Source organism: Paraburkholderia sp. J12, assembly GCF_905220215.1.
In the GTDB taxonomy this organism is placed as follows: Bacteria; Pseudomonadota; Gammaproteobacteria; order Burkholderiales; family Burkholderiaceae; genus Paraburkholderia.
The window spans coordinates 1-57,437 of record NZ_CAJMZC010000013.1 but is presented as its reverse complement, the minus strand read 5'-3'; the positions used below and the strand labels follow the sequence as shown (position 1 = coordinate 57,437).

General features: G+C 66.4%; 47 protein-coding genes and 1 pseudogene (1 of these 48 running past the window's edge). 19 read left to right on the top strand and 29 right to left on the bottom strand.

What is annotated here, in order from left to right:
• From U5760_RS24320 to U5760_RS24295, 6 genes are all read left to right on the top strand, one after another.
• Nucleotides 1-43, top strand: partial view of a hypothetical protein gene (locus tag U5760_RS24320; RefSeq protein ID WP_322014864.1) — the 3' end only. Its footprint begins 305 nt before the window's first position; the window shows 43 of its 348 coding nt (coding positions 306-348); its start codon lies beyond the left edge, outside the window; its stop codon occupies nucleotides 41-43.
• Nucleotides 44-75: 32 nt separating this feature from the next.
• Complete coding sequence (locus U5760_RS24315) at nucleotides 76-1,044, top strand: LysR family transcriptional regulator (protein ID WP_322014863.1); 969 nt, start codon at nucleotides 76-78, stop codon at nucleotides 1,042-1,044.
• Between the two features lie 267 nt (nucleotides 1,045-1,311).
• The gene (miaB, locus tag U5760_RS24310; RefSeq protein ID WP_322014862.1) at nucleotides 1,312-2,685 is read left to right on the top strand and encodes a tRNA (N6-isopentenyl adenosine(37)-C2)-methylthiotransferase MiaB; all 1,374 of its coding nucleotides are present in this window, start codon (nucleotides 1,312-1,314) and stop codon (nucleotides 2,683-2,685) included.
• Between the two features lie 34 nt (nucleotides 2,686-2,719).
• Nucleotides 2,720-3,835, top strand: a complete 1,116-nt coding sequence (locus tag U5760_RS24305; protein ID WP_322014861.1) for a PhoH family protein — start codon at nucleotides 2,720-2,722, stop codon at nucleotides 3,833-3,835.
• 46 nt (nucleotides 3,836-3,881) lie between these two features.
• Complete coding sequence (gene ybeY / locus U5760_RS24300; protein ID WP_322014860.1) at nucleotides 3,882-4,343, top strand: rRNA maturation RNase YbeY; 462 nt, start codon at nucleotides 3,882-3,884, stop codon at nucleotides 4,341-4,343.
• Nucleotides 4,344-4,407: 64 nt separating this feature from the next.
• Nucleotides 4,408-5,076 carry a gamma-glutamylcyclotransferase gene (locus U5760_RS24295; protein WP_322014859.1) on the top strand — a complete coding sequence of 223 codons (669 nt, stop codon included), beginning with the start codon at nucleotides 4,408-4,410 and terminating at the stop codon, nucleotides 5,074-5,076.
• Between the two features lie 105 nt (nucleotides 5,077-5,181).
• Here U5760_RS24295 and U5760_RS24290 read toward each other — a convergent pair whose 3' ends face one another.
• Genes U5760_RS24290 through U5760_RS24280 form a run of 3 tightly spaced genes read right to left on the bottom strand, consistent with a single transcriptional unit; the run spans nucleotide 5,182 to nucleotide 6,962 of the window.
• Complete coding sequence (locus U5760_RS24290) at nucleotides 5,182-5,853, bottom strand: DUF799 domain-containing protein (RefSeq protein ID WP_322014858.1); 672 nt, start codon at nucleotides 5,851-5,853, stop codon at nucleotides 5,182-5,184.
• Between the two features lie 10 nt (nucleotides 5,854-5,863).
• Nucleotides 5,864-6,241, bottom strand: a complete 378-nt coding sequence (locus tag U5760_RS24285) for a DUF4810 domain-containing protein (protein WP_322014857.1) — start codon at nucleotides 6,239-6,241, stop codon at nucleotides 5,864-5,866.
• A 58-nt stretch (nucleotides 6,242-6,299) separates the two neighbouring features.
• Complete coding sequence (locus U5760_RS24280; protein WP_322014994.1) at nucleotides 6,300-6,962, bottom strand: CsgG/HfaB family protein; 663 nt, start codon at nucleotides 6,960-6,962, stop codon at nucleotides 6,300-6,302.
• A 304-nt stretch (nucleotides 6,963-7,266) separates the two neighbouring features.
• Between U5760_RS24280 and U5760_RS24275 the strand changes: the two genes are divergently transcribed.
• From U5760_RS24275 to U5760_RS24245, 7 genes are all read left to right on the top strand, one after another.
• Nucleotides 7,267-8,160, top strand: a complete 894-nt coding sequence (locus U5760_RS24275) for an HlyC/CorC family transporter (RefSeq protein WP_322014856.1) — start codon at nucleotides 7,267-7,269, stop codon at nucleotides 8,158-8,160.
• A gap of 138 nt (nucleotides 8,161-8,298) precedes the next feature.
• Nucleotides 8,299-10,023 carry an apolipoprotein N-acyltransferase gene (gene lnt / locus U5760_RS24270; RefSeq protein ID WP_322014855.1) on the top strand — a complete coding sequence of 575 codons (1,725 nt, stop codon included), beginning with the start codon at nucleotides 8,299-8,301 and terminating at the stop codon, nucleotides 10,021-10,023.
• Between the two features lie 193 nt (nucleotides 10,024-10,216).
• Nucleotides 10,217-11,224, top strand: a complete 1,008-nt coding sequence (gene glyQ / locus U5760_RS24265) for a glycine--tRNA ligase subunit alpha (RefSeq protein ID WP_322014854.1) — start codon at nucleotides 10,217-10,219, stop codon at nucleotides 11,222-11,224.
• Between the two features lie 16 nt (nucleotides 11,225-11,240).
• On the top strand, nucleotides 11,241-13,340 hold the full coding sequence (glyS, locus tag U5760_RS24260) for a glycine--tRNA ligase subunit beta (protein WP_322014853.1): 2,100 nt from the start codon (nucleotides 11,241-11,243) through the stop codon (nucleotides 13,338-13,340).
• Between the two features lie 30 nt (nucleotides 13,341-13,370).
• Nucleotides 13,371-13,934 (top strand): D-glycero-beta-D-manno-heptose 1,7-bisphosphate 7-phosphatase, encoded by a 564-nt coding sequence (gene gmhB, locus U5760_RS24255; protein ID WP_322014852.1) that lies wholly within the window; start codon nucleotides 13,371-13,373, stop codon nucleotides 13,932-13,934.
• A 112-nt stretch (nucleotides 13,935-14,046) separates the two neighbouring features.
• Nucleotides 14,047-14,808 carry a lysophospholipid acyltransferase family protein gene (locus U5760_RS24250; RefSeq protein WP_322014851.1) on the top strand — a complete coding sequence of 254 codons (762 nt, stop codon included), beginning with the start codon at nucleotides 14,047-14,049 and terminating at the stop codon, nucleotides 14,806-14,808.
• A gap of 84 nt (nucleotides 14,809-14,892) precedes the next feature.
• On the top strand, nucleotides 14,893-15,783 hold the full coding sequence (locus U5760_RS24245; RefSeq protein WP_322014850.1) for a SprT family zinc-dependent metalloprotease: 891 nt from the start codon (nucleotides 14,893-14,895) through the stop codon (nucleotides 15,781-15,783).
• 151 nt (nucleotides 15,784-15,934) lie between these two features.
• On the opposite strand, the gene gloA is transcribed toward U5760_RS24245, so the two are convergent.
• Entirely contained in the window at nucleotides 15,935-16,321 is a 387-nt protein-coding gene (gene gloA, locus U5760_RS24240) for a lactoylglutathione lyase (RefSeq protein ID WP_322014849.1), read from the bottom strand.
• A gap of 161 nt (nucleotides 16,322-16,482) precedes the next feature.
• Here gloA and panE point away from each other — a divergent pair, with 161 nt between their 5' ends.
• Together panE and U5760_RS24230 are read left to right on the top strand one after the other, a co-directional pair.
• Nucleotides 16,483-17,448 carry a 2-dehydropantoate 2-reductase gene (gene panE / locus U5760_RS24235; protein ID WP_322014848.1) on the top strand — a complete coding sequence of 322 codons (966 nt, stop codon included), beginning with the start codon at nucleotides 16,483-16,485 and terminating at the stop codon, nucleotides 17,446-17,448.
• Nucleotides 17,449-17,591: 143 nt separating this feature from the next.
• Entirely contained in the window at nucleotides 17,592-18,533 is a 942-nt protein-coding gene (locus U5760_RS24230; RefSeq protein WP_322014847.1) for a DMT family transporter, read from the top strand.
• A gap of 33 nt (nucleotides 18,534-18,566) precedes the next feature.
• Here U5760_RS24230 and rsmA read toward each other — a convergent pair whose 3' ends face one another.
• The 4 genes from rsmA to U5760_RS24210 form a co-directional block, all read right to left on the bottom strand.
• On the bottom strand, nucleotides 18,567-19,415 hold the full coding sequence (gene rsmA, locus U5760_RS24225; protein ID WP_322014846.1) for a 16S rRNA (adenine(1518)-N(6)/adenine(1519)-N(6))-dimethyltransferase RsmA: 849 nt from the start codon (nucleotides 19,413-19,415) through the stop codon (nucleotides 18,567-18,569).
• A gap of 28 nt (nucleotides 19,416-19,443) precedes the next feature.
• The gene (pdxA, locus tag U5760_RS24220; protein ID WP_322014845.1) at nucleotides 19,444-20,466 is read right to left on the bottom strand and encodes a 4-hydroxythreonine-4-phosphate dehydrogenase PdxA; all 1,023 of its coding nucleotides are present in this window, start codon (nucleotides 20,464-20,466) and stop codon (nucleotides 19,444-19,446) included.
• An 11-nt stretch (nucleotides 20,467-20,477) separates the two neighbouring features.
• On the bottom strand, nucleotides 20,478-21,848 hold the full coding sequence (locus U5760_RS24215) for a peptidylprolyl isomerase (protein WP_322014844.1): 1,371 nt from the start codon (nucleotides 21,846-21,848) through the stop codon (nucleotides 20,478-20,480).
• Between the two features lie 105 nt (nucleotides 21,849-21,953).
• Nucleotides 21,954-24,323, bottom strand: a complete 2,370-nt coding sequence (locus tag U5760_RS24210; protein ID WP_322014843.1) for an LPS-assembly protein LptD — start codon at nucleotides 24,321-24,323, stop codon at nucleotides 21,954-21,956.
• Nucleotides 24,324-24,545: 222 nt separating this feature from the next.
• On the opposite strand from U5760_RS24210, the gene U5760_RS24205 reads away from it, so the two are divergent.
• Nucleotides 24,546-25,595 (top strand): aminoglycoside phosphotransferase family protein, encoded by a 1,050-nt coding sequence (locus tag U5760_RS24205; protein WP_322014842.1) that lies wholly within the window; start codon nucleotides 24,546-24,548, stop codon nucleotides 25,593-25,595.
• A gap of 44 nt (nucleotides 25,596-25,639) precedes the next feature.
• Complete coding sequence (gene murU / locus U5760_RS24200) at nucleotides 25,640-26,359, top strand: N-acetylmuramate alpha-1-phosphate uridylyltransferase MurU (protein WP_322014841.1); 720 nt, start codon at nucleotides 25,640-25,642, stop codon at nucleotides 26,357-26,359.
• 50 nt (nucleotides 26,360-26,409) lie between these two features.
• Here murU and U5760_RS24195 read toward each other — a convergent pair whose 3' ends face one another.
• A complete protein-coding gene (locus tag U5760_RS24195; RefSeq protein ID WP_322014840.1) occupies nucleotides 26,410-28,305 on the bottom strand; it encodes an ABC transporter ATP-binding protein/permease in 1,896 nt (631 codons plus the stop codon).
• A 274-nt stretch (nucleotides 28,306-28,579) separates the two neighbouring features.
• Between U5760_RS24195 and U5760_RS24190 the strand changes: the two genes are divergently transcribed.
• On the top strand, nucleotides 28,580-28,975 hold the full coding sequence (locus U5760_RS24190) for an acyl-CoA thioesterase (RefSeq protein WP_322014839.1): 396 nt from the start codon (nucleotides 28,580-28,582) through the stop codon (nucleotides 28,973-28,975).
• A 27-nt stretch (nucleotides 28,976-29,002) separates the two neighbouring features.
• Here the strand turns inward: U5760_RS24190 and U5760_RS24185 are convergent, their stop codons facing one another.
• Nucleotides 29,003-32,398, bottom strand: coding sequence for an EAL domain-containing protein (locus tag U5760_RS24185; protein WP_322014838.1), 3,396 nt, complete (start codon nucleotides 32,396-32,398; stop codon nucleotides 29,003-29,005).
• A 241-nt stretch (nucleotides 32,399-32,639) separates the two neighbouring features.
• Entirely contained in the window at nucleotides 32,640-33,122 is a 483-nt protein-coding gene (locus U5760_RS24180; RefSeq protein WP_322014837.1) for a nitrate reductase associated protein, read from the bottom strand.
• 98 nt (nucleotides 33,123-33,220) lie between these two features.
• On the opposite strand from U5760_RS24180, the gene fdhD reads away from it, so the two are divergent.
• Entirely contained in the window at nucleotides 33,221-34,063 is an 843-nt protein-coding gene (gene fdhD / locus U5760_RS24175) for a formate dehydrogenase accessory sulfurtransferase FdhD (RefSeq protein ID WP_322014836.1), read from the top strand.
• Nucleotides 34,064-34,145: 82 nt separating this feature from the next.
• On the opposite strand, the gene U5760_RS24170 is transcribed toward fdhD, so the two are convergent.
• The 18 genes and pseudogenes from U5760_RS24170 to U5760_RS24085 all read right to left on the bottom strand — a co-directional run bounded on the left by U5760_RS24170 (nucleotide 34,146) and on the right by U5760_RS24085 (nucleotide 56,773).
• On the bottom strand, nucleotides 34,146-34,916 hold the full coding sequence (locus U5760_RS24170; RefSeq protein WP_322014835.1) for an enoyl-CoA hydratase: 771 nt from the start codon (nucleotides 34,914-34,916) through the stop codon (nucleotides 34,146-34,148).
• Nucleotides 34,917-34,997: 81 nt separating this feature from the next.
• A complete protein-coding gene (locus U5760_RS24165; RefSeq protein ID WP_322014834.1) occupies nucleotides 34,998-36,197 on the bottom strand; it encodes an acetyl-CoA C-acyltransferase in 1,200 nt (399 codons plus the stop codon).
• Nucleotides 36,198-36,246: 49 nt separating this feature from the next.
• Nucleotides 36,247-38,685, bottom strand: a complete 2,439-nt coding sequence (locus U5760_RS24160; protein ID WP_322014833.1) for a 3-hydroxyacyl-CoA dehydrogenase/enoyl-CoA hydratase family protein — start codon at nucleotides 38,683-38,685, stop codon at nucleotides 36,247-36,249.
• Nucleotides 38,686-38,844: 159 nt separating this feature from the next.
• Nucleotides 38,845-40,632: an acyl-CoA dehydrogenase C-terminal domain-containing protein gene (locus U5760_RS24155; RefSeq protein WP_322014832.1), complete on the bottom strand. Its 1,788-nt coding sequence runs from the start codon at nucleotides 40,630-40,632 to the stop codon at nucleotides 38,845-38,847.
• Between the two features lie 67 nt (nucleotides 40,633-40,699).
• Nucleotides 40,700-41,299: a TetR/AcrR family transcriptional regulator gene (locus tag U5760_RS24150; RefSeq protein ID WP_322014831.1), complete on the bottom strand. Its 600-nt coding sequence runs from the start codon at nucleotides 41,297-41,299 to the stop codon at nucleotides 40,700-40,702.
• Between the two features lie 242 nt (nucleotides 41,300-41,541).
• Nucleotides 41,542-42,858, bottom strand: a pseudogene (locus tag U5760_RS24145) (phospholipase D-like domain-containing protein); the annotation flags it as partial.
• 107 nt (nucleotides 42,859-42,965) lie between these two features.
• Nucleotides 42,966-43,442 (bottom strand): dihydroneopterin triphosphate diphosphatase, encoded by a 477-nt coding sequence (gene nudB / locus U5760_RS24140; protein ID WP_322014830.1) that lies wholly within the window; start codon nucleotides 43,440-43,442, stop codon nucleotides 42,966-42,968.
• Between the two features lie 204 nt (nucleotides 43,443-43,646).
• Nucleotides 43,647-45,452, bottom strand: coding sequence for an aspartate--tRNA ligase (aspS, locus tag U5760_RS24135; RefSeq protein ID WP_322014829.1), 1,806 nt, complete (start codon nucleotides 45,450-45,452; stop codon nucleotides 43,647-43,649).
• A gap of 72 nt (nucleotides 45,453-45,524) precedes the next feature.
• Nucleotides 45,525-46,154, bottom strand: a complete 630-nt coding sequence (locus U5760_RS24130) for a DUF502 domain-containing protein (RefSeq protein WP_322014828.1) — start codon at nucleotides 46,152-46,154, stop codon at nucleotides 45,525-45,527.
• 77 nt (nucleotides 46,155-46,231) lie between these two features.
• Nucleotides 46,232-46,597 (bottom strand): FmdB family zinc ribbon protein, encoded by a 366-nt coding sequence (locus tag U5760_RS24125; protein ID WP_322014827.1) that lies wholly within the window; start codon nucleotides 46,595-46,597, stop codon nucleotides 46,232-46,234.
• A 151-nt stretch (nucleotides 46,598-46,748) separates the two neighbouring features.
• The gene (locus U5760_RS24120) at nucleotides 46,749-47,396 is read right to left on the bottom strand and encodes a methyltransferase domain-containing protein (RefSeq protein ID WP_322014826.1); all 648 of its coding nucleotides are present in this window, start codon (nucleotides 47,394-47,396) and stop codon (nucleotides 46,749-46,751) included.
• Nucleotides 47,397-47,460: 64 nt separating this feature from the next.
• The gene (gene ubiB, locus U5760_RS24115) at nucleotides 47,461-49,038 is read right to left on the bottom strand and encodes a ubiquinone biosynthesis regulatory protein kinase UbiB (RefSeq protein WP_322014825.1); all 1,578 of its coding nucleotides are present in this window, start codon (nucleotides 49,036-49,038) and stop codon (nucleotides 47,461-47,463) included.
• A 3-nt stretch (nucleotides 49,039-49,041) separates the two neighbouring features.
• Entirely contained in the window at nucleotides 49,042-49,689 is a 648-nt protein-coding gene (locus U5760_RS24110; protein ID WP_322014824.1) for an SCP2 domain-containing protein, read from the bottom strand.
• 150 nt (nucleotides 49,690-49,839) lie between these two features.
• Nucleotides 49,840-50,868 (bottom strand): Tim44-like domain-containing protein, encoded by a 1,029-nt coding sequence (locus U5760_RS24105; RefSeq protein ID WP_322014823.1) that lies wholly within the window; start codon nucleotides 50,866-50,868, stop codon nucleotides 49,840-49,842.
• Nucleotides 50,869-50,904: 36 nt separating this feature from the next.
• A complete protein-coding gene (ubiE, locus tag U5760_RS24100; RefSeq protein WP_322014822.1) occupies nucleotides 50,905-51,636 on the bottom strand; it encodes a bifunctional demethylmenaquinone methyltransferase/2-methoxy-6-polyprenyl-1,4-benzoquinol methylase UbiE in 732 nt (243 codons plus the stop codon).
• Between the two features lie 91 nt (nucleotides 51,637-51,727).
• Entirely contained in the window at nucleotides 51,728-52,141 is a 414-nt protein-coding gene (locus U5760_RS24095; protein ID WP_322014821.1) for a DUF971 domain-containing protein, read from the bottom strand.
• Between the two features lie 93 nt (nucleotides 52,142-52,234).
• Nucleotides 52,235-52,666, bottom strand: coding sequence for an HIT family protein (locus U5760_RS24090; protein ID WP_322014820.1), 432 nt, complete (start codon nucleotides 52,664-52,666; stop codon nucleotides 52,235-52,237).
• Between the two features lie 63 nt (nucleotides 52,667-52,729).
• Complete coding sequence (locus U5760_RS24085; RefSeq protein WP_322014819.1) at nucleotides 52,730-56,773, bottom strand: FAD/FMN-binding oxidoreductase; 4,044 nt, start codon at nucleotides 56,771-56,773, stop codon at nucleotides 52,730-52,732.
• Between the last annotated feature and the right edge of the window lie 664 nt (nucleotides 56,774-57,437).

Sequence of the window (57,437 nt, the reverse complement as noted above, 5' to 3'; positions counted from 1 at the left end):
TGTCCGCTTCCGACGTCAATTTGATAATTGGCGTAGCATTTGAATCATTTTCAAACGAAATCTAATAATTGCTTCATGGACAATCTCGGCGACATTCGCCTCTTTGTCGAAGCCGCGCGGCTGGGCAGCCTCTCGGCGGCGGGCCGCAAGCTCGGCCTCACCCCCGCGGCGGCCAGCGCGCGGCTGGCCCGGCTCGAATCCGGCCTGCACGCGCGCCTGTTCGAGCGCACCACCCGGCAGTTGCGCCTCACCGACGAGGGCCGGCTCTACCTGAATTGCAGCGAACAGGCCTTGCGCTCGCTCGACGACGCCAAGTCGGCACTCCAGGAGGGTCAGAACGCCGTGCGCGGCAAGGTGCGGATCTCGGCGACCTCCGACTTCGGCCGCAACCTGCTGATGCAATGGCTCGACGAGTTCCGCCAGCAGTATCCGGAGGTACGTTTCGCGCTGATGCTGAGCGACTCGCTCACGAATCTCGTGCAGGAAGACATCGACCTCGCGATCCGCTTCGGCACGCCGCAGGACAGCTCGCTCGTGGCCCGGCCGCTCGCGCCGAACCGGCGCGTGCTGTGCGCCTCGCCCGCCTATCTCGCGCGGCGCGGCGAGCCGCGCGAGCCGCGCGATCTGGCCGACCACGACTGCATCGTGATCGGCTCGGTGGCGGGGCCCGTGAACGAGTGGCGCTTCGCGCATGGCGACGTCATCCGGCAGCACACGGTGGCGCTGGAAACGGCGCTCGAGACCAACGACGGCGCCGTCGCGCGCCAATGGGCGCTGTGCGGCTACGGCCTAGCGGTGAAGTCGATCTGGGACGTGGCCGACGACCTGCGCGCCGGGCGCCTGAAAATCGTCATGGCCGACTGGCGCTATCCGGACGCGCCGCTGCACGCGCTTTATCACCGCAACCGCTTCGTCGCGCCGCGCGTGCGCGCGGTGCTGGATTTCCTCACCTTGCGCTTCGCGCAAACAGCCGACGAACTGGACGCGCTCGTGCCTTGCGCACCCGTTTCCACGCCCGAGGAATGGCAACACAAACGGCTATAATGGTGGATTACGCTGAAACGCGGCCGCAGGTCGAAAAATGCGCAAAGCGGCACAAAGCATTGCGCGAAAACCGGCGTGGGAAACACCACGTGCGCACGACCACGCGCACCACGCGAAAGTCGCCCTGACGAAGAAAAATGGCGACCGAAGCCGAAGAACGCTTCGCGACGCGGCCCCGGCTAATTCAGTCCCCTTTTATCACCGTAGTCCAGACCCGCAGCACCGGACGACGCCCCCAGGTCAACCACTGCGAACGGCGAATCCCCGATGACCAAGAAAGTTTATGTAAAGACCTTTGGCTGCCAGATGAACGAGTACGACTCCGACAAGATGGTCGACGTACTCGGCGCCGCCGAAGGCCTCATCAAGACCGACACGCCCGAAGACGCGGACGTGATCCTCTTCAATACCTGCTCGGTGCGCGAGAAGGCCCAGGAGAAAGTGTTCTCCGACCTCGGCCGCGTGCGCGAATTGAAGGAAGCGAACCCGAACCTGCTGATCGGCGTGGGCGGCTGCGTAGCGAGCCAAGAAGGCGCGGCCATCGTCGCGCGTGCGCCGTACGTCGATCTCGTGTTCGGCCCGCAGACGCTGCACCGCCTGCCGCAGATGATCGACGCGCGCCGCGCGAGCGGTCGTGCGCAGGTCGACATCACGTTCCCCGAAATCGAGAAGTTCGACCACCTGCCGCCCGCGCGCGTGGACGGCCCGAGCGCGTTCGTCTCGATCATGGAAGGCTGCAGCAAGTACTGCAGCTACTGCGTGGTGCCGTACACGCGCGGCGAAGAAGTGTCGCGCCCGCTCGACGACGTGCTCACCGAAATCGCGGGCCTCGCCGACCAGGGCGTGCGCGAAGTCACGCTGCTCGGCCAGAACGTCAACGCTTACCGCGGCGCGCTCACGCAAGGCGTACCTGAAATCGCCGACTTCGCCACGCTGATCGAATACGTGGCCGATATTCCCGGCATCGAGCGCATCCGCTACACGACCTCGCACCCGAAGGAATTCACGCAGCGCCTCATCGACACCTACGCGAAAGTGCCCAAGCTCGTGAGCCACCTGCACCTGCCGGTGCAGCACGGCTCCGACCGCGTGCTGATGGCGATGAAGCGCGGCTACACCGTGCTCGAATACAAGTCGGTGATCCGCAAGCTGCGCGCGATCCGCCCGGACCTCTCGCTCTCCACCGACATCATCGTCGGCTTCCCGGGCGAGACCGGGGAGGACTTCGAGAAGACCATGGCGCTCGTCGAAGAGATGAAGTACGACACGAGCTTCTCGTTCATCTACAGCCCGCGCCCCGGCACGCCCGCCGCGAACCTGCACGACGACACGCCGCGCGAGGTGAAGCTCAAACGCCTGCAGCATCTGCAGGCCACGATCGAAGAGAACGTGCAGCGCATCAGCCAGTCGATGGTCGGCCGGGTCGAGCGCATTCTCGTGGAAGGCCCCTCGCGCAAGGACCCGGGTGAGCTCTCGGGACGCACGGAAAACAACCGTGTCGTCAACTTCCCGGCGCCGCTCGCTTCGCACGCACGCCTGATCGGCCAGATGATCGACGTGAAGATCAATCACGCGTATCCGCACTCGCTGCGCGGCGAACTCGTGCTCGCGCACGAGGACACGTCGGCGCTCGCGCACTGAGCGCACCGCCCCTGAACCGGAGTTCACCGCTACCTTGAAGAACCAACAGCAGCAACTGGAATTCACCGCGCCGCGCGAGGACAACGCGCGGCTCGCGAATCTGTGCGGCCCGCTCGACGAGAACCTGCGGCAGATCGAACAGGCGCTCGACGTGACGCTCGCGCGCCGCGGCCACCGGATCGCGATACGCGGCCGCGGCGCGAAACTCGCGCTCGCCGCACTCGAAAACTTCTACAACCAGGCCCGCGATCCGCTGTCCGTCGACGACATCCAGCTCGCGCTGGTGGAAGCGCGCCATCCTGCCCGCTTCGGCGGCAATCCGGCGAACGACCCGCGCAGCCGCGGCAACGGCACCGCCGCCAGCAACGGCAGCAACGACGCCGTGGAGATCGACCCGCGCTTTCGCGGCGACCCCGACCATCCGTTCGACGAACCGGTGCGCGAAGGGCTCGACGCCGAAGAACTGGGCCCGAAGCTCTACACGCGCCGCGCCGACCTGCGCGGGCGCACGCCCGCACAGCGCGAGTATCTGAAGCAGATCATCTCGCACGACGTGACGTTCGGCATCGGGCCGGCCGGCACCGGCAAGACCTATCTCGCCGTGGCCTGCGCCGTGGACGCGCTGGAGCGCGACCAGGTCAAGCGCATCGTGCTCACGCGCCCGGCCGTGGAAGCGGGCGAGCGTCTCGGCTTCTTGCCGGGCGATCTCGCGCAGAAGGTCGATCCGTATCTGCGCCCGCTCTACGACGCGCTCTACGACCTGCTCGGCTTCGACAAGACCGCGAAGATGTTCGAGCGCCAGATGATCGAGATCGCGCCGCTCGCGTACATGCGCGGCCGCACGCTCAATCACGCGTTCATCATCCTCGACGAGGCGCAGAACACCACGCCCGAGCAGATGAAGATGTTCCTCACGCGGATCGGCTTCGGCTCGAAGGCCGTCGTGACCGGCGACACCACCCAGGTGGACCTGCCGCGCGGCCACAAGAGCGGCCTCGTCGAAGCGCAGCACGTGCTCGCGAACGTGCGCGGCATCGCGCTCACGCGCTTCACGAGTGCAGACGTCGTGCGCCATCCGCTCGTCGCGCGTATCGTCGAAGCCTACGACGCCCACGCGAAGAAGGACGAAGGCACCGCCGACGCCCGCTGATTCGTCGCTCACTGCCCGCACGACCGCAAGCGCTGCTTTAGCTTTTATGGCCCGCACACCGAGACTCAAACTGACCGTGCAGTTCCCCGCCGCAAAGGCGTTCCCGCAGCACAAGGCGGCGCTGCCGCGCGCGACGGTGGCGGCGTGGGTGAAGGCAGCGCTCTTCGCCGACGCCGAACTCACGGTGCGCTTCGTCGATGCCGAGGAAGGCCGCACGCTCAACCGCACGTATCGCGGCAAGGACTACTCGACCAACGTGCTGACCTTCGCCTACGCGGAGAGCGAGGACGATCCCGTCACCGGCGACCTGATCCTGTGCTGCCCGGTAGTGGAAAAGGAAGCGGCCGAACAGGGCAAGCCGCTCGCCGCGCACTACGCTCACCTGCTGGTGCACGGCGCGCTCCATGCGCAGGGGTACGATCACGAGGACGAAGCCGAAGCCGAGGAGATGGAAGGCATCGAGACCGACATCCTCACGTCGCTCGGTTTTCCCGATCCCTACAAATGAGCGGGCCGGTTCTTCACGCCTGAAAGCCCACGCCGCCCAAATCCGCCCGTTCAGCCCGCACGACATGAGCGCCAAAGACCCCGATCCGGCCCCCGAACTGCTCTCAGGCGGCGCTGCGCCCTGCCCGGACTATCCGCCGGCGCTCGGCGAGTCGCGGCTCCTGACCGAAGCCGAATTGCGGGCTTCGCTCGACTGCGCGCTCTCGGGCTGGGACGGCGCAAGCGATCTGTGGCTCTTCGGTTATGGCTCGCTGATCTGGAACCCCGGGCTGCCGACCGTCGAAAACGTGCGCTCGCGCGTGCATGGCTATCACCGCGGCCTCTACCTCTGGTCGCGGGTGAACCGCGGCACGCCCGAACAGCCGGGGCTCGTGCTCGCGCTCGACCGCGGCGGCTCGTGTGCGGGCGTCGCGTTCCGGCTGGCCGCCGAGGGCGTGATGCCGCATCTCGAAGCCCTCTGGCGCCGCGAAATGGCGATGGGCTCGTACCGGCCGGCGTGGCTGCCGTGCGTGCTGGCCGACGGCCGGCGCGTGCCCGCGCTGGCCTTCGTCATGCGCCGCGACGTGGCCACCTACACCGGCAAGCTCAACGACGCGACCGTGCGCACGGTGCTCGGCTGCGCGAGCGGCCGCTACGGCACGACGCTCGACTACGTGCGGCGCACCGTGGAGGCGCTGCGCGAAAGCGGCATGCCGGACCGGGCGCTGGAGCAGTTGCTCGCGCGCTGCACATAAAAAAACCGCGGCAACACCGCGGTTCGTGTGAATTGCCTCGGGCGCAGCGATCGCCCGTGCTGCGCCCGGATCGACGCACCGGAAGTCTTCGGCTCAACGCCGAAATCAGTCGGTGCCGTACTTCGGCGAATGCGGCCCGTACAGCAATCCGTCCGGCTGACCGGCGGAAAACAGCTTGCGGCTCGTGAGGCCCGCAACCTTCTGGCTCTCGTCACCGAGCGAGTGCGCAACCTGCTTCACCGCGGCCTGCACGAGCGTCACGAGCAAGCTGCCGCCCGCACTGTAGTCGCCGAGTTCCTTCCCGTTCGCACTCGCACTGCCTTGCCAGAGCACGTCGCCGTTAGCGAGATCGACGAGTTTCGCACTTGCCGTCACGACCGTGTTGCTGTCGATGACCTGATAGACGGAGCCATATTGCGTCACCTTCGTGTAGAGCGCGGCGTCGGCACCAAAAATAGAACGCAGTTTTGCGGGAGAAACGTCCTGGATATCGGCCGGCGTCGTCAGTCCGTTCTCGCGGAAGGTCTCCGCGACCTCGGCAACCGGCAGCACGTAATAGCCGGACTCCGCGAGCGGCATCGTCATTTGCGACAGCATGCCGTTGGTGGCATTCACGTCGGCGGTTTCGTTCAGCGGCGGCAAGACAACGATCGTGCGCGGCTTCGCGGCGCGAAACGCCGTGTAGTCGACATGCTTCGGCTGCTGCTGGGCGCACGCGGCGAAGAGCGCGACCACCGCCAGCACGGGCAGCCATTTGAGGCGTGAAAAGAGGGTCATGCACAGGCTCCTACTTGTTCAGATTCTTCAGCAGAAAATCCATATACGGGGAGGATTCGGGAAACGCCTCCTTCTCCGCCAGCAGTTCCTGGCTCGCCTGATCGTTCTTGCCGACGCTCGCGTAAAGGACGCCCAGATGCGCGTGAAAGCCGGGCGGCGGCCGCTCGCCTTTTCCGCGCATCGTCTGCAAGCTCTCTTCGAGTACGCCGATCTGCGCTTCGTGGCTGGACTTGCCCTGAAGGTAGTCGTACACCTGCGGCTGGTAGCCATCCCAGCCGTAGAGCGGTTTGACGGCTTGCTGTGCGCAGCCGGCGAGCAGCGCAGCCGCGGCAGCCGAGCAAACGAGCGCGGCCTTGCGGCCTGCCGCTGCGAAGGGAACAGGATTCATCGTGTGGGTCTCTGTTTGTTTTTGATTCGGGGAAGATTCGCGTAACGGCCAGCCCCGCCTAGCGGGCAACGCCGAGCCCCCCGCCGTCGACACGCTCGGAGAGGCGATTGACGGCCTCCTGGATGGCGAGATCGAGCACCTTGCCGTTGAGCGTCGAGTCGTAGCCGGACGTGCCGCCGAAGCCGATCACCTCGCGGTCCGAGAGGCTGAATTCCCCTGCCCCCTGCGCCGAGGCCACGACTTCCGACGTGACCGTATCGACCACATTCAGGCTCACCTTGGCGTAAGCGATCTGGCTCTTGCCGCGGCCGAGAATGCCGAAGAGCTGCTGGTCGCCCACTTCCTTGCGGCCGAACTCGGTGACGTCGCCGGTAATGACATAACGCGCGCCCTTCACTGCCTGGGCCTCCTTCGCGAAACCCGCTTCCTGGCGGATCTCGTCGAGATTGTCGCGGTCGAGCACATTGAAGCGGCCGCTCTGTTGAAGCGCCGTGACGAGGATGGTTTTCGCCTGACCGCCCAGACGGTCGATGCCGTCGGTGAAAATGCCGCGCATGTAGCTCGAACGGTTGTCGAACTTGCCGACGGCAATGGGAACCGGCTTGCCCGCGTAGGGCGTGCGCGCGACCGCCACCTCGGGCACCGGCAGGGTCTGCGAGGCTTCGGTCGCGCAACCGCCGATCAGCACGAGCAGCGCGGGCGCGAGCCAGGTCGCGCGCAATTTCGATGTTTGGAACAAGAGTCGTCTCCTTGCCGGGCGGCCGGAACACCGGCCACTCAAAACATCGATTAGAGCCGAATCATTGAAAGGCGATTGTCAAAAAAAGTGACGATTTGGCAAAATTTGACCCAAATCACGATTGAGGGTGGGCGCGCGGCTTTTTCGTCCACCACGCGAGGGCGCGACATCTGCGTTAGGATTGAGTGACCCATCCGGCGCGACACAGACGCGCAACCGGCATGATGTATCCTTAACCTTCCGCAACAACGCGCCCGGCCATTCAGGGGCTTGAGGGCGCACCACCATGAACGACTCCTATCCCAGTCGACGACATACCGACAAACCGCAGGAAAAGCGCTCGCTGCTCGAGCGGCTGACCGACTTCATCTCGCCCGAGCCCGACTCGCGCAGCGAGCTTCTCGAAATCCTCCAGGACGCGCACGCCCGCAATCTGATCGACGCCGATTCGCTGTCGATGATCGAAGGCGTGTTCCAGGTCTCCGAGCTGTGCGCGCGCGACATCATGATCCCGCGCGCGCAGATGGATGCGATCAACATCGCCGACCGTCCCGACGACTTCATCCCCTTCGTGCTGGAGAAGGCGCACTCGCGCTATCCCGTGTACGAGGGCAACCGCGACAACGTGATCGGCGTGCTCCTCGCGAAGGACCTGCTGCGCTATTACGCCGAAGAGGAATTCGACGTGCGCGGCATGCTGCGCCCGGCCGTGTTCATTCCCGAATCGAAGCGGCTGAACGTGCTGCTGCACGACTTCCGCGTGAACCGCAACCATATTGCGATCGTCGTCGACGAGTACGGCGGCGTCGCGGGCCTCATCACGATCGAGGACGTGCTCGAGCAGATCGTGGGCGACATCGAGGACGAGTACGATTTCGACGAGGAAAGCGGCAACATCATCGCTTCGCCGGACGGACGCCACCGCGTGCGTGCGCTCACCGAAATCGAGCAGTTCAACGAAGCGTTCGGCACCCATTACTCCGACGAGGAAGTCGATACGATCGGCGGCTTCGTCACGCATCACTTTGGCCACGTGCCGCACAGGGGCGAAAAGGTCCGCATCGACGACCTCATTTTCGAGGTGCTGCGCGCCGACGCCCGTCAGGTCCACATGCTGCTCGTGCGCCGCGACCCGATGGCCGGGCTGCGCGAAAGCGAGCTGCAGCCTCCGGGCACCTGATCGGCCGCATCTATTGGCTGCACTGAGCAGTCACACCGAGCGGCATGACCGCCGGCGGCAGCGCGCCATGCCGCCGCCAACCGAAGACGCCGGCCCACGGGCCGGCGTTTGCTTGAAACCCGAGCGCAAACCGATTCCATGTCTGAACCGATCGACTCTCCCGCGCGCACCCACGCGTCCAACGCTGCCTCGCGACCCGCCGACGACACCCGGCGCCGCGCGCTGCCCGCCTGGCACTATCTGGCCGCCGCCGCACTCGGCGCGCTCAACACACTTTCGTTCGCCCCGACTCCGCACGGCGGCTGGCTCGAAATCGCGATCTTCGCGGGCTTCTACTTCTGGCTCACGCGCACCACCGGCTGGAAGAGCGCGCTCATGACCGGCTGGGCGTTCGGCTTCGGCAACTTCGTTACCGGCGTGTGGTGGCTGTATGTGAGCATGCACTTCTATGGCGGCATGCCCGCGCCGCTCGCGGGCGCCGCGCTCGCGCTGTTCTCGCTCTATCTGGGTCTCTATCCGGCGCTCGCGGTCGCCGTCTGGTCCTTCTGCGCGGGACACGCCAGCAACGGCCGCGCGGGCGACACACCGTTCTCGCCCACCTGGCACGGCGCGTTTGCGTTCGCGAGCGCGTGGGCGCTCGGCGAATGGGGCCGCGGCTATGTGTTCACCGGCTTTCCGTGGCTCTCGAGCGGCTACGCGCAAGTGGACGGCCCGCTCTCGGGCTATGCTCCCATCGCCGGCGTGTACGGCGTGGGATGGGTGCTCGCCCTCGTCGCGGCGCTGATCGTGCAGGCGCTCGTGCGGGCGTGGGCGCTCAAACGCCGTTCTTCGGGCGGCGAGCCGGCCTTGTCCGCCGGAATGCGCCTGGGCGCCCCGCGCGCGGCCGCTGTCGTGCCGGCCATCGTGGCCGTGGCGGCGGTCGTCGCCGGCCTCCTGCTGCCGCTCGTGCCGTGGACCGAACCGGCCAACGCGCCGCTCGACGTGCGCCTCCTGCAAGGCAACATCAAGCAGGAAATGAAGTTCTCCGACGCGGGCATGCAGGCCGCTCTCGACGAATTCCAGACGCTCATTACCCAGAAGCCCGCCGACCTCGTGGTCACGCCCGAAACGGCAATCCCGGTGCTGCTCCAGGAAATGCCGCAGCCCTTCGCGCTTGCGGTGCGCCGCTTCGCCGACTCCACCGGCACCGCGATCCTGTTCGGCGCGCTGGGCGGCACGATCACGCCGGACGGCCGCCTCGTCGACGTCACGAACAGCCTGTTCGGCATCACGCCGGGCCAGCCGGGCCTCTACCGCTACGACAAACACCATCTCGTGCCTTTCGGCGAATTCGTGCCCTGGGGCTTTCGCTGGTTCGTGAACCTGCTCAATATTCCGCTGGGCGACCTCGCGCGCGGCGCGCCCGTACAGGCGCCGTTCCTCGTGCACAACCAGCCGGTGGCCGCCGATATCTGCTACGAAGACATCTTCGGCGAGGAGATCGCCCGCAGCGTGCGCGACAACCCCACATCGCCCGGCATCCTCGTCAATTCGACGAACCTCGCCTGGTTCGGCAACACCATCGCGCTCGACCAGCACCTGCAGATCGCGCGCATGCGCGCGATCGAAACCGGCCGGCCGATGCTGCGCGCCACCAACACCGGCATAACCGCCGCCATCGACCCCCATGGCCGCGTGATCGCCCGTCTGCCCGTCTATACGGTGGGCTCGCTCGACGTGCACATCGAGGGCACGGCGGGCTTCACGCCCTATGTGACGAGCGGCAACAACATCGTGGTCGCGATCTCGCTGCTGATGCTGGCATTCGGCTTCGCGTTCGGGCCAGGCCGCCCCGGGCGCGCCAAGACAGACCGCAAGCCGTAACCGCGCCACCGCAGCGATCCGCACTGGAGCCTGGGCCCGAAATACGGGCCCAGGTCTCAACGCCGCGCCGATCCGGTAAAATTCAGGGTTTTAGCACCAGGCCGTCTTCCGGCCAGGGCTGCCGGGCGCTTTCGCCCGTGCGCCGCCGGAGCCGTCGCTTCCTGCCCCCAAAAAAGCAAACTGCAGGCATTTCATGCTCACGTTTCAGCAAATCATCCTGACGCTCCAGTCTTACTGGGACAAGCAGGGCTGCGCGCTGCTCCAGCCGATCGACATGGAAGTCGGCGCCGGCACCTCGCACGTCCATACCTTCCTGCGCGCAATCGGCCCCGAGCCGTGGCGAGCCGCCTACGTGCAACCCTCGCGCCGCCCCAAGGACGGCCGCTACGGCGAAAACCCGAACCGCCTGCAGCACTACTATCAGTACCAGGTGGTGCTCAAGCCCGCGCCCGAAAACATCCTCGACCTGTACCTCGGCTCGCTCGAAGCGCTCGGCTTCGACCTCCAGCAGAACGACGTGCGCTTCGTCGAGGACGACTGGGAGAACCCCACGCTCGGCGCCTGGGGCCTCGGCTGGGAAGTGTGGCTGAACGGCATGGAAGTCACGCAGTTCACCTACTTCCAGCAAGTGGGCGGCCTCGACTGCAAGCCGGTGCTGGGCGAAATCACCTACGGGCTCGAGCGTCTCGCGATGTATCTGCAGAAGGTCGAGAACGTGTACGACCTCGTATGGACCGAGTGGGAAGAGCAAGGCCCGAACGGCCCCGAGATCCGCCGCCTCACCTATGGCGACGTGTACCACCAGAACGAAGTCGAGCAGTCCACCTACAACTTCGAGCACGCGAACGTCGATCTCCTCTTCACGTTCTTCACCGCGTACGAAGGCGAAGCGAAGCGCATGATGGAAATGCAGCTGGCGCTGCCCGCCTACGAACTCGTGCTCAAGGCCGCTCATACGTTCAACCTGCTCGACGCCCGCGGCGCGATCTCCGTGACCGAGCGCGCCGCGTACATCGGCCGCATTCGCGCGCTCTCGCGCAGCGTGGCGCAGTCGTACTACGATTCGCGCGAAAAGCTCGGCTTCCCGATGCTCGGCAATCCGGTGCACGGCGTGCCCGGCCTCACCACCGACGAACAGGACGCCGCGATGCCCGCCTGGGCGCCGCCGCTGAAGGTCGAACGCAAGTTCGACGAGGAATGACCGGATCACCAGAACAATGACCCAAGCCCATCACGCCACTCTCCTCGTCGAACTGCTGACCGAGGAACTGCCGCCGAAAGCGCTCGCCCGCCTCGGCGACGCCTTCGCCGAAGGTATCGCCGAGCGCCTCGCCGCACGCGACCTGATCGAAGGCGACCTCTCGTTCGAACGCTATGCCACGCCGCGCCGCCTCGCGGTAACGATCAGGAACGTGCGCAGCGTCGCGCCCGAAAAGCAGGTGCGCGAAAAAGTGCTGCCCGTCTCGGTCGCGCTCGATGCGAACGGCCAGCCCACCGCGCCGCTCGCGAAGAAACTCGCGGCGCTCGGCTTCCCCGACTTCCCGGTAAGCGACCTCGAACGCGCCTCGGACGGCAAGAACGAAGCGTTCTTCCTGCGCTACGCCGCACCCGGCGCGACGCTCGCCGACGGCCTGCAGGCCGTGCTCGACGAAGCGCTCACGAAGCTGCCGATCCCGAAGGTCATGACCTACCAGCGCCCGGACGGCAGCAACGTGCAGTTCGTGCGTCCCGTGCACCGCCTCATCGCGCTGCACGGCGACCAGATCGTGCCGGTGAGTGCATTCGGCGTGGACGCCGGCGACACCACGCGCGGCCACCGCTTCCTCTCCGAAGGCACGATCGCCATCACGCGCGCCGACGATTACGCGCACGCGCTCCAGCACAAGGGCTCCGTGATCGCGAGCTACGCGGACCGCCGCGAATCGATCCGCTCGCAGCTGATCGCCGCCGCCGGCGACGACAAGGTCGTGATGCCCGAAGCGCTGCTCGACGAAGTGAACTCGCTCGTCGAATGGCCCGTGGTGTACGCGTGCAAGTTCGAGGACGAATTCCTGCAGGTGCCGCAGGAGTGCCTGATCCTCACGATGCAGACGAACCAGAAGTACTTCGCGCTCACCGATGCCGAAGGCCGCCTGCGCTCGCGCTTTCTGATCGTCTCGAACATCGCGACCGACACGCCGGTCGAGATCGTGGAAGGCAACGCGCGCGTGGTGCGTCCGCGGCTCGCCGACGCCAAGTTCTTCTTCGAGCAGGACAAGAAGAAGCCGCTCGCCGATCGCGTGCCGCTGCTTGCGAACGTTGTGTACCACAACAAGCTCGGCTCGCAGTTGCAGCGTGTGGAGCGCCTCGAAACGCTCGCCGGCGAAATCGCGCAGTTGGCCAGCGCCGATGTCGCGCTCGCGAAGCGCGGCGCGCGCCTCGCGAAAGCGGATCTCTTGACCGACATGGTGGGCGAGTTCCCCGAGCTGCAAGGCACGATGGGCACCTACTACGCGCGCCACGACGGCGAGCCCGAAGAAGTGGCGATCGCGTGCTCCGAGCACTATCAGCCGCGCTTCTCCGGCGACGCCCTGCCGGCCACGCCGACGGGCACGATCGTCGCGCTCGCGGACAAGCTCGAAACGCTCGTGGGCATCTGGGGCATCGGCCTCGCGCCGACTGGCGAAAAAGATCCGTTCGCGCTGCGCCGTCATGCGCTCGGCGTGCTGCGCATTCTGGTCGAAAAGCAGTTGCCGCTCGACCTGGTCGTTCTGCTGCGCGCGGCGCAGGCCCAGTTCGCGAACGTGCCGGCCGTGACCGACTCGACGGCGGCGATCTACGAATTCTGCATGGACCGCCTGCGCGGCCTGTTGCGCGAACGCGGCTACGCCGCCGCCGAAATCGACGCCGTGCTCGCGATGAACCCTACGCGCCTCGACGACATCGTCGCGCGCCTCGACGCGGTGCGCGAATTCGCGGCGCTCGCGGAAGCCGCGTCGCTCGCGGCCGCGAACAAGCGCATCTCGAACATCCTCAAGAAGTCCGAGATCGCCGACGACGCCGGCGTGCAGATCGCGCTCTTCGTCGAAGCGGCCGAAAAGGCGCTCTATGCCCAGCTCGAACAGGTCGCGCCGCGCGTGGAATCGCAACTCGCCGTGCGCGAATACACGGGCGCCCTCACGGCGCTCGCGGCGCTGCGCGAGACGGTGGATACCTTCTTCAACGACGTGATGGTGAACGCCGAAGACCCGGCGCTGCGAGCCAACCGCCTGGCGCTGCTCAAGGCGCTGCACCGGCAGATGAACAGCGTCGCGGATATCTCGCGGCTTGCCGCCTGATGCCCTCGAGCCCACACTGAGCGCGACGCCATGCCGACCAGTTCCAGCAGAAAACTCGTGATCCTCGACCGCGACGGCGTGATCAACGTCGATTCCGACGCGTACATCAAGTCGCCCGACGAATGGATCGCGATCCCCGGCAGCCTCGAAGCGATCGCCCGCCTGAACCAGGCGGGTTATCGCATTGCCGTGGCGACGAACCAGTCCGGCATCGGCCGCGGGCTCTTCGACATGGCCGCGCTCAACGCCATGCACGCGAAGATGCACCGCCTCGCGGCGGCCGTGGGTGGCCGGATCGACGCCGTGTTCTTCTGCCCGCACACGGCGCAGGACCACTGCGACTGCCGCAAGCCGAAGCCCGGCATGCTGAAGACGATCGCCGAGCGCTTTGAAATCGATCCCGAGGAAACGGCCGTGGTGGGCGACTCGCTGCGCGACCTGCAGGCCGGCGCCGCGCTCGGCTTTCGCACGCACCTCGTGCGCACCGGCAAGGGCGAGAAGACGCTCGCTGCAGGCGGCCTGCCCGAGGGCACCCAGGTCCATACGGACCTGCGCGGGTTCGCACTCGACTTCCTTGCGAGCGAGCCGGCCTGACGCACACGACGCTAACCTGAACGGCCAGCGCGGCGCGTGCCGGATACGTGCCTGATACGTACCCGACACGCACCTGAAGCACGCCGCCCGCCCAACCCTTCCGCCCCGACCGATGCGCTTTCTCCGCTCCCTGCTGCTGTTCATCTACTTCATCGTGTACACGATGCCGTACGCAACGGCGTGCTTCATCGCGTTCCCGTTCCTGAGCGCCGACCGGCGCTACTGGATGGCAGCAGGCTGGTGCCGCTCGACGCTCTTCGTCACGCGCTGGCTCAACGGCATCCGCTACCGCATCGAGGGCTGGGAAAATCTTCCCGACGGACCGGCCGTGCTGCTCTCGAAGCACCAGTCGGCGTGGGAAACGCTGGCGTTTCCGGCGCTGATGCCGCGGCCGCTGTGCTATGTCTTCAAGCGCGAGCTGCTCTACGTGCCGTTCTTCGGCTGGGCGCTCGGCATGCTAAAGATGGTTCACATCAACCGCAAGGAAGGCAAGCACGCATTCGATTCGGTGACGCGCCAGGGCCGTCAGCGCATGGCTGAAGGAGCCTGGGTCATCATGTTCCCGGAAGGCACGCGCACGCCCGTGGGCAAACAGGGCAAATACAAGACCGGCGGCGCGCGCTTCGCGATCGAAACCGGTGCGCCGGCGGTGCCGATCGCTCACAACGCAGGGCACGTCTGGCCCCGCAACTCGTTCATCAAATATCCGGGTATAGTCACGGTGTCGATCGGCAAGCCGATCGAGACGACCGGCCTCTCGCCCGATGAAGTGAATACGCGCGTGGAGCAATGGATCGAAGCCGAAATGCGCCGCATCGATCCCGAGGCGTATCGCGAGACGGATGGCGCGTCGGCTCATACGGCTCGTATCTGACACTCGTATCTGACACGATTGGGCCGCTGAGCGACGCGGGCATCGTCCACGCGCAGCACGCGATCAATCGCAACCGACCTGACGATGCAGAAGTCCAATACGCCGCGGCCCGCTGCGGCGCTTGATAACCGGCAGCTCGATTTGCCGCTTTTTGGGGAGGGGGTCGGGCACCCCGGCTTGCCGTCGCCGTCGCTCTCGCCCACCGCTACGCCATCCCCTGCGCTGTCCCCTTCCCAGCCGCCGAACAAAGTACCGCTTGCGCCGGACGGCTCACGCCTGCGCACGGTGGTACTCGGCGCCCACACGCTGCATTACCAGCTCAAACGCTCGTCGCGCAAATCGATTGGTTTCGTGATCGATGGGACGGGGCTTGCCATCACCGCGCCGCGCTGGGTGACGCTCGCCGACATCGAAACGGCCATCGCAGAAAAGCAGCGCTGGATCTTCGCGAAACTGGCCGAATGGCAAACGCGTACCGAGCGGCGTGCGCTGCCGCGCGTGCAATGGGGCGATGGGGCGGAACTCCCTTATCTCGGCAAGCCGATACGGCTGCAGCTCGGAGCCGCCAATCTCGCCTTCGACGAAACCACGCGCGTGCTCGCACTGCCGCTGCCGCCGCACGCGGATTCGCAGCAGATCAGGGACCGCGTGACAGGCTGGCTGCAGGGCGAAGCAATGCGGGTGTTCGGCGAGCGGCTTGCGGCATATGCAGCGAAACTGGGCGTCACGTTCCGGTCCTATGCGCTGTCTTCAGCCGCCACGCGTTGGGGCAGTTGCTCGAGCGAAGGCCGGATACGGCTCAACTGGCGCTTGATTCACTTTCCGCTCTCGGTCGTGGACTATGTGGTCGCCCACGAACTCGCGCATTTGCGCGAGATGAATCATAGTCCGCGGTTCTGGCGGACGGTGGAGTCGATCTTTCCGGAGTTTCGGGAGGCGAGGAAGGCGCTGAAGCAGTGTCCGGTGGAGATGTGAAGGCGGGTTGATGCGGTCGATGCGGTTGATGCAGTCCATGCGGGCGGAAGGCCGCCGCTTATACATAGCAGTCCATATTATTCATTCTGCTGAGAATCCAATAAGCCGCCGCGAAGGCACCGGACCATTCCGGCGCCTCCGAGGCACAGCCTTACTGCTTCTTCTGAATAAACTCGATCTTGTATCCGTCCGGATCGGTCACGAACGCGATCACCGTCGTGCCGTGCTTCATCGGGCCAGCCTCGCGCACCACGGTGCCGCCCTGCTCCTTGATCTTCGCGCACGCCGCGTACGCATCCTCGACCTCCACGGCCAGGTGCCCGAACCCCGTGCCGAGGTCGTAGGAAGGCGTGTCCCAGTTGTGCGTGAGTTCGAGCACCGTGCCGTTGCGCTCGTCGGTGTAGCCCACGAAAGCGAGCGTGAACTTGCCGTCGGGGTAGTCGTCGCGGCGCAGCAGTTTCATGCCGAGCAATTCGGTGTAGAACTTGATCGAGCGATCGAGGTCGCCGACCCGGATCATCGTATGGAGGAGGCGCATCGTGTACTCCGTATAGCCGTCGTCAAAACCGCGACTCTACCAAAATCCCGTGGCCTGTGCCGACGTCGGCAAACCCCGCCGATTTGCTCTAGCATGATCGCCATCCCGAATTTGACGCGGGCAGCGGGAAGCCTGACAGACAATCGATTCAAGGAGCAGACATGCGGATTCTGGTAGTGGGCGCAGGGGCGACAGGCGGTTATTTCGGCGGCAGGCTCGCCGCCGCCGGGCGTGACGTGACATTCCTGGTCCGGCCCCAGCGCGCCGCGCAGTTGCGCGAGGCCGGCCTCGTGATCCGCAGCCCCCGCGGCGATCTCACGCTGCGCGACGTGAAGTCCGTCACACAGGACGCACTGGCCGGCGCCGGCCCCTTCGACGTCGTGCTGCTCAGCTGCAAGGCCTACGATCTCGAGAACGCGATCGAGTCCTTCGCGGCGGCCGTCGGCCCCTCCACGGCGATCCTGCCGCTTCTGAACGGCATGCGCCATCTCGACGTCCTGCAGGCGCGCTTTGGCACCCAGGCCGTGCTGGGCGGCGTTTGCCTGATCGCCTCCACACTGAATGCCGAGCGCGAAATCGTGCATCTGAACGACTCGCATGCCATCACCTTCGGCGAACTGGGCGGCGGCATCTCGCCGCGCGCGCAGGCGATCGCGGATACGTTCTCCAACGCCGGCTTCAACGTGAAGGCGAGCGAGCGCATTCTCCAGGAGATGTGGGAGAAGTGGGTGTTCCTTGCCTCGCTGGCCGGTTCGACCTGCCTGTTCCGCGCCCCCATGGGCGTCATTCTCTCGACGCCCGACGGCGAAGCGATCGTCGAGCGCCTCTTTGCCGAATGCCGCGCCACCGCGGCGGAAAACGGCTACGCGGTGCGCGACGCCTTCGTGGAACGTTCGCGTTCGATGCTTTTCGCGGCCGGCTCGCCGCTCACGGCCTCGATGCTGCGCGACGTGCAGAACGGCTCGCGCACCGAGGCCGATCACGTGCTGGGCGACCTGATCCGGCGCGGCGGCGCGGCGCAAAGCGGTGATGCGCTTTCGGTGCTGCGCGTGGCCTATAGCCATTTGAAGGCCTATGAAGCGGCCCATGAAGAGGCCGATGAAGCGCGGCGCGGCGCGACGCACTGAAGAAGGCCGGCGCCGCGCGGCGCACCCTGTGGGCAGCAGGGGTATCGGCCTGGCGGACGCGCCGACTTTGATATCGTATCGGTCCGCCTTACAGGCGACCAACAAGCGACCAACACGCCCTTCATAAGCCGCCGATACGACCGATGAGCACCCTAGCCCTGCCCGCGCGCCGCGCGCCAGACAGTCAGGCTGTGATCCTGATGATCGTGCTCTGCGCGATCTGGGGCTTGCAGCAAGTCGCCATCAAGAGCGCCAACGTGGCGCTGCCGCCCGTGTTTCAGGCCGGGCTGCGCTCGGCGATCGCCGCGTTGCTGGTTTGGGGTTGGGCGAAGAGCCGCGGCACGCCGCTCTTTCGCGCGGACGGGACGCTCAGCGCCGGGCTGTTCGCGGGTGTGCTGTTCGCCGGCGAGTTCGTCTGCATCTTTCTCGGCCTCACGATGACAAGTGCATCGCGCATGGCCGTCTTCCTCTACACCGCCCCCTGCTTCACCGCCCTGGGCCTGCACTGGTTCACGCCGGGCGAGCGCATGCGGCGCACGCAGTGGGTCGGAATTGGCGTCGCATTTGCCGGCATGGCGCTCGCGTTCGCCGATGGTTTCGCGCGCACCGGTACGAAGGACATGCACGCGATCTTGACCGGCCTCGCCGGCGACGCGCTCGGCGTACTGGCCGGCGCGCTGTGGGCCACCACGACCGTGGTCGTGCGCAGCAGCACGCTCGCGCAGGTCAGCGCGAGCAAAACGCTCTTCTATCAACTGGCGGTGTCCGGCGTGGTGCTGCTCGCGCTCGCGGCAGGGCTCGGACAGATCGAGGTGCGCACGGTCACGCCGCTTGCCATCGCGGCGCTCGGCTATCAGGCCGTGGTCGTGGCGTTCGTGAGCTATCTCACGTGGTTCTGGCTGCTCACGCGTTATATGGCGTCGCGGCTTTCGGTGTTCTCGTTCCTCACGCCGCTCTTCGGCGTGACGTTCGGCGTGCTGTTGCTCGGCGAGTCGTTCAGCAGCCGGTTTCTCGCCGCTGCCCTGCTCGTGCTGGCCGGCATCGCGCTCGTGAACGCGCCTGCCGGCAAGCTACAGGGGCGCTAGACCCGGCCCTGTGCCCGAGGGGGCACCCGGCGTTCAGCCTTGCGTTTGCTGCCCGGCCGACTTCCCCGCGTCACCCAGCGCCTGGGCGATCCGCACGTATTCCTCCACCGGCACCTCTTCGGCGCGGCGCGCGAGGTCGAAGCCCAGCGCCTCGAAATCCACGCGGTCGCGATAGTCGGCCAGCGTGTTGCGCAGCATCTTGCGACGCTGCGAGAACGCAGCCGTCACGAGATCGCCGAGGATCGCGTCGTCGACGTCGGGCAATTCGTGCGGCGCATACGGAATCATGCGCACGATGGCCGAATCGACCTTGGGCGGCGGCTGGAACGACTCCGGCGGCACGTCGATCAGTTTGTCGATGACGTAGCGGTACTGCAGCATCACCGTGAGACGCCCGAACGCCTTGCTGCCCGGCTCGGCCACCATGCGCTCCACCACTTCGTTCTGCAGCATGAAGTGCTGGTCGATCACGCAGCGCGCGAACGCGGCGAGGTGAAAGAGCAGCGGGCTCGAGATGTTGTACGGCAGGTTGCCGACGATGCGCAGCGAAGGCTTCTCGCCCGGCGCCGCGAGGGAAGCGAAGTCGAAGGCGAGCGCATCGCCCGCATGCAGTTCGAGCAGCGGCCCGAACTTCTTCGTGAGACGCGTAATGAGATCGCGGTCGAGCTCCACCGCATGCAGCGGCGACTCCGGCGTGGCGAGCCGCTCGATCAACGGTTCGGTGAGCGCGCCGAGCCCCGGCCCGATCTCGACCATACGTTCGCCGCGCTGCGGGCGGATCGTATCGACGATCGAATCGATCACGCCCGTATCGACGAGAAAGTTCTGGCCGAAGCGCTTGCGCGCGAAGTGGCCCTGGTGCTGTCTGCTGCTGTTGGACATCGTCTGGAAATTCAGTCTGGGGCCGCTGTCAGAGGGCGCGGCGATGCCGCGCCATCGAAACGGCAGTATCGACGGCGGCGATCAGGCTGCCCGCATCGGCGCGGCCCGTGCCGGCGAGATCGAGGGCGGTGCCGTGATCGACCGAGGTGCGGATGATCGGCAAGCCGAGCGTCACGTTAATGCCTTCGCCGAACGTCGCGTATTTGAGGACCGGCAGCCCCTGGTCGTGGAACATGGCGAGCACGCAGTCGGCGTCCTTGAGGTAGCGCGGCTGAAACAGCGTGTCGGCCGGATACGGGCCGCGTGCGTCGATGCCGGCGTCCGCGGCGACCTTCAGCGCCGGCGAGATCGTCTCGATCTCCTCGCGCCCGAGGTAGCCGTTCTCGCCCGCATGCGGATTGAGCCCCGTCACGAGGATACGCGGCTGCGGCACGCCGAAGTGGCGGCGCAGGTCGTGGTCGATGATGCGCAACGTCTTGACGATGCCGTCGAGGGTGAGCGCCGCCGACACGTCCTTGAGCGGCAGGTGCGTCGTGGCGAGCGCGACGCGCAGCGGCCGTGCGCCGGTGCCCGCGAGCATCATCACGACCTGCGGCGTGCCGGTGCGTTCGGCGAGGTATTCGGTGTGGCCGGTGAACGGAACGCCGGCGTCGTTGATGGTGCTCTTCTGGAGCGGCGCGGTGACGATGGCGTCGAACGCGTGGGCCACGGCGCCGTCGATCACGCGGTCGAGCAGCGCCAGCACATAACGGCCGTTCGCGGCGTCGAGCTTGCCCGGCTGGGCGGGCACGGCGAGCGGCACGTGTTCCACGCGCACGCGCGAACCCGCGCTGAGCGCGGCCCAATCGACGTTGACGGCAGCAGCGCGGGCCGCGAGGAGATCCTGGTCGCCGAGCACCACGAATTCGACGTCGGGCCAGTGTGCGGCGGCGCCGGCGAGCGCGGCGGCGGTCAGTTCCGGGCCGACGCCGGCGGGCTCGCCGGTGGTGATGGCAACGCGGATCGGCCCCGGCCCCCGCGGAGCCGGCGACGAGGATGCGGGGGCGTTCACGGCGGTTTCCTTTAGTTCTGCGGCGGCGTCATGCCGGCGATCTTGTAATCGACGTAGGCGCTGTCACGCAGTTCGCGCAGCCAGTCGGCGTAGGCCTGTTCTGCCTTGCGCTGGCCGATCGCCTGGCGGGCGAGGTCCATCTGCTGGGTTACCGAGCCTTCGGCCTCGCGGCGCTCCAGCACCTGGATCAGGTGGTAGCCGTATTCGGTGCGCACCGGATCGCTGATCTGGCCGTCCTGCAGCGTGTTCATGGCGCGCTCGAACTCAGGCACGGTTTCGCCCGGGCTGATCCAGCCGAGGTCGCCGCCCTGCGAAGCCGAGCCGTCCTGCGAGTAGGTGCGCGCGAACTTCGCGAAGTCGCCGCCCGCCTGCACCTCGCGCTTGATCTCCAGCAGCTTCTGGCGCGCTTCCGGCTCCGGCATGCCGCCTTCGCCCACGCGCAGCAGGATGTGGCGCACGTGCGTCTGCACGAGCGTCGGCGCGGCACCGGCCGTGCCCTGGCCCGCGCGGCGGTCCACGAGGCGGACGATCTCGAAGCCGTCGTTGGTGCGGATCAGCGACGGATTGACTTCACCCGGGCGCATGGTCGCGGCGGCCGTCACGAACTCGGGCGGCAGCTTCGACGGTGCGAGGAAACCCATGTCGCCACCCTGCTTCGCATCCGCGGCCTGCGAATTCGACTTCGCGAGGCTCGAGAACTTGTCGCCCGACTGGGCCTGCTTAAGCAGCGCGTTGGCCTTCGCCTGGGCCGCTTCGATATCGGTCTCCGACGCGTTGAGCGGCGCCTTGATGAGGATGTGCTCGAAGTGCAGGTCGTTGGTCTGGCCCGCATTCGGTCCGCGCTGGCTCGCGATGTAGTTCGCGACTTCGGCGTCCGAGACCGAGATCTTGCTGTCCACTTCCTTCTCGCGCAGCTTCGAGAGCGTGAGCTCCGTGCGTGCGTCGCGCGTGAACGTGTTCCAGGACACGCCCGCCGCCTCGATGCGCGCGCGGTAGGAGGCGAGGTCGAGGCCGTTGGCCTGGGCGAGACGCTCCAGCGTGCGCTGCACGGAGGCGTCATCGACGGTGATGCCGTCTTCCTTCGCCTTCTGGAGCTGGATGCGTTCGAGCACCATCTGGTTGAGCACCTGGGCGCGCAACTGGTCCGTCGGCGGCACCGGGGCGTTCTGCTGCTGCAGGCGACGCGCGATGAGGCCTACGCGTTCGTCCAGCTCGCGCTGCGTGATCACGCCGTCGTTGACGATCGCGGCGATCGTGTCGACCGTCTGCCCGGGATTGGTGGGCAGGCCCTGCGCTTGCGCCGGGGCAGCCGGCATGAGGCCCGCGACGGCAAAGAAACTCGCAGCGAACGCTGCCAGGCGAAGCTTTTTCATGATTCCCACAAATACTCCAATGTTGGCGGGCCGCTTCGCCCGTCGTCTCTTTGCAACCGACCCCGCGCTGCCCCGCACGCTTCCCGTTCCGGGAAAAACGCGACGGATCACGCGTTATTGATAATCCGTGAAACGCGACGCCGGCGGCGGCTGGGCAGGCAATTGCGTATAGCCCGGCACGCTGGCCTTGAAGGCGGCCACCAGCCCGTTATCGACGTTCGACAGCCCCTTGAGCGTCAGCTGCGCCATGAACCGCGTCGACGAATTCTGACCGCCGGTCGTATTGACCCCGTTTGCATAGCGCTGGATGCCGACGCCGAGCACCCAGCAGTCGGCGTCGTACTGCAACCCCGCCAGGCCGTTGACGATCCGGTGCCCGACCAGATCGTAATTGAAGGTGCCCACCGCGAACACCCGGTGCGAGAACGGCCATTGCGCCGAGATCATAATCTGGTTGATCGGCGTGTAGTCGAGCGTGGTGTTCGCGCGCGTGTAGCGGTACGCGATGTTCAGCACCCGGTTCGGGCCCGGGCTGTAGCCGAAACCGATGCTCGCCTTCGTCAGGTCGTTATTGTCGGCATTATATTGGAACGCGGTTTCCGAAGCGAAACCGCCTCCGATCTTCAGCGCTGCGCCGGCAATCAGGTCCGAGTGCGTGGCCTGCGCCGTCGTCTCGCCAGGCGTCAGCGTCACGCGCTGATCCTGGAAGTAGTACTGCTGCGCGAGCACGAAGCGCGCGCGCTCGTCGCCGGTGGCCGGATCGATGAAGCGCGTGGTGATCGCGGCGGTGATGCGGTTCGCGTCCGCGATGCGGTCGTTGCCGACGAAGGTGTTCGGCGTGAAGATTTCCGCGAGGCCGAAGTCCGAATCGGCCGTATCGAACAGCGGCGCGAACTCCTGGTTCCGGTACGGCGTGTACACGTAGTACAGGCGCGGTTCCAGGGTCTGGATGTAGTCCTGGCCGAACAGGTGCACGTTGCGCTCGAACACGAGGCCCGAGTCGAAGCTGAACGTGGGCACCGATTCGGTGAAACTCTTCGGCTGTCCGACCGGCGAGCCCGAACCGATATTGCTCAGATCGTAGGCCGCGAAGTGCCACTGCACCTTCGGCGTCACGAAGTAGCCCGGCCCCAGCAGCGAGTACGACAAGTACGGATTGAAGACGACGCGGTCGCCTTCGGTCATGTCCGAACTCGTGATGCGAAAGCGCGAGTAATCGGCTTCGGCGCCGTAGTCGAAACCCTCGACGTCGTACTTGCTGTACTTCACGTTCAGCTCGGGTTCGCGGCCGTACGGCGGCGCGGAGCCTTCGAGCGTCTGCCAGTGCTGGACGCGGGCCAGCACCGACCACGGTCCGTTGTTGTACGTCACGCCGGCTTCCTGCTGGTACAGGAGCTGCGTGCCGTTCATGAACTGGCTGGCCGGCGACGCCAGGTCTTCCGGATAGGTATTGTCCGAGACCTTGTTGTAGTAGATGTACCCGCCGAACCCGTCGCCGAAGTTCTGGTTGTGCTGGATGAACAGCGCGTAGCGGTTCGTCTTCGTGATCGCGTCGTCCGGCAGGAACGTGCCGGTGATGGTCCCCGAGTAGTTCGCCGAGAGATACCGGTAGTTCGCCGTCGTGAAGAGACCCCGCTTGGACATCAGCTCGGGCGTGATGGTCGCGTCGCGGTTCGGTGCGATGTTGAAGTAATACGGTACGGCGATGTCGTAGCCGTTCGTCGAACTGAGCGAGAACGTGGGCGGCAGCACGCCGCTGCGGCGGTCGCCCGAGAGCGGAAACGAGAACCACGGGCTCGCGAAGATCGGCACGTTCTGGAAGAACAGCACGCTGTTGTGCGCGACGCCTTCGTCGGCGCCCGTGTCGAAGTCGAACTCGCTGCCCTTGATATACCACGCCGGATTCGACGAGCACTGGCACGCCGTATAGGTGCCGTTCGTCAGCACCGAGCGCTCGTTGTCGAGCAGGTCCGCGCGCTCCGCGCTGCCCGAGCCGCCCGTCATCGTGAAGTGGTACTTGGGCGTGGGCATGAAGCCTTCGTTCGCCTCGACCTTCAGGTGCGCTTCGGGACCGGCGAAGGTCGTGCCGTTCTGCGAGACCACGACATTGCCGTACGCATCGGCGGTATCGGTGTCCTCGTCGTAGTGCAGCGCCTCGCCCTTGACGATGTTTACGCCCTGGCGCAGTTCGGCTGCGCCCTTCACGGCGATGTCGGTGTCGGCGGTGCCCGTGGTCGAGTCGCCGAGCACGAAGGTGGCCGGATGCTGGCCCGCCACCACAGGATGGTCTTCGAGCTGCGGCGCGAGGCGCAGGCTCCATGCGCCGTCCAGCGGCTCCGGCTGCGCGGCCGCGCCCGAGAGCTGGGCGTGCGAAATCGCGGGCATCAAGCCCGGCACGGCCACGAGTGCCGCGATGAGCCGCCGCTTGCCCGGCACGCCGTCGTCACTGTTGGAGATCGTCTGGAAAAGCTTTCTGGGCGGCATGTATGGTTTTGGCGAATCGGCCCGGCCGTCAGCCCTTCTCGCCGCGGTCGCACACCTCTCGCGCGTGCCGCGGCGGAAGCCGGGCGCACAGCGGATCACCTTACACCGGACGATGAAGGCGGCAAGCGTACCGTCATGCGGGCTTTGGCGCGAGTCGCGTCAAAAAAGTCGTGGGGTATTATATGGCAAGACGTTGATCCACTGATTTTGCCTCCGGTTTTCATGACCTCCACCGCCGCGCACCGCCCCGCCGATACCCGCATCGACCTGCTCACCGCCTGGCTCGCCTCGCACGCGCAACGCCACGCACTCGATCCCGCCACGCTGGCCCCGGCTTCCGCCGACGCGAGCTTCCGGCGCTACTTCCGCGTCGCGAGCGCGGGGGCGCACGGCGCGACGCTAATCGCCGTGGACGCGCCGCCGCCCGAGAAGTGCCGCGAGTTCGTGCAGGTGGCCGAGCTGCTCGCCGCAGCCGGCGTGCACGTGCCGCGCGTGCTGGAGGCCGATTTCGACGCCGGCTTCATGCTCGTGACCGACCTCGGCACGGCGCCCTACCTGAAGACGCTGCAGGACGCCGGCCCCGGCCCGCGCTCGCGCGAGTTGATGCGCGACGCGCTCGACGCGCTCATCCGCTGGCAGCTTGCCTCGCGCGAAGGCGTGCTGCCGCCCTTCGACGAAGCGTTCCTGCGCCGCGAGATGGAGCTGATGCCGGAGTGGTACCTGCAGCGCCATCTGGGCCGCGAGGTGAATGCGGCCACGCGCGCGGTGCTGGACAAGACCTTCGCGCTCCTCGTGGAGAACGCGCTCGCGCAGCCTCAGGTGTTCATGCTGCGCGACTTCATGCCGCGCAACTTGATGATCGCGAACCCGAACCCGGGCGTGCTCGATTTTCAGGACGCCGTCTACGGTCCGATCACCTACGACGTCGCCTCGCTGCTGCGCGACGCGTTCCTCAGCTGGGACGAGGAGTTCGAGCTCGACTGCTTCGCGCACTACTGGGAGCACGCGAAAAAGGCGGGCCTGCCGGTGAGCGCCGACTTCGGCGAGTTCTACCGCCAGCTCGAATGGATGGGCCTGCAGCGCCATATCAAGGTGCTGGGCCTGTTCTGCCGCATCAACTATCGTGACGGCAAGCCGCACTACATGGACGACCTGCCGCGCTTTCTCGGCTATGCGAGCAAGGTCGCGCACCGCTACCGGCCTCTCGCGCCGTTCGCGCGGCTCATCGACGAGCTGCAAGGCACGGCCGTCGCAAGCGGCTATACCTTCTGAGCGCTCCGAGCCCCACCACGCCCACCCATGACGAGGCCCCACCCATGAGCCGCGCCCGCTTCGAGCGCACGGCGATGATCTTCGCCGCCGGCCGCGGCGAACGCATGCGCCCGCTGACCGACACCGACCCGAAACCGCTGCTGCCCGTGGCCGGCAAGCCGCTGATCGTCTGGCAAATCGAGCGGCTCGCCGCGGCGGGCTATACGAACATCGTGATCAACCACGCGTGGCTTGGCGAGCGCATCGAAGCCGCGCTCGGCGACGGCGCGCAGTTCGGCGTGACGCTGCGCTACTCGCCCGAGACCGAGGCGCTGGAGACGGCGGGCGGCATCGCGCAGGCGCTGCCGCTGCTGGAAACGCAGGGGGAACCGGCCGTGTTTCTCGGCCTGGCGGGCGACATCTTCAGCGAATACGATTTCGCGCGCCTCGATACGCCCGCGCAAAGGCTCGCGGCAAGACCCGCGCCGGGCATGCATCTCGTGATGGTGCCGAACCCGCCGTTCCACCCCAAGGGCGACTTCGCGCTCGGCGCGGACGGCGTGCTCGCCCTCGACGGGGCGCCTCGCCGCACGTTCGGCAGCATCGGCCTCTACGACACGCGCATGTTCCGCGACCTCGCACGCGGCACGAAGCGCGCGCTTACGCCGTACTATCGCGAGACGATTGCACAGGGGCGCGCAACCGGCGAACTGTACGCAGGGCGCTGGGAGAACGTCGGGACGCCTGAGCAGCTCGCGGCCCTGAACGAAGCCCTGCGCGCCTGAAGCCTCACACGGGCCAGCGCATCGTCGCGCGCGCCGCAGCGCGCGACGCCTCACTCCTCGCCGGCCGCTTCCTCGATGCGCGCGTCGGGAGCGGTGCCGCGCTGCTGCTGGAGCGCCCACATCTGCGCATAATGCCCGCCCGCGGCCAGCAGTTCGGCATGCGTGCCGCGCTCCACGATGCGCCCGTGGTCCATCACGATGATCTGCTGGGCGTGCACCACCGTCGAAAGCCGGTGCGCGATCACGAGCGTCGTGCGCTCGCGCGCGATCTGGTCGAGTTCGAGCTGGATCGCGCGCTCCGAGCGCGAATCGAGCGCCGAGGTGGCCTCGTCGAAGAGCAAAATCGGCGGATTCTTCAGCAGCGTGCGCGCGATGGCCACGCGCTGCTTCTCCCCGCCCGAGAGCTTGAGCCCGCGCTCGCCCACGGGCGTGTCGTAGCCCTTCGGCAAGCTCTCGATGAACGCATGGATATGCGCCGCGCGCGCCGCCGCGATCACTTCGTCGCGGCTCGCCGTGGGCCGGCCGTAGGCGATGTTGTAGTAGATCGAATCGTTGAAGAGCACCGTATCCTGCGGCACGATGCCGATCGCGGCGCGCAGCGAATCCTGCGTGACGTCGCGGATGTCCTGGCCGTCGATCGTGATCGCACCACCGGATTTTTCCGGGTCGTTGCGATCGAGATCGTAGAAGCGAAACAGGAGGCGCGCGAGCGTGGACTTGCCCGAACCGCTGTGCCCCACCACCGCCGTCGTGGTGCCCGCTGCAATTGTGAAGCTCACGTCGTGCAGGATCTGCCGTGACGGCTCGTAGGCGAAGCTCACGTGCGAAAAGCGCACCTCGCCGCCGCGCACGACGAGCACGGGCGCGCCCGGCACGTCGGCCACTTCACGCGAGACCGTGAGCAGCGTGAACATGCGGTCCATGTCGGTGAGGCTTTGCTTGAGCTCGCGATACACCACGCCGAGAAAGTTCAGCGGAATGTAGAGCTGCAGCATGAAGGTGTTGATGAGCACGAGGTCGCCGAGCGTGAGCCGTCCCGCCATCACACCTTGCGTCGCGCGCCAGAGGATGAAGACGAGCCCCGTGCCGATGATGGCCTGTTGCCCGAAGTTCAGCGCCGAAAGCGAATGCTGCGACTGGATGGCAGCCGCGCGATAGCGGTGCAGGTTCTCGTCGTAACGCTTCGTCTCCCACTCCTCGTTGCCGAAATACTTCACTGTTTCGTAGTTGAGCAGCGAGTCGATCGCGCGCGAGTTGGCGCGCGAATCGAGTTCGTTCATGGTGCGGCGAAAATGCGTGCGCCACTCCGTCACCTTCACGGTGAACACGATGTACGCCACCAGCGCGACGAGCGTGACGATCGCGTAGTACGCCTCATATTTCACGACGAAGAAGCCGAGCACGAGGCCTACTTCGACGAGCGTCGGCAGGATGCTGTAGAGCGAGTACGAGATGAGCTGGGTGATGCCGCGCGTGCCGCGCTCGATATCGCGCGTCATGCCGCCCGTTTGCCGGTCCAGATGAAAACGCAGCGAAAGCGCGTGCAGATGGCGGAACACCTTGAGCGCGAGCTGGCGCACGGCGCTCTCGGTCACCTTCGAAAAGAGGATCTCGCGCAGCTCGGTGAAGAGCGACGTCGAAAGCCGCACGATGGCATACGCCACCACCAGCAGCCCGATGCCGCCGACGAGCACGATGCCCGGCGCGTGCTCCGCGCGCCCGAGCGCCGTGAGATGGCGCACCGAAGCGAGGTTGTCGACGATGTGCTTCATCACGATCGGCACGCCGAGATTGGCGACCTTCGCGCCGATCAGGCAAGTGAGCGCGAACGCCACGCGCCACCGGTACGCGGTGAGATAGGGCAGCAGCGAGACGATGGTCTGCCAGTCGTTGCGCGGCCCGATGGCGGGCAGCGCGGGTTCGTTGGACGTTGGGAAACGGCGCATGAAAGCAGCGGGGAACCGCGTGATGTAGTGGGGAGTGTCCGGCGACGGGTTCGGCAGGCGCCATCACGTCGATAACGACGTCGGCGACGACTCCGGGCCCAGCCTCGAAGGCCCGGCCCGGACACCTGCTTTCCCGTACAATTCCTGATCGACGTATTGTCGCAGAAGGCCGCCGGCGGCGCTGAGGCGGGTCCTGCGGCGCTTTTTGTGCGGCACCGGCTCAATAGCCGGTGTCGCGCCTGCTGCAAAGCTCCCACTTTTTCATGGACGACCGATGACCGACGCCCTCACGCTTCCCCCCCAACCGCCCGCGCTGCGCGTCGTCCCGCAGCCCTCGGACGCGAACGTCCACGGCGACGTGTTCGGCGGCTGGATCATGTCGCAGGTGGACATTGCCGGCTCGATTCCGGCCAGCCGGCGCGCGAACGGCCGCGTGGCGACCGTGGCGGTGAACTCGTTCCTCTTCAAGCAGCCCGTCTTCGTCGGCGACCTGCTGAGCTTCTACGCCAATATCGTCAAGACGGGCAAAACCTCGGTGACGGTCGAGGTCGAGGTGTACGCCCAGCGCATGCGCCTCGCCGAAGAAGTGGTCAAGGTGACGGAAGCGACGCTCACCTACGTGGCCACGGACAGCGACCGCAAGCCGCGCCAGCTGCCCCCGCTCGCCTGAGCCTCGCGCCCGCGACCCTCGCGCGCTTCAGGCCATCCACGCCGCCCCGGTCCCTTCGTCGTATGCCACGCTCGCGCCCAGCAGCGTGGCGATGTCCTCGCCGGGCAGCGGCGGCGCGAAAAAGAATCCCTGCATCTCGTCGCAGTCGCGCTCGCGCAGGAACGCGTACTGCGACGACGTCTCCACACCCTCCGCGATCACCTGAAGCTGCAGTTCGTGCGCGAGCGCGATGATCGCCGCCGTGATGGTCTCGTCGTCCACGCTCGTGCCGATGTCCGCCACGAACGAACGGTCGATCTTGAGCCGGTCCACCGGCAGCCGCTTCAGGTAGCTCAGGCTCGAATAACCGGTGCCGAAGTCGTCCACCGAAAGCCCGATGCCCAGCGCGTGCAGCTCGTTGAGCATCGAGACGGCTTCCTCGGCGTTGCGCATCAGCGTGCTTTCGGTGAGTTCGAGTTCGAGATAACAAGCGGCGAGCCCCGTTTCCGCCAGCACCTCGGTCACGAGCTGCGCGATATTGCGCTGATGAAACACGCGCGCCGAAAGGTTCACGGAAACGCGCACCGCCGGCAGCCCGTCGCGCTGCCAGGCGCGGTTCTGGCGGCACGCCTCGCGCAGCACCCAGTCCGATAGCGGGCCGATCAGGCCGCTTTCCTCGGCCACGGGGATAAACTGCGCCGGCGGCACGAGGCCGGTCTCCGGATCGTTCCAGCGCACGAGCGCCTCCATGCCCACGATGCGCCCGCTCCCCACCTCCACCAGCGGCTGGTAATGGAGCCGGAATTCCCCGTCGCGCAGCGCGCGGCGCAGGCGCCGCTCGAGGTTCATGCGCGCGCCCACGCTCGCGTTCATCTCGGGCTCGAAGAACTGGAAGGTGTTGCGGCCCATGTCCTTCGCGCGGTACATCGCCACGTCGGCTTTCTTGAGCAGCGTCTCCGCGTCGCTGCCGTCCTGCGGGAACACGCTCGCGCCCATGCTGCAGCCCACGTAGAGCTCGGTGCCGTCGAGCCACACGGGCTCGGAGATCATCGCCCGCGCGCGCTCCATCCAGTTGATGAGCGACTTCTCGTCGATGGTGTCGGTGAGCACGATCACGAATTCGTCGCCGCCGTGGCGCGCCACCGTGTCGCTCGTGCGCGTGCAGCGCGCGAGCCGCTCGGCCACCACGCGCAGCAGCCGGTCGCCCACGCTGTGGCCGAGGCTGTCGTTCACGTTCTTGAAACCGTCGAGGTCGATGAACACCACGGCCACGCCGCGCTCGTGCCGGTGCGCGGAAACGAGCGCCTGCTGGAGCCGGTCGCGCAGCAGATTGCGGTTCGGCAGCAGCGTGAGGCTGTCGTAGTTCGCCTGGTATTCGAGCTGCTCCTGATAGCGGATCAGCTCGGTGACGTCGTTGATGATGCCGATGTGGTGGGTCGTGCGGCCGTCGAGATCGGGCACCGGCGCGATCAGCAGCTGGTTCCAGAACAGGCCGCCGTCCTTGCGGTAGTTGCGCAGCACGGCGCTGACCTCGCGGTTGGCGCCAAGCGACTCGCGAATCGTGATGAGGCCGTCCTGGTCGCGGTCGTCGCGCTGCAGCAGGCGGCTGTCGAGGCCGATCACCTCGGCCGGATCGTAGCCCGTGATGCGCCGGAACGCAGGGTTCGCGTACTCGATCAGGTTGCTGCCGCCCGGCCCGGGCGCCGTGATGAGAATCGCGTTCACGCACGCGTCGAGCGCGCGGCTTTGCAGGCGCAGCGCCAGATCGGCGCGCTTGCGCTCGGTGGTGTCGGTGAAGGAGCCGATCACGCCGATCACGCGGCCCTCGCCGTCGAGCATCGGCAGCTTGCTCGTCAGCGTGGTCTTGTGCACGCCGTCGATCGTCAGGTCGTCTTCGAAATTGATGTTCGGCAGGCCCGATTCGAGCACCTCCCGGTCCTGCGCCTGCATGCGCGGGGCGTAGGCGCGCCAGGGCAGCTCTTCGTCGGTCTTGCCGATCACCTGCTCGGGGTACGCGAGGCCGGCGTCGCGCGCGAACGTCATGTTGCAGCCGAGGTAGCGCGAATCGGCGTCCTTCCAGAAGATGCGCTGCGGAATGTTGTCGATCACCGTTTCGAGCATCTGGTTCGAGCGCTGGGCCTCGGCTTCCACGCGGATCTGGTCGGAGACGTCCTCGGCCAGCACGAAAACCGCCGCGCGGCCCAGAAAGGTCAGCGCGTGGTGCGAGATATTGGCGCTGATCGTCGAACCGTCGCGGCGGCGGTGATGCCAGATGCCCGCCATCGTGCGCACGTTCGGCGTGAGCGTGTCCGAGCGCGCGAGGTGCTGCTCGAGACGGGGCACGTCCTCCGCCACGCGAATCTCGCGGATCGTCATCGTGAGGAATTCGTCCTCGCCATAGCCGTACTGCTGGATCGCAGCCGAATTGACGGCGAGAAAACCCAGCGTCTCGCGATCGAACACGTACATCGGCACGGGGTGCGCGTCGAAGAGCCCCTGGAAGCGCTCGCCGATCTCGCGCGTGCCGCGCAGCTTTTCACGCGCCGCGCTTTCGCGCGCGCCGAAGGTGTAGAGCAGCAGCGTCGCGCCCGCGAGCATCGTCACGATCAGCAGCGCCGAGGCGCGGCTCGACGAACGCGACGACTCGCTCAACGCGGCCGCCAGCGCAAGATCCTCGGCGCCCTGCAGCGACGAAAGCCGGGCGTCGAGACGGTCCACACGGGTGTCGAGGCGAATGTATTCGGTGGTCGCCCACGTGGCGGCGTCGGAGGCCAGCGCGGCGAGCGGGGTCGCGACGGCGGGAACGGCACTCGCGCCGCCGATGGCAGCGGCTGAAGCACTGGCGGGTGCGGCATAAAGTCCACTGGCCCAGGCCGGGGCCGCGGTGGCGGCAGTGGCGGCAGTCGTGGCAGTCGCTGCAATGGAGACAGGCGCCGCCACCGCCGACGCCCCCACAACCCTGCCCGTCCCACCCGCCGGCGTCATGACTGCGGCCGGACCCGGCGCGGCGCCCCCGCTCGCAGCGGGTTGCGTCTGCGCATCGGCCACCCGCTGCTCGACGCGTGCGAGCGTGTCGTCGATATCGCGGGCCACGGTCAGCGCCTCGAGCGAGACCGTGTCGAAACGCGCGAGCAGCGCCGGATTGTCGGCCAGCTCCGAGCGCACCGAACGCGCCGCCTCGTCGAGCGCCGCGGCACGGCGCGCGCGCGCGTCCGCCGGCTCGGTGGCGCCGCCCGATTCGAAGCGGCCGAGCGCGGCGAGGCCGCCGCCCAGCGCCTCGCGGAAACGGTCGAGGTCATGCCGCACGCGTGCCGCCTGCGCGGCGCGTGCGTCGATCTCGCGTTGCGTGCCGATCTGCGTCCAGGCCACGAACGCATTGGCCCCCACGGCCGCAGCAACGACCGCCAGATTGATGAGCTGGCGCCTCGGAATTAGAAGATTCATTGTGTGCCGAACGTCGTTCGTCCCCCGCTCGGTACCACAAGGCGCGGAACGACGGAAAACGACCTGCGTGCGAATGGCTGGCGTCTGCTGCGCCAAACCGGATAACGGCACGCTTCGGCAAGGCTTGAGGGAAAAAGGGGGAAAATCCGCCGATTAGAGGCAGCACTACAGAAACGCAATAAGGGCCCGATTAAGGACGCCGACGAACGGCGCCCACGAAAGGCTCAACCGGAGAGGCCGCCTACGCCTGCGCCGCGAGCCCGAACTCGCGCATCGCGGGCGCGAAGTCGTGATTGCTCTCGGGCTTGCGCGCGAGCTTGGCGAGCACGTAGCGCTGAAACGGTGCGAGCCGCGCCCACGCCTCGACGCCCGGTGCCCCCATGCCCGCCAGCGACGCCTGGTGGGCGATGCCGTCCGGCACCGCGTTCACGTCGCGCCAGGCCGGCGTGGGATCGGGTTCGAACCACTCGGGCTCGACGTTGGCATGGGTGCGCAGCATCTCGAAGAGCGCATGATCGAAATTCGGCTCGATTTCGACGTCCTCGTCCACGGGAAAGCGCGCGAGGAGACGCCGGTCCTCCCACGGCAGCAACTGCCACTGGGCGAGCGAGACGCGCAGCCCGAAGCGGTCCAGATTGAAGCGTACGCACATGGGGATATAGGTGAGGTTTTCCGACGACTCGACCTCGAACCCGAAGAGGAGCGGTGCTTCGTTCAAAGACATGGCAGTATCCTGGCGGCGCGAGCGGGGGGCGCCCGCTTGAGGTATTTTAGAACCTTCCGCGGCGCGCGCGAGGCGCGCTGCACCGAGGAGCATGACGTTTGAACCTACCCACCCCAACGAATCCGCTGGAAACCGAAGGCCAGCCCGGCGCCATCGACCTGCGCGTGCACCGGCACCGCGGCGCCGCGACCGAAACCACCACCGATCACGTCGGCCAGGAATGGCCCGTGGCGCTCGTCTTCAACGGCATCTCGCACGCCGTGATGATGTGCACGCCGCGCGATCTGGAAGCGTTCGCGGTCGGCTTTGCGATTTCGGAAGGCATCGTCGGCCGTAACGCCGACATTCAGGACATCGAGGTCTTTCTGCACGAAGACGCGGAGCTGCCCCACGCGGAAGTTCATCTCACCGTCGTGCAGCAGGCGTTCGCCGGCCTCAAGGAGAAGCGCCGCGCGCTCGCCGGTCGTACCGGCTGCGGCGTGTGCGGCATCGAGAGCATCGACCTGCTCGATCTCGAACCCGAGCGGGTGCCCGATACCGGCTTCGTGGCGCGCCTCGCGCCCGACGCGATCGCGCGCGCGGCGCGCGAGTTGCCGCAGCATCAGGCGCTCACGAAACTCACGGGCGGCCTGCACGCAGCCGCGTGGTGCGATGCCGAAGGCGCGATCGTGCACGCATTCGAGGACGTGGGCCGCCACAACGCGCTCGACAAGCTGATCGGCCAGCTCGTGCTCGAGCGCGCGGATACGCAACAGGGCTTCGTGTTCCTCTCCAGCCGGGCAAGCTACGAACTCGTGCGCAAGGCGGCGCGCGTGGGCATTCCGATGGTGGCGACGATCTCGGCGCCGTCATCGCTTGCGATCACCATTGCGAAGCGCGCCGGGCTGCGGCTCGTGAGCTTCTGCCGCGAATCGGGCTACGTGGACTACGAAACGGCCTGAAGACCGCACGGCGCGGCCCGCCCGGCCGCGTCCGTCTTTTCCCTGCGTTTTGTCTGCTCTTTGGCCGCAGAACGATCCGCGTTCAATCGAACTGGCGGAAATCCGGCTTGCGCTTTTGCAGGAACGCGGTGAACGCCTCGCGCGCTTCGGGCGCGAGCAGCATCTTGCCGAAGTGCACGGCCTCCTCGCTCATGCGCGTCTTGAGTTCGTGCTCGCTCCCCTGCTTCATGAGCGCCTTCGTCACGCGCAGCGACGCGGCCGGCAGCGCCGCGAGCTTCGCCACCTGCGCGGCCGCGAACGCGTCGAGTTCGGCGGCCGGCAGCACGCGGTTCACGAAACCCATGCGATGCGCCTCGGCGGCGTCGAAGGTCTCGCCGAGCAGCAGCTTCTCCGCCGCGCCCTGATAGCCGGCAATGCGCGGCAGAAGCAGCGACGAACCCGCCTCCGGGCACAGCCCGAGCTGCACGAACGGCACCGCGAAGCGTGCGTTGTCGGCGGCATAGACGATATCGCAATGCAACAGCAGCGTCGTGCCCACGCCGATCGCCGGACCGGCCACGGCCGCCACCAGCGGCTTCGTGGCGCCCGATATTTCGGCGAGAAAGCGCATCACGGGCGAATCGCCGCCGGTGGGCGGCGTCTTCAGGAAGTCTTCGATGTCGTTGCCGGCGGTAAACACCTCGGCATGACCGCGGAACAGCACGGCGCGCACGGCGGCGTCGGCCTGCGCTTCCTGGAGCGCATCGACCATGGTCTGGTACATCGGCGGCGTGAGCGCGTTCTTGCGCTCGGGCCGGTTGATGGTGATCGTCAGCACACCGTTGTTGCGGTCAATCAGGATTTCGTTGCTCATCGTGGTCTCGATACAAAAACGGTTCGCAGACCGTGAAGTCTGCGAACCGTGTTGTCAGTCATGCAATGGCCGCTGAAACGCTTACAGCCGCTCGATGATGCCCGCTGCACCCATGCCGGTGCCCACGCACATCGTCACCATGCCGTACTTCAGATTGCGACGGCGCAGGCCGTGCACGACCGTCGAAGCGCGGATCGCGCCCGTCGCGCCGAGCGGGTGGCCCAGCGCGATCGCGCCGCCGAGCGGGTTGATCTTCGAAGGATCGAGACCCAGGTCCTGGATCACCGCCAGCGACTGCGCAGCAAACGCCTCGTTCAGCTCGATCCAGTCGAGATCGTCCTGCTTCAGGCCCGCGGCCTTCAGCGCCGCCGGAATCGCTTCCTTCGGGCCGATGCCCATGATCTCCGGCGGCACGCCGCGCACCGCGAAGCTCACGAAGCGCGCGAGCGGCGTGAGGTTGAACTGCTTGAGGATCTTCTCGGAGACCACGATCAGCGCGCCCGCGCCGTCCGAGGTCTGCGAGCTGTTGCCGGCCGTGACCGAGCCCTTGTTCGCGAACACCGGGCGCAGCTTCGCAAGGCCTTCGAGCGTCGTGTCGGCGCGCGGGCCTTCGTCGAGTTCGATCAGGCGCTCCTTCACCTTCACTTCGCCGCTGGCGAGATCGGGAAAACGCTCGACGAGCGTGTACGGCGCGATCTCGTCCTTGAACTCGCCCGACTGTTGCGCGGCCAGCGCGCGGCGGTGCGATTCCACCGAGAACGCGTCCTGTGCGTCGCGGCTCACCTTCCAGCGCTCCGCGACCTTCTCGGCGGTCAGGCCCATGCCGTAGGCGATGCCGATGTCTTCATTGCGATCGAAGATGTGCGGCGAGAGCGACGGCTTGTTGCCCATCATCGGCACCATGCTCATCGACTCGCAGCCGCCCGCGATCATCGCGTCGGATTCGCCCACGCGGATGCGGTCCGCCGCCATCGCGAGCGCCGTGAGGCCCGACGCGCAGAAGCGGTTGACGGTCACGCCGCCCACGCTTTGCGGCAGCCCCGCGAGCAGCGCGCCGATACGCGCCACGTTCAGGCCCTGCTCCGCTTCGGGAATCGCGCAGCCGATGATGGCGTCTTCGATCACGCTCGTGTCGAGACCCGGCACCTGGGCGACCGCCGACCGGATCGCGTGCACCAGCAGCTCGTCGGGGCGGGTGTTCTTGAACACGCCGCGCGGCGCCTTGCCGATGGGTGTGCGGCTCGCGGCGACGATGTAGGCGTCCTGCAACTGTTTGCTCATCTGTAACTCCAGTCCTTAAATGGGATAGCCGGTCCGTACGTCGTGCCGCTTAGTTGCGCACCGGCTTGCCGGTTTGCAGCATGCCCATGATGCGTTCCTGCGTCTTCTGCGTGCCGAGCAGATCGACGAACGCGCGGCGCTCCAGCTTGAGCAGCCACTCTTCGTCGACGAGGCTGCCCGCTTCGACGTCGCCGCCGCAGACGGCTTCCGCAATGCGGCTCGCGATCAGGAAGTCGTGGTCGCTGATGAAGCGGCCATCGCGCATGTTGACGAGCGACGCCTTGATGGTCGAGATCGCCGAACGGCCCGCCACCGGAATCTGCGTCGCGCGCAGCGGCGCACGGTAGCCCGCGGCGCTCAACGCACGCGCTTCCTTCTTCGCCGTGTCGAGCAGCTCGAACACGTTGAAGACGATCGTGTCCGAAGGCTTCACATAGCCCATCGCGCGCGCTTCGTGCGCCGAGGCCGAGACCTTCGCCATGGCGGCGTTTTCGAACGACTTCTGCAGGAAGCGGAGCAGATCGCTCGGCACGGCGCCGATCGCCTGCGCGCCTTCCGCTGCGCGGATCGCCGCTTCCTTCAGGCCGCCGCCTGCCGGCACGAGACCCACGCCCACTTCCACGAGGCCGACGTAGCTTTCCACGTGCACGACGCGCTTCGCGCTTTGCAGCATGATTTCGCAGCCGCCGCCGAGCGCGATGCCCGACACCGCCGTCACGACCGGCACGTTCGCGTACTTCACGCGCAGCATCGTGTCCTGGAACTTCTTCACGAACGGCTCGATGCCCTTCGCACCGCCCATCATGAAGGCGGGCATGGCTTCTTCGAGGTTCGCGCCCGCCGAGAACGGGCCGCCCGGCGCGCCGAGCTTGAGCGACGTCGGCTGCCAGATCACGACGCCCTTGTAGCCCTGCTCGGCGATCTCGATGGCCTTCACGAGGCTGTCGAGCACGCCCGGGCCCATGGTGTTCATCTTGCTCTTGTACGAAACGATGACGACATCGTCTTCGCCTGCGCGGTCATCGACCCACGCGCGCAGATGTTCGTTTTCGAGCAGCGTCTTGCCGAAGGTCTTCGGATCGCGTGCCGTCTCGCCGAGGAGCGCGGCGCGGAACACCTGACGCTCGTACACGGGCAGGTCCGAACGCGGCACGAAACGCGACGCGGCCGGCGACCACGAGCCTTCGGCGCCATGCACGCCGCCGTTCGCGGCGACCGGGCCTTCGAGCACCCACGCGGGCAGCGGCGCGTTCGAGAGCGTCTTGCCGGCGTCGATGTCTTCCTTCACCCACTCGGCCACCTGCTTCCAGCCCGCGGCCTGCCAGCCTTCGAACGGACCTTCGTTCCAGCCGAAGCCCCAGCGAATGGCGAGGTCGACGTCGCGCGCGTTGTCCGCGATCGACTGCAGATGCACGCCGATGTAGTGGAACACGTCGCGGAAGATCGACCACAGGAACTGCGCCTGCGGGTGCTGCGTTTCGCGCAGGAGCTTCAGGCGCTCGGCCGGCGGACGCTTGAGGATGCGCCCGACGATCTCGTCGGCCTTGCCGCCCGCATCGACGTACTCGCCCGTGTTGGCGTCGAGCACCTTGATAGCCTTGCCTTCCTTGCGATAGAAGCCGCCGCCGGTCTTCTGGCCGAGCGCGCCCTTCGCCACGAGTCCCGCCAGCACGGCCGGCGTCTCGTAGACCGGGAAGAACGGATCGTCCTTCAGGTTGTCCTGCATCGTCTTGATGACGTGGGCCATCGTGTCGAGACCCACGACGTCCGCCGTGCGGAACGTCGCCGACTTCGCGCGGCCCAGACGGCTGCCCGTGAGATCGTCGACTTCGTCGAAGCGCAGGCCGAACTTCTTCGCCTCGGCGATCACCGCGAGGATCGAGAAGATGCCCACCCGGTTCGCGATGAAGTTCGGCGTGTCCTTCGCGCGCACCACGCCCTTGCCCACCACGCTCGTGAGGAACGTTTCGAGCTGGTCGAGGATTTCGGGCTTCGTGTGCGCGGTCGGGATCAGCTCGACCAGATGCATGTAGCGCGGCGGGTTGAAGAAGTGCACGCCGCAAAAGCGCGCCTTCAGCGTGTCGTCGAAACCTTGCGACAGTTCCGTGATCGAGAGACCCGAGGTGTTGCTCGCGAAAATCGCATTCGGCGCGATGTGCGGCGCGACCTTCTTGTAGAGGTCGTGCTTCCAGTCCATGCGCTCGGCGATCGCCTCGATCACCAGGTCGCATTCCGCGAGCTTGGCGATATCGTCTTCGTAGTTCGCGGGGATGATGTACTGCGCGTCGTCCTTCACGCCGAACGGCGCGGGCGACAGCTTCTTGAGGTTCTCGATCGCCTTGAGCGCGATGCCGTTCTTCGGGCCTTCTTTCGCGGGCAGATCGAAAAGGAGCACGGGCACGCGGGCGTTGATCAGGTGCGCTGCGATCTGCGCGCCCATCACGCCGGCGCCGAGCACGGCCACCTTGCGAATATTGAGATTGCTCACGTTGTTCCTCCAGCGGATATGCAATGTCGAGCGCGATATTGCGTCAATGGGATGTGAGGGCGGCGCCGGGCGCTAGACACGCGCGCGCCGCGTTCGGACATCGTGTGAGCGGGGCGCCTCGTGCCAGCGGGTGCGGCACACGGGACGCCCCGTCGGCTTTTAGAACAGCGCTTCGTCCACTTCCATCAGCGTCTTCGAGCCGGCGCGTGCCTGACGGATCGAGGTCGCCGTTTCCGGCAGCAGCCTGGCGAAATAGAAACGCGCCGTGGCGAGCTTCGACTTGTAGAACGGATCGCCCGAGGCTTCCTTGTCAAGCGCGATGCGCGCCATGCGGGCCCAGAAGTACGCGAACACGAGGTGGCCCGCCGTGCGCAGGTACGGCACCGCGGCCGCGCCCACTTCGTCCGGGTTCTGCATGGCCTTCATGCCGATTTCCATCGTGAGCTTCTGCACCTTGTCGCCGATGTCGGCCAGCGGGTTCACGAACTCCTGCATTTCCGGCTTGATGCCTTCGGCTTCCACGAATTCGGTCACGAGCTTGCCGAACTTCTTGAGCTTCGCGCCCATGTCGCCCAGCACCTTGCGGCCCAGCAGGTCGAGCGACTGGATCGTGTTGGTGCCTTCGTAGATCTGGTTGATGCGCGCGTCGCGCACGTACTGCTCCATGCCCCACTCGGAGATGAAGCCGTGGCCGCCGAACACCTGCATGCCGAGGTTGGTGCTCTCGAACGCGTTATCGGTGAGGAAGGCCTTGATGATCGGCGTGAGGAGCGCCACCAGATCGGCGGCTTCCTTGCGCTCGGCTTCGTCTTCGTGCGACAGCTCCTTGTCGATGTGCAGCGCGGCCCAGTATGTGAACGCGCGGGCGCCTTCGGCCCAGGCCTTCTGCGTGAGCAGCATGCGGCGCACGTCCGGGTGCACGATGATCGGGTCGGCGGCCTTCTCGGGCGCCTTCGGGCCCGTCAGCGCGCGCATCTGCAGACGATCCTTCGCATAGGCGAGCGAGTTCTGGTACGCGACTTCGGTGAGACCCAGACCCTGCATGCCGACGCCCAGACGCGCGGCGTTCATCATCACGAACATGGCGTTCAAGCCCTTGTTCGGCTCGCCGACGAGCCAGCCCTTCGCACCGTCGAGGTTCATCACGCAGGTCGAGTTGCCGTGGATGCCCATCTTGTGCTCGATCGAGCCGCACTTGATGCCGTTGCGCTCGCCCGGCTCGCCTGCGGCGGTCGGGACGAACTTCGGCACGATGAAGAGCGAGATGCCCTTGGTGCCCGGGGGCGCGTCCGGCAGGCGCGCGAGCACGAGGTGGATGATGTTTTCCGACATGTCGTGCTCACCGCTCGAAATGAAGATCTTCGTGCCGGTGATCGCGTACGAGCCGTCGCCGTTCGGCTCGGCCTTGGTACGCAGGATGCCGAGGTCGGTGCCGCAGTGCGGCTCGGTCAGGCACATCGTGCCCGTCCAGGTGCCTTCCACGAGCTTCGGCAGATAGGTCTTCTGCAGCTCGGGCGTGCCGTGCGCGTGCAGACATTCGTAGGCGCCGTGCGAGAGACCCGGATACATGGTCCACGCCTGGTTCGCCGAGTTGAGCATTTCGTAAAGCGCGTTGTTCACGAACGCGGGCAGGCCCTGGCCGCCGTATTCGGGATCGCAGCCGAGCGCCGGCCAGCCGGCCTCGACATACTGCCTGTACGCTTCCTTGAAGCCAGCCGGCGTGGTGACGACGCCGTCGCCGGCGTACGTGCAGCCTTCGCGGTCACCGGTCTGGTTCAGCGGAAACAGCACCTCGGAGCAGAACTTGCCGGCCTCCTCGAGCACCTGGTTGATCGTGTCGGCGTCGAGGTCGGCGTGCTTCGGCATCTGCTTCACTTCGCCTTCCACGTTCAGCAGCTCGTGCAACACGAATTGCATGTCGCGCAGCGGCGCGGTGTACTGTCCCATGTCTACTCTCCAAGATTTGAGCGTCGCCGCCCTGCTGCCGCCGCGGCGCATCCCGCGCCGTCAGCCGCTAGCGGCTTTCGCTCTGATACGAAACAATCAGTTTTTCGAGCGCGGCCCACGCATGATCGACGGCATCCGGCAGGTGCAGGAAGCGGCCGTCATGATGCAGACCGAGCGTTACGCTATAGAGTTCGAACAACATCAGCTGCGGATCGGTGTCGCGGCGCAGATGCCCTTCGTCGATCGCCTGCGAAATCGCGCGCAACAGCGCCGCACGCCACATCGTGACACTCGCCACCAGCCGCTCGCGCACCTGGCTGTCGGCACGATCGTCGTATTCGACCGCGCCGCTGATGTAGATGCAGCCGGTCGTGACTTCGTGAATCCGTTTTTCGAACCACCTCGAAAGCATCGCACGCAGACGAGGCAAACCACGCGGTTCGCGCAAGCTCGGAAAGAAGACTTCTTCCTCGAATCGGCGGTGATACTCGCTCACCACCTCGGCCTGCAGGTCCTCGCGCGATCCGAAATGCGCGAAGACCCCGCTCTTGCTCATCTGCATGCGCTCCGCGAGCAAGCCGATCGTCAGACCTTCCAGTCCGTCACGACCGGCAAGGTCGAGTGCTGCATCCAGAATCGCGGCTCGTGTCTGTTCGCCTTTTCGCATAGCTTTTTTTACCGTAACGATGGAACCCCTCAGGGGGCCGAAATGAAATCGAACGGCCGTACTATTGTTGAGGACAGCCGTCCGCGAAACAAGGACTTTATTAGAAACCGATTTCTAACCGGTTCTCTAATTCTGGAGCAATAGGCCACGCGTACAAGCGGGCTTTTCCTCAGGTTTTTTCCTCGATTGCTCCCTCGATTATTCGTGTGGCAGCCGCGTGGGCGCGGGGCGGCCCGGAAAGCCTAATCGTAGCCGCCCACGGTGAGCAGCTTCATGACCGCACGGTAGCCCGCATAGGCCATCCAGTTCAAGGCCCGCTCGAGCACCGGGCGTGCCTCGTAGCGCGCGCGGTCGATCTGGGTGGCATCGCCGAACGCGCTCAGGATGGCCTCGCGCAGCTCGAGAATCTGCGGATGCCGCACCATCAGCACGTTCGCCTCGTTGTTGAGCACGAGGCTCAGCGCATCGAGATTGGAGGAGCCAACCGTGCCCCAGCGCGAATCCACCACCGCCACCTTGCCGTGCAACATGGTTTTTTCGTATTCGGCAATCTGCACGCCGGCGGAAAGCAGCGCGTGGTAGAGGAAAGGCACGCCGTAATCGAGGACCTTGAACTCCTTTCGTCCGATCAATAGTCGCACCGAAATGCCGCGCCCCGCCGCCTCCACTAGCGCACGGCGCAGCCGCCGCCCCGGCATGAAATACGGATTGGCGAGCAGGACTTCCTCGCGGGCTTCGCCGATGGCGTCGAGGTAGGCCTTCTCGATCGCGCGGCGATTCACGACATTGTCACGCGCGACGAACGCCACGCAGGGCACACGGGCAGTGCGCGGGTCGCGCACGCTCGCGCGCAGCCTTGCGCGCAGGCGCTCGATAAGGCGCGTGGCGCGCCCCGCCGGCACGATGGGCACGAGCTCGCGCAGCGCTTCGTCGATGGCCTGCACGGGACGGCCGGTGCCGTGGCCCGTAGGATGCGGCGCCATGAAGCCGGCGCTCGCGGGCACGCCGAGAAAGCGCGGCACGGCCGAAGCGTGCGTGAGCGGCGGCCGGTGGCCCAGGCGAATGCGGTGCCACTGAAGCTCGATCGCCTCGCGCACGTCCACCACCACGGGGCCGGCCAGCTCCACGGCAAAATCCCAGCGCGGGAACGGCAGCGTGCGGCCGTCCTGCTCGAGGTCGTCGATCACGTTGATGCCGCCGCAGTAGGCATATTGATCGTCGATCACGGCGAGCTTGCGGTGAGTGCGGGAGAAACCGAAGCGGCCGAAGATGTGCGGGTTATAGACGCGATGCTCGACGCCCTGCGCACGCCAGACGTCGAAGAGCGCGATGTGCGGACTGCCGATGCCGTCGGTGATTACGCGCACGCGCACGCCGCGCGCGGCGGCGCGCACGAGCGCCCCGGACAAGGCGCGGCCGATGTCGTCGTCGCAAAAGATGTAAGTTTCGAGCGCCACATCGCTCGTAGCTGCGTCGATGCGCTCGATCATCGCGCCAAAGAGCGCCGCGCCCGAGCCGAAGAGGCGCACCGTATTGCCGCTCGTGAAGCGGTAGCGCGACCGGTAGCGGCGCCCCAGCAGCAGGTCGCGCAAACGGACGGCGCGGCGCGGATCGATCTCGGGCCTGTCGGCCTCATCGGTCCTGGCGGCCCGGTCCGGCACGTCGGTCACGTGCGCGCTCCGCGCAGGCGCTCGGGCAGTTGCAGGATCGCCTCGCGATTGGACGACGAAAAGCAGCGCGCGGCCGCCTCCTCATAAGGCAACCACAGATACGCGAGATGCTCGCGCGGCGAGAGCGTGACCGGCGTGCCCGACGGCACTTCGAGGCTGAACCAGTGCTCGGTGTTGCGCGTGACGCCAGGCGCGTAGCGGTGGCGCCAGACCGGGTAGATCTCGTACTCGATCCGGTGGTGCCAGTCGAGCAAAGACGCCTCGCTCACGCCGCCCGGCCCCACGGCGATACCGGTCTCCTCGCCCACTTCGCGCACCGCCGTTTCGGCGAAAGGCTCGTCGAGGCGGTCTTTCGAGCCCGTGACCGACTGCCAGAAGCCGGGGCGGTCGGCGCGTTCGATGATCAGCACGTCGAGCTGCGGCGTATGGATGACGACGAGTACGGATTCGGGAATCTTCGGCGGCTTCTGCATGGTGACGGAGCGTGGGTGGACTCTCGTGCGGCACGTGCGGCGCGGCACGCGGAACCGCTCAGGGAAATGTAACGCAAAAAGCAAAAAAGGCGCTTGATGCGCCTTTCTTGCTTCATCATCCGGCAGCGGGTTGCCCCGCCGCCTGAGTGCTCGAACTGAGCGGTCGAACTGAGCGACCGAACTGCACGCTCGAACCGCGCGACCTTACTGCGCCGCCTTCTGCTCCGGCTGGCGCAGACGGATGTGCAGTTCGCGCAGTTGACGCTCGTCCACCGGGCTCGGCGCCTGCGTGAGCAGACACTGGGCACGCTGCGTCTTCGGGAACGCGATCACGTCGCGGATCGAGTCGGCGCCGGCCATCATCGTGACGATGCGGTCGAGGCCGAAGGCAATACCGCCGTGCGGCGGCGCGCCGTACTGCAGCGCGTCGAGCAGGAAGCCGAACTTCGCGCGCGCCTCCTCCGGACCGATCTTGAGGGCGCGGAACACCTTGCTCTGCACGTCCTCCTGATAGATACGGACCGAACCGCCGCCGATTTCCCAGCCGTTCAGCACCATGTCGTAGGCCTTCGCGAGACAGCGGCCCGGGTCGGTCTCGAGGTACTCGAGGTGCTCGTCCTTCGGGCTCGTGAACGGGTGGTGCGCCGCAACGTAGCGGTTCTCTTCCTCGTCGTACTCGAACATCGGGAAGTCGATGACCCACAGCGGCTTCCAGCCGGCTTCAACGAGACCGTTGGCCTTGCCGAACTCCGAATGGCCGATTTTCAGGCGCAGCGCGCCGAGGCTGTCGTTCACCACCTTCGCGCGGTCGGCCGCGAAGAAGATGATGTCGCCGTCCTGGGCGCCCGTGCGCTCGAGGATCGCGGCGATCGAAGCGTCGTGCAGGTTCTTGACGATCGGGCTCTGCAGGCCGTCACGGCCCTTCGCACGCTCGTTGACCTTGATCCACGCGAGACCCTTCGCGCCGTAGATGCGCACGAATTCGGTGTAGCCGTCGATGTCGCCGCGCGAGAGTTCGCCGCCCTTCGGCACGCGCAGCGCCGCCACGCGGCCGTCCTTCGTGTTGGCCGGCGAGCTGAACACCTTGAAGTCGACGTCCTTCATGGCATCGGTCAGCTCGGTGAATTCGAGCTTCACGCGCAGGTCCGGCTTGTCCGAACCGAAGCGGCTCATGGCTTCCGAGTACCGCATGACCGGGAACTTCGCATCGAGTTCGACGCCGATGGTTTCCTTGAACACGTGACGCGCCATGTCTTCGAACAGGTCGCGGATTTCCTGCTCGCCGAGGAACGACGTTTCGCAGTCGATCTGCGTGAATTCGGGCTGACGGTCGGCGCGCAGGTCTTCGTCGCGGAAGCACTTGACGATCTGGTAGTAGCGATCGAAGTTCGCCACCATCAGGAGCTGCTTGAAGAGCTGCGGCGACTGCGGCAGCGCGAAGAACTGGCCGGCGTTCACGCGCGACGGCACGAGGTAGTCGCGCGCGCCTTCCGGCGTGCTCTTCGTGAGCATCGGCGTTTCGATGTCGATGAAGCCGAGCGCGTCGAGATACTTGCGCACGGCCATCGTCACGCGATAGCGCAGGCGCAGGTTGTGCTGCATCTGCGGACGGCGCAGGTCGAGCACGCGGTGCGTGAGGCGCGTGGTTTCCGAAAGGTTGTCGTCGTCGAGCTGGAACGGCGGCGTGACCGATGCGTTGAGCACCGTCAGCTCGTGGCACAGCACTTCGATCTTGCCGCTCGTGAGGTTGGTGTTGACCGTGCCTTCCGGACGGTTGCGCACCACGCCCTGGATCCGCACGCAGAACTCGTTGCGCACGCCTTCGGCAGTCTTGAACATGTCGGCGCGATCCGGATCGCAGACGACCTGAACCAGGCCCTCGCGATCGCGCAGGTCGATGAAGATGACGCCGCCGTGGTCGCGGCGGCGATGCACCCATCCGCACAGCGAAACAGTTTGGCCCAGCAGCTGTTCGGTCACCAGACCGCAGTATTCAGATCTCATCGACATGATGTTCGTCTTTCGTTATGCATGAATTGAACGGGCGGGCCGCGCGACAGGCAGTCGGCGCGGCAGCCGGCATTACATCGGAGGATCGATGGAGCGGCGCGCGGGCGCAGCCGGGGCGACGACGCCCATCGAAACAATATACTTGAGCGCGGCGTCGACGCTCATGTCGAGCTCGATCACCTCGCTTTTCGGCACCATCAGGAAGAAGCCCGAAGTGGGATTCGGCGTGGTGGGCACATAGACGCTCACGTGCTCTTCCTGGAGGTGGTTCACCACGTCGCCACCCGGAATGCCGGTGAGGAATGCAATCGTCCACGAACCCTTGCGCGGATATTCGATCAGGAGTGCCTTGCGGAACGCATTGCCGTTGCTCGAAAGCAGTGTATCGGAAACCTGCTGGACGCTACTGTACAGCGGGCCCACGAGCGGAATGCGCCGCACCAGCGCGTTCCACCACGACACGAGCTTCTGGCCGATGAAGTTCTGCGTGAAGAGCCCCACGACGAAGATGAACGCCAGCGTGAGCACGGCGCCGAGCCCCGGCAGCCGCTGCTTCGGCTGCCACGCGTCCGGCAGCAGCAGCAGGGTCTGATCCATCGTGCCGATGATCAGATTCAGCACCCACAACGTGATGGCGAGCGGCACCAGCACCAGCAAGCCGGTCAGGAATATGGTCTTGAGCGTCGCTTTCTTCGTCGTCATGTACACCGCCGTTGGTGCCGCGCCGGGTTGCGCGCGGCATGCTTGCGATCCGGCGGGTCAGGCCGGACCGCGGGGTCTCAGGTGGCGCCCGTGGCAGAACCCGTGCTCGTCGTCGAGCCGGTGCCCGCCGGGGTGCTCGAGGCTGCCGGCGCCGCCGCGCTTTCGCCCGCCGGCTTGCTGCTTTCCGGCGACGAAGCCGCTTCGCCCGACTCTTTCGCGCCAGATGCCGCGGCTGCGTTCGCGCCGGCGCCGCCATTATTGCCGCCGCGGAAGTCAGTGACGTACCAGCCCGAACCCTTCAGCTGGAAGCCGGCCGCGGTGACCTGCTTGCGAAACGTGTCCGCCCCGCAGCTCGGGCACTGCGTGAGGGGCGCATCGCTGATCTTCTGCAGCGCGTCTTTCGCGAAACCGCACGATTCGCAGCGATAAGCGTAGATCGGCATGATCTCTATCCTGATGAAAATCTGATAATTGCTTGCAAAGCCTTGAATTATAGCCGCAAACCGTCCCCCGCCCTGGCAATCGCCGGGCGAAGTCCGATAGCGGCCAACGTGGCTTTAGTTTGGGGCGGCTTGCCGCCGCATCAAGAGACGCTCAGCCGGCCGGCGCGGCCGCTTCGTTGCGGCGCCACGTCATCCAGCGCTCGCGCCCCTCGAAGACCGGCAGCGAGCCCTTGGCGGGCTGATCGTCGAGCAGCGTGAAGTACGGCGCGAGGAGCGCGTCGAGCTCGGCGCGCACGATCGGGAACGGCGGCCCTTTCTGCGGCTCGCCGATAAAAAAATAACCGGCGAGCAACGCGCCGGGTGCGAGCAATTGCGCGAGGCGCCGCGCGTAGCGCTCGCGCTGCGCAGGCGGCAGGGCGCACAGGAACGCGCGCTCGAAGACCCAGTCCGGCGCGAACGGCGGTTCGTACGCGTAGAAGTCGGCCTCCTCCACCACCGCCGCGTGCGGGCCGAGCGCCGCACGGGAGCTCGCGACCGCGGCAGGGGAAAAGTCGATGGCGCGCACCGTGCGGCCGCGCCCGGCGAGCCAGCCCGCCTCCCAGGCGTTGCCGCAGCCAGGAATCAGCACCGTGACCGCGGGATGGGCGGCGGCGAAAGCCTCGAACTGCGGCTGCACACCGGCCTGGTCCCACGGCGTGAAACCGCGCTCGAAACGTTCGTCCCAGAACGACGCCTGCCCCGGGTCGCGCGTGGCAAATTCGGGGGCGGCCGGTGCCGGAGGTCGATTCGATTCATTCATGCTGTGTCTCCTGAGCCATGGCGCCGGGCTGCGGCTCACGCCAGTCGGTTGCCCTCAGCCGCCCTCAACCGCCCGCAGCAAACGCGATCCACGCGCGCGCCACGACCATGCCCACGCCCACGGCGATGCCGAACACAAGCAGGCCCTGCAAGAGCCGGTTGGTGCGCCGCTGTTCGAGCAGGATCGCGCGGATCCATTCTTCGTTGGCTCCGTGCACAGGGTCCTGACGATGGAGCAGCGCCTGATGCACGAGTCGCGGCAGCTGCGGCAGCGTCTTGCTCCACTGCGGCGCCTCGATCTTGAGGCGCTCGTACCAGCCGCGCAGGCCGATCTGTTCGGTCATCCAGCGTTCGAGGTAGGGCTTGGCCGTCTTCCAGAGATCGAGCTCCGGATCGAGCGAGCGCCCGAGGCCCTCGACGTTGAGCATGGTTTTTTGCAGCAGCACGAGCTGCGGCTGGATTTCGACGTTGAAGCGCCGCGAGGTCTGAAAGAGGCGCAGCAGCACCTGTCCGAGCGAAATGTCCTTCAGCGCCCGATCGAAGTACGGCTCGCAGACGGCGCGAATCGCACTCTCCAGCTCTTCCACGCGCGTATTGGGCGGCACCCAGCCCGACTCGATGTGCAGCGTGGCGACGCGGTGATAGTCGCGCTTGAAGAACGCGAGGAAATTCTGCGCGAGGTAGTTCTTGTCGAAGTCCGAAAGCGCGCCGACGATCCCGAAGTCGAGCGCGATATAGCGCCCGAAATGCGCCGGGTCGAGGCTCACCTGGATGTTGCCGGGGTGCATGTCGGCGTGAAAGAAGCCGTCGCGGAACACCTGCGTGAAGAAGATCTCCACGCCTTCGCGCGCGAGCTTCGGAATGTCCACCCCGGCCGCGCGCAGCTTGTCCACCTGGCTGATCGGCACGCCCACCATGCGCTCCATCGTGAGCACATGGCTCGTGCTGTACTCCCAGAACATCTCGGGCACGAGCAGCAGGTCGAGGCCCGCGAAGTTGCGGCGCAACTGGCTGCCGTTGGCGGCCTCGCGCATGAGATCGAGTTCGTCGTGGAGGTATTTGTCGAATTCGGCGACCACCTCGCGCGGCTTAAGACGCTTGCCGTCCGCCCACAGGCGCTCGGCCCAGATGGCGATGTCGCGCAGGAGCGCCAGGTCGGAATCGATCACCGGGAGCATGTTCGGCCGCAGCACCTTCACGGCGACGGCCCTGCCCGCGTGCTGCCCGGAGCGCACCTTGGCGAAGTGCACCTGCGCAATCGAGGCGCTCGCCACCGGCACGCGCTCGAAATCGTCGAACAGCATATCGACCGGCGCGCCGAGCGACTTCTCGATAATCCCGATCGCCACGTTCGAATCGAACGGCGGCACCTGGTCCTGCAGGCGCGCGAGTTCGTTGGCGATATCGGCCGGCAGCAGGTCGCGCCGCGTGGAAAGCACCTGTCCGAACTTCACGAAGATGGGACCGAGGCTCTCGAGCGCGAGCCGCAACCGCACGCCGGGCGGCTGATCGAACTTGCGGCCGATCGTGGTGATGCGCAGCAACAGCCTGACACGCCGGTCATTGATCCGGCTCAACATCATTTCGTCGAGACCGAAGCGGATGACCGTAAAGAAGATCTTCAGGAAACGCAGGAAACGCATTTTTTAGAGGCCTGTGGTCGGGCGCGGGCCGCGCAGCGGCGTCACGTCGGACGTGCTGGCTGCCGTTTTTTGTTCGAGGCGCTCGATGCGCTTTTCCACGCGCGCGAGGGCGTCGCGCGCGCGGGAGAGTTCGGCGTTCAGGCCGTCCAGCTCGGCGCGCCGCACGAGTTGCGGATTCTCGTCGAGCAGATATTCCGTGACCGAGCCCAGCACGTTGCGGCCGGTGCGCCGCGCCTGTTCGCTCGCGGCACGCGCAAGCGAGGCAAGACGCGCGGCGGGCGCATCGCCGATGAGCTTCGCGAGATCCTCCTCGGGCTCCCAGCGCAGATGCTCGGCGAGCTTGCCGATGACCTGCGCGAACTCCGCGTCGCCTTCGATCTTGACGTGCTTCATCACCGCGGCCTGGCCGCCCTGCACGAACGACGACAGCGCGCCGGCCGGCAGCGAGAGCGAGACGTCCGCGTGCTGCGCATCCTGTTCCTCGACGGCCGCGAGATAGCCGTCAGGCTGCACGAGCAAGGTGAGGACGACGGGCGGACACGACAGCCGCGCCGTCTTCCCCGCGTACGGAGCGAGACGTTCGCGGGCCCACGATTCGCGGGCGAGCAGGTGATTGACGGCGGCAGCGAAGGGCTTGGCGGCGAGAGTCATCGGGCATGGAATAAGAAAACCCGCGCGGGCAAAAGCCCGCGCGGGTTCCTATTGTAGCGTTCGCGGGGTTCGGTCGCGGCCCAGCGCGGCCTGGCCGGAAGTCTCCTCGCCGGCCCGGCCCGAAAGATCGGGTGGGTCCGCGAGGCCCGCTCAGTGGTGCTCGATCTGCTGAATCCCCGCGAGCAGCCAGCCCTCGCCGCCGGTGCGCGACTTCGAGAGATTCCAGATCTCCACGAACGGCGCGGCCGCCGCGCCCTGCGTCTCGCGAATCAGGCCGGAAAAGCGCACGCTCGCGAGATACTCGTTGGCCTGCTCCGCCACGTCGAGCAGATCGGCGTTGAGCTGCACGATGTCGGTCTGGTTCTCCTCGCTGCCGCGGCTCGCGAGGTCGACGCGGATCTCGGCGAACATCTCGGGCGTGGTGAACTCGCGGATATCGTTCATGTTGCCCACATCCCAGGCGGCCTGCAGGCGCACGAAGTACACCTTCGCGTTGCGCAGGAAGACTTCTGTGTCAAAGCCCGCCGGGATCGAGAACGCCGGCGCGGCCTGCGGCGCGTTGGGCGAAGCGGCTTGCGGCGCGAGGGACGGGCTCGTGGCAGGCGCCGTGTAGCTCGGCTCCTGCGGATAGCCGCCCTGCGACAAATTGCGCATCCCGTTCAACCCGCCCGACGACGGCAGAGCGCCGCCCGCCTGAAACGCCGGCTGCATGCCGCGGCGGCGGTTCATGAACTTGCGGATCAGCCAGATCGCAGCGAACGCGATGAGCGCGATCACGATGGCGTTAGCCATTGCGCCCGCAAACGCCTCGCCGAGACCGAAGTGCGAAAGCAGCGCGGCGATGCCGAGGCCGGCCGCCAGACCGGCGATCGGGCCGAGCCAGCGGTTGCGCGCGGGCGCAGCGGCGGCAGGCGCCGGGGTGGGCGCGGCAGGCTGGGCGCGCTGCGCCTGACCCGGCTGCTGGGCGGGCGTGGGCTGGGCCGGCGGGGGCGTCGCGCTGCGTTGCGAGGCGACCGAAGACTGCTTGCCGATGCTGCGGCTGCCGCCCATGCGGCGGGCTTCGGCGTCGAACGACGCGAAGCTGCCGGCCACGAGCACGCCAACCATGGCCAGGACTCCCATACGTCTGGCCCACTGTACTGAAAGCTTACTGGAAGCATTGACGCGGGGCTCAGACATGACGATTTTTCCTTTAAAGACAGAGGTTTGGAAACACTAATACTTTGTGCCGACGTGTAAGGCTACCACGCCAGCTGACAAATTGTAATATTTGACGGCATCAAGGCCGATTTGTTCCATCATCGTCTTCAAAGTTTCCTGGTCCGGGTGCATGCGGATCGATTCGGCGAGATAACGATAGCTGTCGGCGTCCTGCGCGAAGCGGGCGCCCAGCCACGGCAGCACCTTGAACGAATAGACGTCGTACGCTTTCTTGAGCGGCTCCCAGACCTTCGAGAATTCCAGCACCAGCAGGCGGCCGCCCGGCTTGAGCACCCGGCGCATCTCGCCCAGCGCGACGTCCTTGTGGGTCATGTTGCGCAGGCCGAAGGCCACCGTCACCACGTCGAAGTAGTTGTCCGGAAAGGGAATCTTTTCGGCATCGCAGAGCAGCGCGGGCGTGACCACGCCGTGGTCGAGCAGCCGGTCGCGGCCCACGCGCAGCATCGATTCGTTGATGTCGGTATGCCAGACCTCGCCCTTTTCGCCCGCCTTCTTCGCGAACGCCATCGAGAGGTCGCCGGTTCCGCCCGCGATATCGAGCACCTTCGCGCCCGGCCGCACGTTGGCCTGGGCAATCGTGAAAGTCTTCCAGGCGCGGTGCAGCCCCCCCGACATCAGATCGTTCATGAGGTCGTAGTTGGAGGCGACCGAGTGGAACACGCCGGCCACCTTCTTCGCCTTGTCCTGTTCTTCAACGGTCTGATAGCCGAAGTGGGTTTTGCTCATCGCGCTCGTCCTTTCGCGGGGGGTCTTGTCTTGAGGATAGCTGCCGCGGCGAGGAAGCGGCGGCAGCGGGGCAGGATCGTAACAGGAAGCGTTAGTGGCAGTGCCCGTGGGCCGCAGCCGGGGGCGCCATCGGCGTGTCGCGGTCGACGCCCGCCGCCTTGAGCTTCGCGAAGTATTCCGCCCAGAGTTCGTCCTGGCGCGTGGCCAGCTCGTAGAGCTGGTCCCAGGAGTAGATGCCGGTATTGTGGCCGTCCGAAAAGGTCGGCTGCAGCGCGTAATGGCCCACGCCCTCCAGCGCCGTGATTGTCACCTCGCGCTTGCCGGTCTGCAGCGTTTCCTGCCCCGGCCCGTGGCCGCGCACTTCCGCCGAGGGCGAATACACGCGCATCAGCTCGAAGGGAACGCGGTAGCTCTCGCCGCTCGCGTACTGCAGTTCCAGCACGCGCGAAACGGCATGCACCACGATGCCGGTCGGCACCGGCGTATCGGATTTCAGTCCACTCATGATTCGTCCTCGGGCTCATGCCCGTTCAGCAAGCCGCCGGTACGGCGCCCGGCCTTCCCTGCCGTGGCCGTGGGTCATGACAGGGAAGGCCCTTCAGGCCTGCGCCTGCTCCATCTCCTGGCGCACCGCCTCGCGCAGCAGCGTGGCCTGCGCGCGGCGCTGGCCCAGCATCGCTTCGGAAACCGTGCGCTGGCGCGGCGCCCACACGGGCAGCGGGAAATGCGCGTCGTTCGTGAAGCGCGGAATGACGTGCCAGTGCACGTGCGGCACCTGGTTGCCGAGGCTCGCCAGATTCACCTTCGAAGGCTGCATGACGCGGCGCAATGCCCGCTCGACGGCATAGACGGCCCGCATCAGATGCTCGCGCTCGGGTGTGGCGAGGTCCGAGAATTCGGCGACATGGCCGTTCCAGATCACCCGGCAAAAGCCCGGGTAATCGGCTTCCGATACGGCCAGCACGACGCGCATCCGCTCGTCCTGCCACAGCACTTCGCCGCCTTCCTCACTGCAGAATACGCATCCCATCGTCGCCCCCGAGCCGCTAGCGCAGAATCACACCGCGCAATCCCATGTTACTCAGCGCCGCCATTAGACCAGCACGCGCTCGATTCCGCCATTGTTCGCCTTCTGAACATAGTCTGCCATCCAGTTGTCGCCCAGCACATGACGGGCGATTTCCACGACGATGTAGTCGGCTTCGATCCCGGCGTCCTCGTTGTAGCGCGACAGGCCCTGGAGGCACGACGGGCAGCTGGTCAGGATCTTGACGTTCTCGTCGCTGCCCACGCCGCCGGCTTCCTGCGGCGTGGCGGGCTGCACGCCATTGGCGTTGCCCACGAGCGGAATGCCGCGCAGCTTCGCCGCGCCCTTGCGAATCTCTTCTTCCTTGCGAAAGCGCACCTGGGTCGACACGTCCGGGCGCGTGACGGCCAGCGTGCCCGACTCGCCGCAGCAGCGATCGTTTTTTTCAATCTTGTAGCCGTCCTTTTCCGCGCCCATCAGTTCGTTGACTAACTTGACCGGATCGACGGTCTTGATCGGCGTGTGGCACGGGTCGTGGTACATGTAGCGCGTGCCCGTCACGCCATCGAGCTTGATGCCCTTCTCGAGCAGGAACTCGTGGATGTCGATGATGCGGCAGCCCGGGAAGATCTTCTCGAATTCATAGCCGGAAAGCTGGTCGTAGCAGGTCCCGCACGACACCACCACGGTCTTGATATCGAGGTAGTTGAGCGTGTTCGCGACGCGGTGGAACAGCACGCGATTGTCCGTGACGATCTTTTCGGCCTTGTCGAACTGGCCCGAGCCGCGCTGCGGATAACCGCAGCACAGGTAGCCCGGCGGCAGCACGGTCTGCACGCCCGCTTCCCAGAGCATGGCCTGGGTCGCCAGACCGACCTGCGAGAAAAGGCGCTCCGACCCGCAGCCCGGGAAGTAGAACACCGCCTCCGAATCCACGCTCGTGGTCTTCGGATTGCGGATGATCGGCACGATCTTGTTGTCCTCGATGTCGAGCAGCGCGCGCGCCGTCTTCTTCGGCAGGTTGCCCGGCATCTTCTTGTTCACGAAGTGGATCACCTGCTCCACCACGGCCGGCCGCCCCGTGCTCGCGGGCGGACGCGCCGTCTGCTTCTTCACGACCTTTTTCAGGAGATCGTTGCCGAGGCGCTGCGCCTTGTAGCCCACGCCCATCATCGCCTCGCGCGCGAGGTTGATGGTCTGCGGGTTCGTAGCGTTGAGGAAGAACATGCCCGCCGCGTTGCCCGCGTTGAACTTCTTCTTGCCCATCTTGCGCAGCAGATTGCGCATGTTCATCGTCACGTCGCCGAAGTCGATCTTGACCGGGCACGGCGTCACGCACTTGTGGCAGACCGTGCAGTGGTCGGCCACGTCGTTGAACTCGTCCCAGTGCTTGATCGACACGCCGCGGCGCGTCTGCTCTTCGTAGAGGAATGCCTCGACCAGCAGCGAGGTCGCGAGAATCTTGTTGCGCGGGCTGTAGAGCAGGTTCGCGCGCGGCACGTGCGTCGCGCACACGGGCTTGCACTTGCCGCAGCGCAGGCAGTCCTTCACCGATTCGGCAATCGCGCCGATATCGGACTGCTGCATGATGAGCGACTCGTAGCCCATCAGGCCGAACGACGGCGTGTAGGCGTTGCGCAGATCGGCGCCGTCGAGCAGCTTGCCCGCGTTGAAGCGGCCGTGCGGATCGACGCGCTGCTTGTAGCTGCGGAATTCGGCGATCTCTTCGTCGGTGAGGAACTCGAGCTTGGTGATGCCGATGCCGTGCTCGCCCGAGATCACGCCGTCGAGCGAGCGCGCAAGCTTCATGATGCGCGCGACCGCCGCGTGGGCGTCCTGCAGCATCTCGTAGTTGTCCGAGTTGACCGGAAGGTTCGTGTGAACGTTGCCGTCGCCCGCGTGCATGTGGAGCGCGACGAACACGCGGCCGCGCAGCACCTTCTTGTGGATCGCCTGAGCTTCGTCGAGGATCGGCTTGAACGCGCCGCCGTTGAAGATCTGGCGCAACTCCGCGCGAATCTCCTGCTTCCACGACACGCGCACCGTGCGGTCCTGCGTGATGTGGAAAACAGTCGCATCGGGCTGCACATCGACGCGGTCGGCAAACTTCTCCGCGAGCGCCTCGTAGCCCAGTTGCACGAGATAGTGCTGCGCCTCGCGCAAGGACAGATCGAGCTTCTCGCCCACGAAGGTCCAGCGCTCGCGCACACGCTTGAGCAGGTCGAGCGCCTGCTGCACGCGGTCTTCGAGCAGTTCCGCCGAGGGAATCTCGCTCGCGTCGTCGCTCTTTCCGAGCGGAAGCTTGCCGGCCTTGAAGAACGTTTCGAGCGCGTCGACGAGCTGCAGTTTGTTCTTGATCGAGAGCTCGATGTTGATGCGCTCGATGCCGTCCGTGTACTCGCCCATGCGGTTGAGCGGAATCACGACGTCTTCGTTGATCTTAAACGCGTTGGTGTGCTTCGCGATGGCGGCGGTGCGGCTGCGGTCGAGCCAGAAACGCTTGCGCGCCTCGGCGGAGACGGCCACGAAGCCTTCGCCGCTCTTGCCGTTGGCCATGCGGATGACTTCCGAGGTGGCAGTCGCCACGGCATCGGCGTCGTCGCCGACGATGTCGCCGATCAGCACCATCTTCGGAAACGCGTTGCGCTTGCTCTTGGTGGCGTAGCCCACGGCGCGCAGGTAACGCTCGTCGAGATGCTCGAGGCCGGCGAGGATCGCCCCGCCCTGCTTCGAGGTTTCGAAGAGATAGTCCTTGATTTCGACGATGCTCGGAATCGCCTCGCGCGCCTGGCCGAAGAACTCCAGGCAGACGGTGCGCGTGTGCGCCGGCATCTTGTGCAGCACCCAGCGCGCCGACGTGATGAGGCCGTCGCAGCCTTCCTTCTGCACGCCGGGCAAGCCCGCGAGGAACTTGTCGGTGACGTCCTTGCCGAGGCCTTCCTTGCGAAACCGCCTGCCCTCGATGTCGAGCCATTCGGTGCGCAGGAGCTTCTCGCCCGGCGCGTGCTCGCCGTCGAACCACTTCAGCTCGAAGCGCGCAACCGCGACGTCATGGATCTTGCCCATGTTGTGTTCGAGGCGCGTGACTTCGAGCCAGTTGCCTTCGGGGTCGACCATGCGCCACCAGGCGAGGTTGTCGAGCGCCGTGCCCCACAGCACCGCCTTCTTGCCGCCCGCGTTCATGGCGACGTTGCCGCCGATGCACGAGGCGTCGATGGAGGTGGGATCGACCGCGAACACGAAGCCCGCGGCTTCGGCAGCCTCGGTCACGCGGCGCGTGACCACGCCCGCGCCGGAGAAGATCGTGGGCACCTGACGATCGAGGCCGGGCAGATCGGTCATCTCGACCGCGCCGAGCTTTTCGAGCTTCTCGGTGTTGATGACGGCCGAGAACGGCGTAAGCGGCACCGCGCCGCCCGTGTAGCCCGTGCCGCCTCCGCGCGGAATCACGGTGAGCCCCAGTTCGAAGCAGGCCTTGACGAGACCCGCGATCTCTTCCTCGGTGTCGGGCGTCAGCACGACGAACGGATATTCCACGCGCCAGTCGGTAGCGTCGGTCACGTGCGAAACGCGCGCGAGGCCGTCGAAGCGGATGTTGTCCTTCTGCGTGCGGCGGCCGAGTTCTTTGGTCGCGCGGCGGCGCAGCTCGGCCATCTTCTCGAACTCGCCCGCAAACGAATCGATCGCGCGACGCGCCGCGGCGATCAGCGTCTCGACGCGCGCGGCGCGATCGAGGCCGGCTTCGTCGCTGTGCTCGCTCAGGTCGGCGCGGCGGCGTTTTTCGATTTCGGCGAGGCGGTGATTGAGCGCTTCGATCAGGAGCGCGCGGCGCTTCGGATTGTCGAGCAGATCGTCCTGCAGATACGGATTGCGACGCACCACCCAGATGTCGCCCAGCACCTCGTAGAGCATGCGCGCCGAGCGGCCGGTGCGGCGCTCGGCGCGCAGTTCGGCGAGCGCGGCCCAGGCTTCTTCGCCGAGCAGACGAATGACGATCTCGCGATCCGAAAAGGACGTGTAGTTATACGGAATCTCGCGCAGGCGCGGTTCGATGTCGGCGGCCACGGCGGCGGCAGCGCCGTGAGGATCGAAAACTTGAGGTGCGTTCATGGTTGGACGACTCTTTGTGTCGGTATCGTGCAGCGGCTGGCGAGCCGCCCGGCCGATACCGGCGGGGCGCGTGGGGCGCTATTCTGAAATCGTGTCCGCCGGTGGCTGGTGGCGGACAGTAAGTTGGGGAAGCCTCGCGGCGGCGGCACTCACGCCAGCGCAACCCCTGCACTCAGACTCCGCGACACGATCGTGCGTGGCGGATATGCCGCTGCGCCGCGGGGCGGGTCTCGCGCCGTGCGGGCATCAAATGGGCTGTCCGAGGTTGCCAGTGCATCTTGCGATCCTGGTTATCAAAACCGGATTTTAACGCATGATCCGTGCGAGCGCTGGGGCGGCCCGGGAACCCGGCCGCGCCGAAAGGTTAATCGGAGAGCGGCGGCAAACCGTTGTGCCGCAAGGCGCGCGGCGATGTGCGCACGCACCGGGCCGGGCAGACTGTGGCGGCTAGCATCGCGACCGGCACGTGGTAGGGGTGCGACATGATTCGCCGTCCGCAGGGTCGGGAAATGGCGTCCGGGCGCACCCGCCAGCCCCCTTGCCGTTGGCGCTATCATTGACGTTTGCCGTCCTACCCCGCTTTTTCTGGCTCATTGGCCTTCCAGGCACGCCCCGCATGGCTTCCCACGACGACTACCTCAAAAAGATCCTCACCGCCCGCGTA

Bases quoted from the DNA above. Each gene is read 5' to 3' on its own strand.
- U5760_RS24315 (WP_322014863.1), top strand. From the start codon at position 76: ATGGACAATCTCGGCGACATTCGCCTCTTTGTCGAAGCCGCGCGGCTG.
- miaB (WP_322014862.1), top strand. From the start codon at position 1,312: ATGACCAAGAAAGTTTATGTAAAGACCTTTGGCTGCCAGATGAACGAG.
- ybeY (WP_322014860.1), top strand. From the start codon at position 3,882: ATGGCCCGCACACCGAGACTCAAACTGACCGTGCAGTTCCCCGCCGCA.
- U5760_RS24295 (WP_322014859.1), top strand. From the start codon at position 4,408: ATGAGCGCCAAAGACCCCGATCCGGCCCCCGAACTGCTCTCAGGCGGC.
- U5760_RS24290 (WP_322014858.1), bottom strand. From the start codon at position 5,853: ATGACCCTCTTTTCACGCCTCAAATGGCTGCCCGTGCTGGCGGTGGTC.
- U5760_RS24285 (WP_322014857.1), bottom strand. From the start codon at position 6,241: ATGAATCCTGTTCCCTTCGCAGCGGCAGGCCGCAAGGCCGCGCTCGTT.
- U5760_RS24275 (WP_322014856.1), top strand. From the start codon at position 7,267: ATGAACGACTCCTATCCCAGTCGACGACATACCGACAAACCGCAGGAA.
- lnt (WP_322014855.1), top strand. From the start codon at position 8,299: ATGTCTGAACCGATCGACTCTCCCGCGCGCACCCACGCGTCCAACGCT.
- glyQ (WP_322014854.1), top strand. From the start codon at position 10,217: ATGCTCACGTTTCAGCAAATCATCCTGACGCTCCAGTCTTACTGGGAC.
- glyS (WP_322014853.1), top strand. From the start codon at position 11,241: ATGACCCAAGCCCATCACGCCACTCTCCTCGTCGAACTGCTGACCGAG.
- gmhB (WP_322014852.1), top strand. From the start codon at position 13,371: ATGCCGACCAGTTCCAGCAGAAAACTCGTGATCCTCGACCGCGACGGC.
- U5760_RS24250 (WP_322014851.1), top strand. From the start codon at position 14,047: ATGCGCTTTCTCCGCTCCCTGCTGCTGTTCATCTACTTCATCGTGTAC.
- U5760_RS24245 (WP_322014850.1), top strand. From the start codon at position 14,893: ATGCAGAAGTCCAATACGCCGCGGCCCGCTGCGGCGCTTGATAACCGG.
- gloA (WP_322014849.1), bottom strand. From the start codon at position 16,321: ATGCGCCTCCTCCATACGATGATCCGGGTCGGCGACCTCGATCGCTCG.
- panE (WP_322014848.1), top strand. From the start codon at position 16,483: ATGCGGATTCTGGTAGTGGGCGCAGGGGCGACAGGCGGTTATTTCGGC.
- U5760_RS24230 (WP_322014847.1), top strand. From the start codon at position 17,592: ATGAGCACCCTAGCCCTGCCCGCGCGCCGCGCGCCAGACAGTCAGGCT.
- rsmA (WP_322014846.1), bottom strand. From the start codon at position 19,415: ATGTCCAACAGCAGCAGACAGCACCAGGGCCACTTCGCGCGCAAGCGC.
- U5760_RS24210 (WP_322014843.1), bottom strand. From the start codon at position 24,323: ATGCCGCCCAGAAAGCTTTTCCAGACGATCTCCAACAGTGACGACGGC.
- U5760_RS24205 (WP_322014842.1), top strand. From the start codon at position 24,546: ATGACCTCCACCGCCGCGCACCGCCCCGCCGATACCCGCATCGACCTG.
- murU (WP_322014841.1), top strand. From the start codon at position 25,640: ATGAGCCGCGCCCGCTTCGAGCGCACGGCGATGATCTTCGCCGCCGGC.
- U5760_RS24195 (WP_322014840.1), bottom strand. From the start codon at position 28,305: ATGCGCCGTTTCCCAACGTCCAACGAACCCGCGCTGCCCGCCATCGGG.
- U5760_RS24190 (WP_322014839.1), top strand. From the start codon at position 28,580: ATGACCGACGCCCTCACGCTTCCCCCCCAACCGCCCGCGCTGCGCGTC.
- U5760_RS24185 (WP_322014838.1), bottom strand. From the start codon at position 32,398: ATGAATCTTCTAATTCCGAGGCGCCAGCTCATCAATCTGGCGGTCGTT.
- U5760_RS24180 (WP_322014837.1), bottom strand. From the start codon at position 33,122: ATGTCTTTGAACGAAGCACCGCTCCTCTTCGGGTTCGAGGTCGAGTCG.
- U5760_RS24170 (WP_322014835.1), bottom strand. From the start codon at position 34,916: ATGAGCAACGAAATCCTGATTGACCGCAACAACGGTGTGCTGACGATC.
- U5760_RS24165 (WP_322014834.1), bottom strand. From the start codon at position 36,197: ATGAGCAAACAGTTGCAGGACGCCTACATCGTCGCCGCGAGCCGCACA.
- U5760_RS24155 (WP_322014832.1), bottom strand. From the start codon at position 40,632: ATGGGACAGTACACCGCGCCGCTGCGCGACATGCAATTCGTGTTGCAC.
- U5760_RS24150 (WP_322014831.1), bottom strand. From the start codon at position 41,299: ATGCGAAAAGGCGAACAGACACGAGCCGCGATTCTGGATGCAGCACTC.
- nudB (WP_322014830.1), bottom strand. From the start codon at position 43,442: ATGCAGAAGCCGCCGAAGATTCCCGAATCCGTACTCGTCGTCATCCAT.
- aspS (WP_322014829.1), bottom strand. From the start codon at position 45,452: ATGTCGATGAGATCTGAATACTGCGGTCTGGTGACCGAACAGCTGCTG.
- U5760_RS24130 (WP_322014828.1), bottom strand. From the start codon at position 46,154: ATGACGACGAAGAAAGCGACGCTCAAGACCATATTCCTGACCGGCTTG.
- U5760_RS24125 (WP_322014827.1), bottom strand. From the start codon at position 46,597: ATGCCGATCTACGCTTATCGCTGCGAATCGTGCGGTTTCGCGAAAGAC.
- U5760_RS24120 (WP_322014826.1), bottom strand. From the start codon at position 47,396: ATGAATGAATCGAATCGACCTCCGGCACCGGCCGCCCCCGAATTTGCC.
- ubiB (WP_322014825.1), bottom strand. From the start codon at position 49,038: ATGCGTTTCCTGCGTTTCCTGAAGATCTTCTTTACGGTCATCCGCTTC.
- U5760_RS24110 (WP_322014824.1), bottom strand. From the start codon at position 49,689: ATGACTCTCGCCGCCAAGCCCTTCGCTGCCGCCGTCAATCACCTGCTC.
- U5760_RS24105 (WP_322014823.1), bottom strand. From the start codon at position 50,868: ATGTCTGAGCCCCGCGTCAATGCTTCCAGTAAGCTTTCAGTACAGTGG.
- ubiE (WP_322014822.1), bottom strand. From the start codon at position 51,636: ATGAGCAAAACCCACTTCGGCTATCAGACCGTTGAAGAACAGGACAAG.
- U5760_RS24095 (WP_322014821.1), bottom strand. From the start codon at position 52,141: ATGAGTGGACTGAAATCCGATACGCCGGTGCCGACCGGCATCGTGGTG.
- U5760_RS24090 (WP_322014820.1), bottom strand. From the start codon at position 52,666: ATGGGATGCGTATTCTGCAGTGAGGAAGGCGGCGAAGTGCTGTGGCAG.
- U5760_RS24085 (WP_322014819.1), bottom strand. From the start codon at position 56,773: ATGAACGCACCTCAAGTTTTCGATCCTCACGGCGCTGCCGCCGCCGTG.